The organism is Mesorhizobium sp. M7A.F.Ca.US.002.01.1.1, assembly GCF_004022955.1.
GTDB classification, from domain to species: domain Bacteria; phylum Pseudomonadota; class Alphaproteobacteria; order Rhizobiales; family Rhizobiaceae; genus Mesorhizobium; species Mesorhizobium ciceri.
In genome coordinates this window covers 1-44,401 of the sequence record NZ_RZQE01000010.1, presented here as the reverse complement: position 1 = coordinate 44,401, position 44,401 = coordinate 1, and the positions used below count along the sequence as shown (strand labels likewise).

The following is a 44,401-nucleotide window of genomic DNA, read 5'->3' as shown; positions in this document are numbered from 1 at the left end:
GACAGGCCGAAAATATTCGGGGCTGGCGGCGATCAATCCCGCCGGCAGGATGCCTTTTTCGACCAGCCGGTTCGGCCCGTATATATCGGCGATGGTTTCCTCGAACAGTTCGGCGCGCTGCACGAGGCCGGCGCTGATCGCCGCCCACTCGCTCTCTTCGATGAGAACCGGGACATGCGCCAGCGGCCATTCGCGTTCATTGGCGCCGGCCTTGTCATAGACGCGGTAATAAACGCCGGCATCGCGCAGATACTGGTCGGCGCGGGCAAAGCGCTGGCCGAGCTTTTCAGCACCGAGTTCCTCGAGCGCCTCGACAAAATGCTTCCAGGCCGGGCGAGGATTGCCCGATGCATCGACCATCTCGTCGACGACGCCGTCGATAGGCTGGTAGTGCTCCAGCAGGCTGTGGGTCTGCGGCTTGCCGCGTCCCCTCTTGTGATTCCCCTTTGCCATTGCTGATCAGAGTCTTGCCGGCCGCCGAAGGTCAAGGGTCATCGGGAAATCTTCCGCCGGTTGTTCTTCACGGATCACATAGGCGGATGGCGTATGGCCACGCGGTTCGAAGCGGGCGAGCCGCCGAGCTTCCGCCTCGTTGCCATTGACCGGAAAGGTGTCGTAATTGCGCCCGCCGGGATGGGCGACATGGTAGACGCAGCCGCCGACCGCACGGCCCGACCATCGGTCATAGATGTCGAAGACCAGCGGCGTGTTGACCGGCAGCGCCGGATGCAGGCCCGATGCCGGCTGCCAGGCCTTGAAGCGCACGCCTGCCACCGCCACTTCGCGATTGTCAGTGACCTTCATCGGCACGATGCGGCCGTTGCAGACGACTGCGTGGCGCTCCGGGTTCAGCCCTTCGGTCTTGACCTGCAGCCGTTCGACCGAGGAATCGACGAAGCGCACGGTGCCGCCGATCGCGCCTTGCTCGCCCATGACATGCCACGGTTCCAGCGCCTGGCGCAGTTCCAGCTTGATGCCGGCATGCTGAACCTCGCCGCAGAACGGAAAGCGGAATTCGAGCTGGGCGTCGAACCATTCGGGACGGAACTCAAAACCGTTGAGCTTGAGGTCGTCGAGCACGTCGAGGAAATCGGCCCAGACATGATGCGGCAGCATGAAACGATCGTGCAGAGAAGTGCCCCATCGCACGAAGCGGCCGTCGAGCGGGTTCTTCCACGCACGGGCGATGATGGCGCGCACCAAAAGTTGCTGCGCGAGGCTCATGCGCGCATTGGGCGGCATCTCGAAGCCGCGGAATTCGACCAGCCCCAGCCGGCCGGTCGGTCCGTCGGGCGAAAACAGCTTGTCGATGCAGATTTCCGAACGATGCGTATTCCCGGTGACGTCGGTCAACAAATTGCGGAACAGCCGGTCGACCAGCCATGGCAAGGGTGCGTTGCCCTGGTCTGGATGCGGCACCTGCGCCATAGCGATCTCAAGCTCGTAGAGCGAGTCGTGACGCGCCTCGTCGAAGCGTGGCGCCTGGCTGGTCGGCCCGATGAACAGGCCGGAGAACAGGTAGGACAGCGACGGATGGCGCTGCCATTGCAGCACCAGGCTCTTCAGCAGGTCCGGCCTTCGCAGGAACGGGCTGTCATTGGGTGTCGCACCGCCGACCACGACATGGTTGCCGCCGCCGGTGCCGGTGTGGCGGCCATCGATCATGAACTTGTCTGCGCCAAGCCGTGTCTGCCGCGCCTCCTCGTAGATCGCCGTCGTCGTCGCCACGCAATCCTGCCAGTTGGAAGCAGGATGGATGTTGACCTCGATGACGCCTGGGTCAGGCGCGACGCGGATGACGTTGAGGCGCGGATCGTGCGGCGGGCCATAGCCTTCGATGTGCACGGGAAGGCCTATCGCCTTCGCCGCGTTCTCGGCCGCCGCGACCAGTTCGAGATAGTCTTCCAGCGCCTCGACCGGCGGCATGAACACGCAAAGCCGGCCATCGCGCGGCTCGACCGAAAGTGCGGTGCGCACCGCGCCGCCAATCTCGGTGATCTCCTGCTCGACCCGCTCCTGCTGGCCGGTCGCAGCGGTGAACGATGCCGCCTGCTGGCGGCGCGCCATCTCGTCGGCGCCTTCCAGTTCGGCTGGAGCCGGTCCGGCCAGTATGGCTTCACGCGCGAGCAGCGGGCCGCGTGGCAGTGATGGATCGACCGGCACGATATAAGGGAATTGCTCCGGCGGCACATAGGGCAACGTGCCGAGCGGCAGCCGGTAGCCGACCGGTGAATCGCCTGGCACCAGGAACAGCCGGCCACGCCGCGTCTTCCATTTTTCCGAACGCCAGCGCGGATCCGATGCCTGGCTGTTCCAGCGCTGGACGGGGAGCACATAGCCGGACGGTTTGGTCAGCCCGCGTTCGAACACTTTCGCCATGCGGCTGCGTTCTTCCGGATCCTCCAGCCTGGAGTTGGACGGATCGACATTGTCGGGCAGCTTGCCTTCCTTGAGCAGCCATTCGGCCGGATCCTCATAGGCTTCGCTCACCATGGCCTTGTCGATGCCGAGTTCGCCGGCAATCGCGGTGAGCAGGCTTTCGGCCTGCTTCGGGCCGATATCGGCCTCGCTCTTTTCGCGTGCGATCAGCGACGGATCGCTCCACACCGGCTGGCCGTCGGCACGCCAGTAGAGCGAAAAGGTCCAGCGCGGCAGGCTTTCGCCCGGATACCATTTGCCCTGGCCGTAATGGAGAAAGCCGCCCGGCGCAAAGCGCTCGCGCAGTTTACGGATCAGTTCGTCGGCCTTTTCGCGCTTGGTGGGACCGACGGCGGCGGTGTTCCATTCGGCCGACTCGAAATCGTCGATCGACACGAAAGTCGGCTCGCCGCCCATCGTCAGCCGCACGTCGCCGGCGGCAAGTGCTTTATCGACCTTGTTGCCCAGAGCGTCGAGCGCCTGCCAGCTTTCGTCCGAAAATGGCTTTGTGATGCGCGGATGTTCGGCGATGCGGTCGACCCGCATCTCGAAGCCGAATTCGACATTGGCGAAGCTCGCCATGCCGGAAATCGGGGCCGCGTTGCGGAAATGCGGCGTGGCGGCCAGCGGCACATGGCTCTCGCCGGTGAGCAGGCCCGAGGTCGGATCGAAGCCGATCCAGCCGGCGCCGGGAAGATAGACCTCGCACCACGCATGCAGATCGGTGAAGTCGACGGCGGTTCCGGCTGGACCGTCCAGCGCCACCAGATCGGGCTTCAACTGGACCAGATAGCCGGAAACGAAGCGCGCCGCGATGCCGAGATTGCGCAGGATCTGCACCAGCAGCCAGCTCGAATCCCGGCACGATCCCTTTTTCGCGGCCAAGGTCTCTTCCGGCGAGAACACACCGGTTTCCATGCGCACGATATAGGCGATCTCGCGCTGCAGCCGCGCGTTGAGATCGACCAGGAAATTGACGGTGTTGGCAGCGCTGCGATCGATGGTCTTCAGCAGCGCCGACAGCAGCGGTCCCGCCGGCTCCGGAGTGCGATAGATGGCGAGATCGTCGCGTATCTCTTCCGGATACTCGAACGGAAACGCCTCGGCCGACGGCTCGACGAAGAAATCGAACGGATTGTAGACCGTCATGTCGGCGACGAGGTCAACCTCGATCTTCAACTCCGTCACCGGCTCCGGAAAGACGAAGCGGGCGAGGAAATTGCCGTAAGGATCCTGCTGCAGATTGACGAAGTGGTTCGCCGGCTCGACCTTGAGCGAATGGCTCAGCACCTTGGTACGGGAATGCGGCGCCGGCTGCAGCCGGATGATCTGGGGCCCGAGAACCACCGGCCGGTCGTATTTGTAATGGGTCAGGTGGTAGACGGCTGCCAGAATTGCCATGGGGCCCCGGAATTCAGCGTTTCAAACGATTTCGCTGAACCCTGACACATCTGGCGACCATTCTCCAAGCAGAGATGTTGCGGTGCACCTAATTTAAGCAACGGTTACCGGCTCAGAAAAATGCCTGCAACCCCGTCTGCGCCCTTCCCAGGATCAGCGCATGCACGTCATGCGTGCCTTCATAGGTGTTGACCGTCTCCAGGTTCTGCGCGTGGCGCATGACGTGGTAGCCGATCTGGATGCCGTTGCCGCCATGCATGTCGCGGGCCTGGCGGGCGATATCCAGCGCCTTGCCGCAATTGTTGCGCTTGACGATCGAGATCATTTCCGGCGCCATCTTGCCTTCATCCAGCAGCCGCCCGACGCGCAAGGACGCCTGCAATCCCAACGCAATTTCGGTCTGCATGTCGGCAAGCTTCTTCTGGTAGAGCTGCGTGCCGGCCAGCGGCTTGCCGAACTGCTTGCGGTCGAGACCGTATTGGCGGGCGCGGTGCCAGCAATCCTCGGCGGCGCCCATCGAGCCCCAGGAAATGCCAAAGCGAGCCCGGTTGAGGCATCCGAACGGTCCGCCAAGGCCCTTTGCGTTGGGCAGCAGCGCGTCCTCACCGACCTCGACGCCTTCCATCACCACTTCGCCGGTGATCGACGCCCGCAGCGACAGCTTGCCGCCGATCTTCGGCGCCGAAAGCCCTTTCATGCCCTTTTCCAGCACGAAGCCACGGATCTCGTCCTTGCCGTTCTCCCCCTTCAGCTTCGCCCAGACGACGAACACATCGGCGACGGGCGCGTTGGAAATCCACATCTTCGAACCGGACAGCTTGTAGCCGTTGGCGGTCTTCTCGGCGCGCGTCTTCATACCGCCGGGGTCGGAGCCTGCATCCGGCTCGGTCAGGCCGAAACAGCCGATCCACTCGCCGCTGGCGAGCTTGGGCAGGTACTTCTTGCGCTGTTCGTCCGAGCCATAGGCATAGATCGGATACATCACCAGCGACGACTGCACTGACATCATCGACCGATAGCCGGAATCGACGCGCTCTACTTCGCGTGCGACCAGCCCATAGGTGACGTAGTTCGCGCCAAGCCCGCCGAATTCTTCAGGGATGTTGATGCCGAGCAGGCCGGCCTCGCCCATTTCACGGAAGATCGCGGTGTCGAAGGTCTCGTTGAGGTAGGCGTCCTCGATCCGCGGCGCCAGTCTGTCGGCGGCGAAGGCGGCCGCCCCGTCGCGCACCATGCGCTCGTCTTCCGAAAGCTGGCCCTCGATCAGGAACGGGTCTTCCCAGACGAATGCGTTCTTGTCGGCGGCCATGACGTTCTCCCAAACCAATGCATGTCGCTCAAAACGATGACACGCGTGAAGCAAAATGTTGGCCCGTTCTATCGGCCTGTGCCTCGAAAAAATCAAACGAAATTGATTCACCGATCAATGAGCATTAGGAATGGATCATGAGTGTCCAGCGCCGCCTTTTGCCCAACATCAGCGCCCTTGCCGCCTTCGAGGCTGTGGCCCGGCTCGGCAGTTTCACCGCCGCCGCCCAGGAGCTCGATCTGACCCAGGGCGCGGTCAGCCGCCAGATCAAACTTCTGGAAGATCAGTTCGGCCGCCGGCTGTTCGAACGCGACAGCCGCAATGTCAGGCTGTCGACATCGGGCGAGATCTACGCCGAGGCGGTGCGTTCAGCACTTGGGCAATTGCGTGACGCAGCCCTTGGATTGATGAGCAATCGGCATAGTGGTATCCTGAACCTTGCCATTTTGCCGACCTTCGGCACGCGCTGGCTGATGCCGATGATCCCCGATTTCGTCGAAAACAATCCCGATATCACCATCAACTTCGTCACCCGCGTCGGCCGCTTCGATTTCGCCAGGGAGAGGCTGGATGCCGCCATCCACTACGGCCTGCCGGACTGGCCGGAGGCCGACTCGACACTGTTGGTGCGCGAAACCGTGGCGCCGGTCGTGTCGCCCGAATTCCTCGCCGGCCGCGCCATCGCCTCAACGGCCGATATCGGCCGCTTGCCGCTGCTGCACATGGCGACGCGTCCTGGCGCCTGGACAGAATGGTTCGAGCATCAGGGCCTGAGCGCGCCGACCGGGCCCGGCATGCAGTTCGAACAGTTCGGCACCGCCGCCCAAGCCTGCATGGCGGGGCTCGGCGTGGCGCTGCTGCCGTTGATCCTCATTGCAGGCGAATTGCAGCGCGGCCAGCTGGTGCCGGCGCCAGGCCAGCCCATGCAAAGCCGCAGTGCCTACTATCTCGTCGTCCCGCACGACAAGCGCGGCCATCCGCCGGTCGCCAGTTTTCGCGACTGGCTGCTGGGCCAGGTCGAGAAGGAACCGGCCGTTCTGGCGTGGTAGCTACTTTCGCTTCAGCGCATCCGCCAAAGCAGCACCGAACGCTCCCTGTTGCGCCGGCCGCTCCGGCTGGCGTTGCTGGGGTGCCGGCGAACGTGGCGCCGGCCTGCCGCCATTGTCGCGCGGTCCGCTGCGCGGAGCACCACCCTCGCCGCTATCCTTGCGCATGGAAAGCGCGATGCGCTTGCGCTTGATGTCGACATCGACGACGCGCACCTTCACCACGTCGCCGGCCTTGACCACCTCATGCGCATCCTTGATGAACCGATCGGCCAGCTGCGAGACATGCACCAGCCCGTCCTGATGCACTCCGATATCGACGAAGGCGCCGAAGGCGGCCACGTTGGTGACCGTGCCTTCCAGCAGCATGCCGGGCTTCAGATCCTTGATGTCGTCGATGCCGTCGGCGAAGGTCGCCGTCTTGAAGCCTGGGCGCGGGTCGCGGCCGGGCTTTTCCAGCTCCGCCAGGATATCGCGCACCGTCGGCAAGCCGAAACGCTCGTCGACGAAGACGCGTGGGTCGAGTGCCTTGAGCGCGGCACTGTCGCCCATCAACGACCGCACATCGCGCCCGCAGGCAGCGACGATCTTCTTCGCCACGCCATAGGCCTCCGGATGCACCGACGAGGCGTCGAGCGGCTCGCTGCCATTGGCAATGCGCAGGAAGCCGGCGGATTGTTCGAAGGCCCGAGGTCCGAGCCGCGGCACCTTGAGCAGGTCCTTCCGGCTGGCGAAGGGCCCGGTCGCATCGCGATGCGCAACGATCGCGTCGGCCAGCGATGCGCCCAGACCTGAAACGCGCGCCAAAAGCGGCGCCGAGGCAGTGTTGAGATCGACGCCGACGGCATTGACCGCGTCCTCGACCACCGCTTCCAGCGAGCGGCCGAGCCGGTACTGGTCGACATCGTGCTGGTACTGGCCGACGCCGATCGATTTGGGTTCGATCTTGACCAGTTCGGCCAGCGGATCCTGCAGCCGCCGGGCGATCGACACGGCGCCGCGCAACGACACGTCGAGGCCGGGGAATTCCGCCGCCGCCGTCGCCGATGCCGAATAGACAGAGGCGCCGGCCTCGCTGACGATCACTTTCAGTGGCTTGGGGCCACCGTCCGCCGGCATGTCGGACAGCATGTCGGCCACCAGCTTTTCGGTCTCGCGGCTGCCGGTGCCGTTGCCGATCGAAATCAGCTCGACCTTGTGCAGGCGGATGAGCTTGGCGAGTTCCGCCTGCGTGCCACGCACATCGTTTCTGGGCGGAAATGGATAGACCGTCGTCGTTGTCAGCACCTTGCCAGTGCCGTCGACCACCGCCACCTTGACGCCGGTGCGGATGCCGGGGTCGAGCCCCATCGTGGCGCGCGAGCCGGCGGGAGCGGCCAGCAGTAGATCCTTGAGGTTGCGGGCAAAGACGTGGATCGCTTCCTCCTCCGCCCGCTCGCGCAGATCGCGCATCAAATCGAGCGTCAGATGCAGCGACAGTTTTATACGCCAGGTCCAGCCCGCCACCTCCATCAGCCATCTGTCACCCGCAAGGCTGCCGCCGATGGCATAGGCATCGGCGATCATCCGCTCGACCGGCTTCACCGGTGAGCTGTCATCGGCATCGACCTCGATGTCGAGCGACAGCACTTCCTCGTTGCGGCCGCGCAGCATCGCCAGCGCGCGATGGCTCGGCACATTTGCCCAACGCTCGACATGGTCGAAATAATCGGAGAATTTCGCGCCGGCCTCCTGCTTGCCGTCGACCACCCTGGCCCGCATGAAGGCGCGCTCCTTCATGTAGCTGCGCAATTTGCCGACCAGATCGGCATTCTCGGCGAATTGTTCCGACAGGATGTCGCGCGCGCCCTCGAGCACCGCCTTGGTATCGGCCACCTCTTCGTTGACATAGGCCAGCGCCAGTTCGGCAGGCACCAATGAGCGGTTCGCCAAGATGGCTTCGGCCAGCGGCCCCAGCCCGCGCTCCCTGGCGATCTCGGCCTTGGTCCGGCGTTTGGGCTTGTAGGGCAGGTAGATGTCCTCAAGTTCCGCCTTGGTGGTGGCGGCGACGATCTTGCCTTCAAGCTCCTCGGTCAGCTTGCCCTGTTCGCGGATCGAGCCAAGGATGGTGTCGCGGCGCGCGTCGAGCTCGCGCAGATAGGCAAGGCGTTCGGCAAGATCGCGCAATTGCGTGTCGTCGAGCCCGCCGGTGACTTCCTTGCGGTAGCGCGCCACGAACGGCACTGTCGCGCCCTCATCGAGCAGTTCGATCGCCGCGGCCGCCTGTTCGGGCCGCGCGCTGATCTCGGCCGCGATGATGGCTGCAATGCGCTTGATGTCGGATGCCATGTCGTTCCTGCTCTCATCCAAAGAGCGGCGACCATAGGCGCAGACGTCCGGCCCGCCAACCGCCGCGCTTCGATCAGCCCGGCGGGTCCACAGGAAAGCGTATGCTAATGTGGTGGACAGCCGCGCTAGATTATCCGGCTGAGCGCCTCGAAGAACGCGACGATCTCGATATCGAGCGGATCGTCGACAGGCTGCGGCTGCGACGACATCTTGGCGATCACCACTTCGGTCCTGGGATCGACATACAGCCACTGGCCATGGATACCGATGCCGCAATAGGCGCCGTTCTCGTGTCCAGTCTGGTACCATTTGTTGCGGTAGCGGCCCTTGGGAAACAGTGGCAGCATCGCGCCGCGCTGCCAGGCGTCCGCACTGCCGCCAGTGCTGGTCGTGTCGCGCACCCAGGCTTCCGGTACGATGCGGCGGCCATTGGCCATGCCACCTTGCCGCATCATCTCGCCGACACGCGCCAGGTCGCGCGGCGTCACCGAAATGCCGCCGGCCGTGCGCGCCGTGCCCTCCATGTCGACGCCGATCGAGGCTTCGCTGACAGCGCCGAGCGGCAGCCACAGCTTCTCGCGCATCAGGTCGGTGAACCGCTGGCCCGACGCACGCTCGAGCAGCAGGCCGAGCAGGTCGGAATTCGGCGAGCGGTAGCGGAAGGTCTGGCCATGCGGCTCTGCAAGGCGTTGCAGGGTCAGGATGAATTCGCGCAGGCTCTCCGTACCGCCGCCCGGATTCCACAGCGTGGCACGGCGATAGCGGGCGAAAGCACTTTCCGGATCGAGATAGGCTTCCTCGAAATCGAGACTGACGCTCATATCGAGCACATGCCGCACGCTCGCATCGCCATAGGCCGAGCCGGCGGCTTCGGGGATGTAGGCCGTCACCGGCGCTTCCGGGTCGAACACCCCCTCGCCTTCCAGTATGCCGGCAATGATGGCGGTCAGCGACTTGCTGATCGAAAAGATGATGTGGCGGGCGCCGAAATCCATATGCGGCGCGAACCAGTCGCCGACGATCCTGCCGCCTTTCATCACCGTCAGTGCGTCGGTGCTCGAACGTGCGAGAAAATCAGCCACTGTCTCCGGTGTGCCGGCGATCGCGACCTTCTCGCCGAGCAGGCCGCCCATATCGCGCACGGGGGTTTCGACAACGCCCGACGTCGCCGTCACCCGGGCGGTCGGCACCAGTTCGCCGAGATTCTGGAACGACCACCGGTTGAACGGGTTCTCGCGCCAATTGGCGAGCACGACCTGGTTGCGCCGGAAGCCATAGCGGGTCTCGAACACGGTTTTGCCGGTCATGGCGTTTCCTTCCGGGTCGTTTCTTCTTTGTGGGGGCTCAGCGAAGTGCCGTGGCGATAGCGTGCACGGCTTTCAGCGTCGCTATGGAATAGGCACCATTGGCGAAATCCGGCCAGGTCGAAAGCTTCACCACGACCATTCCGGTGTTCCAGTCGATATGGATCATCTGACCGAACACGCCGCGGCACATCAGTGCGCGCGAGCGCGGGTCCTCGATCCAGAACTGGTTGCGATAGCTGCCCTCCGGCAGGCTGGGGCTGAAGTCCGGCCCATGCCTGCCGTTGCGCGTGTCCTCGACCCAGCCGGCCGGCACGACGCCGCCACCATTGTCGAGGATCAATTGGCCGAAGCGGCCATAATCGCGCAGCGTCGCGTTGAAACCGCCGTCGGCCACCGCATAGCCGGCGCTGTCGACCGTGAAGCAGGCGCTTTCATCGGCGCCGAGCTTTTGCCAGAGTTCTTCCGAAACCAGTTGCGGCAGCCGTTTGCCTGTCACCCGCTCCATGATGAAGGCGAGCACATCGGTCTCGATCGAGCGGTATTCGAATTGAGCCCCGTGCGGACGGACCGTTTCCTTCAAGCCCAGGATCAGTTCGAACATGTGCGAGGGCCAGCGAAAATCCGGATCGCTGCCAAGCGGCACCGGCTTCCAGCCGGTGGCGACATCGACCTGGCCGATGTCGGAATAGCGGTCGGTATATTCCTCGGAGAAACGGACGCCGCTGGTCATGTCCAGCACATGCTGCACATTGGCGCCGGCCCAGCCGGTAGCGCCGAGTTCCGGCAGGTAGTCGCTTACCGGTCTGGCCGGATCGATCAGGCCGCGCCCGACCAGTATGCCGAACACCGAACCGGTGACGGACTTCGCCATCGACTGCGACAGGTGCAGCGTGCGCTCGTCCATGCCGTTGAAATAGCGCTCATAGGCAACCTTGCCGTCCTTGAGCACCAGAAAACCGTCCGTATAGGTCTCGTCGAGCAGCCCGGCGAGTGTCGTCGGCTTGCCCTCGCTGTCCTCGACCGCCAGCCCGTCAAGATCGACCTCGGCGCGTTCGAGACGGCGGCGATGGCCGTTGCCGCGCCAGACTTCGGCGGTCGGCAGAATTTCACGGATGTGCTGGAACGCCCAGCGGTTCCATGGCGGCCGGTCCCAGTCGAGCTTCGGCGGCACCATGGCGGGCGGCGAGCCCTGCATGATCGGCGGCCGCGGATCGCTGTTGCGATAGGAGTCCATGAAAGGCCATTCCCGGAAAAGAAAAGACCCGGCGGCATGTGCCGCCGGGTCTCTCATGCAGCGGTTACTTCTGCAGTTCGGTCCAGATCTTGGTGTAGAGTTCCTGCGTTTCCGGCGGGCACATCTTCTGGAATTCGCCTTTCGGCTTGGCATCGGCCGGAATGACGACTTCCGGCGCATCCTTCATGTCCGCCGGCATGTATTTGTCCGAGCCGGTGATGGCGTTGGCATAGCGGTGGAAGGCCGAGAGGCCCGCCGCGTTTTCCGGATCCATGATGAAGTTCTGGAACAGCTTGGCATTGTCGACGTTCTTGGCTTCCTTCAGAACGACGACGTTGTCGCTCCACAGGCCAAAGCCTTCCTTCGGATAGTTGTAGTGGATGGCCGGATTGGCCAGCCGCTGGCGCAGTGCCGAGCCGTTCCAGTCGCTGGTCGCCTTGAAATCGCCGGCGCCCATCTTCTCGATGGTGTTGTATTCCATGGCGATCCAGTTCGGCTTGGCCGCCACCAGGAGGTCGCGCACCTTCTTCAGCACCGCCTTGTCGTCGGTGCACTGCTGGCCGCCGACATATTTGATCGCCGCGAAGATGACGTCGCCCATCTCCGGAACGACGTTGACCTTGCCCTTCAGCTCGTCCGGCGTGTTGAAGACGATGCCCCAGCTGTCGGCTGGACCCTTGTAGGCATCGGTGTTGACGACGACGCCGATCGTGCCCCAGGCCCACGGCACCGAATATTTGCGGCCCGGATCGAACTCGGGATTGGCCCATTCCGGCGCGACGTTCTTGAAGTTCTCCATCTTGCCCGGATCGGTCTCGAGCAGGAGACCTTCCTTGATCCAGATCGGCACATAGGTCTGCGACGGCACCGCGATGTCGAAGCCGGTGCCGCCCTGGCGAACCTTGGCCAGCGCGGTGTCGTTGGAATCGTAATCGGTGATGGTCACCTTGACGTTGTATTTGGCTTCGAACTTCTTGATCACGTCGGGGCTGGTGTAGTTGCCCCAATTGTAGATGTTGAGCACGCCGTCGGCGCGGGCCAGGCCCGTCGAGGCGAGCAACGCCAACCCCATGGCGGTTGCTGTTGTCTTCCAGTTCATGGTTTTAACTCCCATTTTTCGGTTCAGTCTCGTTTCCTGCTGACGAAGAAAAACAACGTGACGATGGCAACCGAGAGCAGCAGGAAGGCGGTCGATATCGCGTTGATCTCGGGTGTGATGCCGCGGCGGATCTGGCCGAGCATGTAGGTGGGCAGCGTGTCCTGGCCGCCCGATTTGACGAACTCGGTGATGACGACGTCGTCGAGCGAGATGACGAAGGCCAGCATCAGCCCGGCCAGGATGCCGGGCCACAGAAGCGGCAACGTGATGCGCCGGAACGTCTTCCAGGGCGTCGCGTAGAGGTCGGCTGCGGCACGCTCCAGCGTCAGGTCCATATTCTCAAGCCGCGCCCGGATCGGCAAATAGGCAAAGGGAATGCAGAACGCCGTGTGCGCGGCGACCAGATAGCCGATGCCGGAATAGCCGGTGAAGATCTTGATGCGCGAGAAGAAAATCAGCAGCGCCACCCCGGTGACGATCTCGGGCACCATCAGCGGCTGGTTGATCGCCGCATACTTGAAGGTGAGGCCGGGATAGGACGCGGTGCGGGTGGTGGCGAGCGCCGCCATGGTGGCAAAGATCGTGGAGAGCACCGCCGCAATGGAGCCGATCTGGAAGGAACGCAGCGTGGCATCGACGACCTGCGTGTTCTGCCATGCCGACTGGAACCATTTCAGCGAAAAGCCGCCCCATTCGGAGGTCGAGCTCGCCGCGTTGAAGGCATAGATGACCAGCACGATGATCGGCAGATACAGCACGATAAAGCAGGTCGCGGCGATCGCGCTGAATCCTGGCTGGTGCTTGATGGAAAAGTTCTTAGCCATGACGCACCCCCGACTTGCCGGCATTGCGCACATAGGCAAGCAGCGCCACCATGACGATGATCATGACGGCGATCGACAGCGCCGAGCCGAGTGGCCAGTTGCGGCCCTGCCCGAACTGCAATTCGATCAGGTTGGACAGCATCATGTTCTTGCCGCCGCCAAGCACGCTCGGCGTCACATAGGCGCCAAGCGCTGGAATGAAGACCAGGATGGAGCCGGCGATGACGCCCGGCTTGACCATCGGAAAGATAATCCGCCGCAGCACCTGGAAGCGCGTGGCGTAAAGGTCATAGCCCGCCTCGACCAGCCGGAAATCGAGCTTTTCCATACTGGCGTAGATCGGCAGCACCATCAGCGGCAGGTAGACATAGGCCATGCCGATCAGGATCGCCGTGTCGGTGTAGAGGATCTGGATCGGCGCCGAGATGATGCCGAGCTTGAGCAGCATTGTGTTGATGATGCCTTCGTTGCGGATGATCTGCAGCACCGCGAAGGTGCGGATCAAAAGGTTGGTCCAGAACGGAATGGTGATCAGGAACAGCCAGAGATCGCGGGTCTTTTCGCTGCGCGTCGCCATGAAATAGGCGGTCGGGAAACCAAGCACCAAGGTGGCGATCGTCGTCACCACCGAGAGCTTGATCGAGCGCAGGAAGATGGTGACGTGGGCGGCGGCGATCGAAAGCGTGTCGTCGAAGATATCGCGTTCCAGAAACACCGCTATCCAGGCTTCCGGCGAGAACTGCCACTTCACGTCGCCATAGGAGCCTGGCGTCAGGAACGAGTAGACGAGCACGATCAGCAAGGGGCCGGTCGCGGCGAGGAAAATGACCAGCAGCGCTGGCGCTGACAAAAGCCAGCGGTCGCGGACATCGCGCCGCTCCGCTGCCTTGGCGACTTCTTCCGCGGTCGCCATCGTCAGTCCTTCAGGACCTGGGCGGCATCGCTGCCGATGAGGATGCCGACCGCGTCGCCCTTCTCGAAACCGCAGCCCGCGCTGCGCGTGTTCTGCTGGCGTACGGTGAAGAGTTCGCCGCTGTCGAGATGAACATGGATGTGGGTGTCGGTACCGAAATAGACGATATTATCGACCCTCCCCGACAGTTCGCCCTTGGCCTTGGTCAGCTTGGCGTGTTCAGGCCGAACCACGACCGTGGCATTGGGCTTGGGCTGGAAACCCTGGGCCACGGTCGCCTCGATGGTCGCACCGGACTTGAGCGTGGCGCGCGCCTTGCCGTTGGCCATCTCGCTGATGGCGGCCGTCAGGAAGTTGGTTTCACCGATAAAGTCGGCGACGAAGCGTTCGGCCGGCTTGTCGTAGATATCCCAGGGCGAACCGACCTGGAGGATCTTGCCCGATGACATGACCGCGATGCGGTCGGACATGGTCAGCGCTTCTTCCTGGTCGTGGGTGACGAAGATGAAGGTGATGCCGGTCTCGTGCTGCAACCGCTTCAACTCGATCTGCATCTCCTTGCGCAGCTTATAGTCGAGCGCCGACAGTGGCTCGTCGAGCAAAAGCACCTTCGGCTGCGGTGCCAAGGCGCGGGCCAAGGCCACGCGCTGCTGCTGGCCGCCGGAGATCTGGCTGGTGCGACGACCGGCGAGTGCCTCCATCTTGACCAGCTTCAGCATCTCGGCGACGCGCGCCTTGATCTCGGCCCTCGGCTTACCCAGCATTTCCAGGCCAAAGCCGATATTGTCGGCGACCGTCATGTGCGGGAACAGCGCATAGGATTGGAAAACGGTGTTGACCGGCCGTTTGAAGGGTGGCAGCGGCGCGATGTCCTGGCCGTAGAGCAGGATTTCACCGGCGGTTGGAAAATCGAAGCCGGCGATCAGCCTGAGCAACGTCGTCTTGCCGCAGCCGGATGGCCCCAGCAACGTGAAGAATTCGTTCTCGCGGATAGATACCGAGACCGTGTCGAGGGCAGCCACCTGCCCCTCACCTGATCCGAAAATTTTGCTGACGTTTACTACTTCAATCGCATTCCGATCCGGTTTGTCCGGCACGATTACGCCTCACTGTTGACCCCGCTCTTGCTGGCGGAGCTCTTCCCCTGTTCGATGTGACCACATGGCCGGTGGGTTGGCAAGCCCGGCATTGGGTCACAGTTCAGTCAGTCATTGAGGCCTGCAAGCCCCATGCCATAGTCAGGCCTGATAGGTGATCTTGCCGCCGCAAATCGTCGTCACCGGCCGCACCTTGTGCAGATCGGCCGGGGCGGTGTTCTCGATATCCATCGACAAAACCACCAGATCGGCCATGTAGCCCGATCTCAGCGTGCCCTTGCGGTGCTCGGCGAATTCGGCGTAGGCGCCCTCGATCGTGTAACCGGCGATCGCTTCATGCAGCGAGAAACTCTGATCCGGGTCGCTTTCTGCCCATGGTTTGCGCAACACTGCCGCCTGAATGCCCAGGATCGGATCGATCGGCGACACCGGCCAATCGGATGCGAAGACGACATGCGCGCCGGCATCCTTCAAGGTCCGCCAGGCATAGCTCAGCGGCCAGCGTGCCGGCCCGATGCGCGACACCGTCGGCTCCAGCGGAAAATCCATGGCGCCGGGCGGATGCGGCGGTTGCATGGAAGCAATGACGCCGAGTTCTGCGAAACGCGGCACATCCGATGTGGTGGTGACCTCGATGTGCTCGACCCGGTGACGGCTGTCGCGCTTGCCGTTCGCCTTCTGCGCCGCCTCATAACCGTCCAGCACCGCGCGCACCGCGCCGTCGCCGATCGAGTGCACGGCGATCTGCAGCCCGCGCCTGTCGGCCGCGACGGCCAGATCGATGAATTGTTGCGGCGTGAACAGCGGCTCGCCCACCCAGTCGGGCCGGTCGGCATATGGCTCGACCATGACAGCTGTCCAGGAATCGAGCACCCCGTCGTAGAACACCTTGACCATGCCCGACGACAGCCATTCGCTGTTATAGCTTTCGGCCATACCAGATGCCTTGTCGAGCATGTCGAGCGTCATGAAATTCTTGTAGTGGAACGGGATCTTGACGCGGCAGGGCAAGCCTTCCTCGGCTTCGATCTCGGCCAGCAGCTCAAGCTGATAGAGGTTGCCGTCCATGTTCTGGATCGAGGTGATGCCGTGGCGGGCGCACCAGGCGAGCCCGCGCCGCATAATGTCGCGGTCGGCGTCCCGCTCGGCCGCCGTCGGCATCGGGTCCGGCTCGCCGCCGGTCGACAGCCCCAGCCGCACCCGGCTTTCGCCGGCAAGGTCGAGCACCGGGCCAAAGGCCTCGCCTTCGCGCAATTCGCCGGCGGCCAGTCCATCGTCACCCATGACAATCTCATTGCCAGGGCCGAGCATGCGCCCCTGCAGGATGCCGGCCATTTCCAACGCCTTGGTGTTGGCCCACATGGTGTGATGGTCGGGCGCCGCCATGCAGAACGGACGATCGGGCAAAATGGCGTCGAGGTGATGGCGCGTCACGCGCTCGCTGCCGAGCACGGTATAGTCGACGCCTTGGCCGACCAGCATCTTCGCGTCGGGCCGGGTAGGCGCATAGTCGCGGATCGCCTTCTGCAGCGCCTCGAAGCCATGGATACCGGTGAGTTGAAGGTGGGCAAGTTCAGCCCCGCCCGAAAACAGATGCATGTGGGCTTCGATGAAACCCGGCAGGACGGAGCCGCCCTTGGCGTCGATTACCTTGGTGGCCGGTCCCTTGAACTCTTCGATGGAGGCGCGGCTGCCGATGGCGATGATTGCGCCGTCCTTGACGGCGACGGCCTCGGCGGTGGGATTGTCGTCGTCGATGGTCAGTACACGACCACTGATGACGATCAGATCCGCATTGTGACCTGCACCTGTGACAGACATCGCGACTCCGCGCTTTTGACGACTGACTGAGACCGACAACCTCTTGGCCAACGACCTGCCACTCCACCGGAGCGGCGCCATGGGACGAAAAAGAATGCCAGCGCGCTGTCTTGGAAATTCCCCTTGTCATCCCAAGAGGCAGCGTGGATAAAGAATGCGACTGATTATTCGCGTTTGTCAACATACCGAATCTGGAATGTATCGTGGACAGCAAGCTCCCACCATGTTGAGACCGGGCGGGGAACGAGGACATCGGACGGTGAAGCGCAGTCTCGACCGCAAAACCAGGATAGCGCTCGAACCGCGCAAACAGCCGCGGCAACAACGCTCCAGCAAGGTGGTCGACCGGATTCTCGACGCAGCGCTGGTCTTGACGCGGGAGCAAGGAACCAAGACGCCGACGACGCTCGCCATTGCGCAGCGCGCAGGCTTGTCGGTTGGTTCGATCTACCAATACTTTCCCAACAAGGAAGCCATTCTTCTGGACCTCGCCCGGCGCTGGCTGTCATCCTTTCCCGAGGTGATCGCCAAGCGTATCAAGGTCGCCCCGCCCACCAACCGTGAAGAGTTTCGGCAGGAAGTGCGCAAGCTCTTCATCGACACGTCCAGACTCTACCTCGAAAACGCCAGCCTGATGCCGGTGATCGAGGCCATTTCAGGCAACGCCGACCTCAGGCCGATCCAGAACGAATATGACGAGCAGATCATCGCGCTCTACGCCGCATGGCTGCAGCATGTGAACCCGGCGCTTGAAGACAAGATCGCCAGCCGGCTCGGCGTGCTGATGATGGACGTCGGGCACGCCTGCCGGCTTGTCGGGCTGAAAAGAGACCGCAAGACATACGACCTCATCGAGGACGATGTGGAAAGAATGTGGCTCGCTCTGGTGAGCCCTTATCTCAATCTTGAATCTTGACTGATTTCGCACTTCGAGAGGAATTTATGAAGACTGTTTTCTCCCCCCTTCACGCCGGCCATGCCGGTCAAATGGAACTGGTCACATCAGCCATCGTGCCGGGTTTCGAAAAGCCATCGAGGGCCGAATTCATCAAGGCGCGGGTCGAAAGCGAGAAACTGGGTCCCATCATCGCGCCGCACGAACATGACCTCGCCGCCGCCAAGCGCATCCACAAATCAGACTATATCGACTTTCTCCCGACGGTCTGGCCGCAATGGCTGGAAGCAGGCCTCACAGGCACGGCGATGCCCTTCACCTGGCCGACGCGCGGCCTGCGCGGCGACGTGCCGCCAAAGCGCGTCGACGCGCTGCTCGGCTATTATTCCTTCGATGCCGGCGCCACTTTCGTCGAAGGCACGTGGGCCGCGATCAAGTCTTCCTACGACGTAGCGCTGACCGCCGCCGGCCTGCTCAAGGATGGCGAGGCTTCCGCCTTCGCGCTCTGCCGTCCGCCCGGCCACCATGCCGGGGCTGGCTTCATGGGCGGCTACTGCTACATCAACAACGCCGCCGTCGCCGCGCAATGGTTCCGCGACCACGGCGCCAAACGCATCTCGATCCTCGATGTCGACTACCATCACGGCAACGGTACGCAGGAGATCTTCTACGACCGTGCCGACGTCCAGGTGCTCAATCTGCATGGCGATCCGATGGTCGAGTACCCGTTCTTCCTCGGCCATGCCGACGAACGCGGCGCGGGTGCCGGCGAAGGCTTCAACATCAATTATCCGATGCCCTTCGGCACCGACTGGGATGCATGGAACGCCTCGCTCGAGGATGCCTGCGGCAGGCTCGCCGCTTATGCACCGGATGTCGTCATCGTCTCGCTGGGTGTCGATACGTTCGAGAAGGACCCGATCAGCCAGTTCAAGCTGAAGACGTCTGATTATCCCAAGATCGGCCGCCGCATCGCCAGGCTCGGCCTGCCGACGCTGTTCATCATGGAAGGCGGCTATGCCGTCGAGGAGATCGGCATCAACGCGGTCGGCGTGCTGACCGGGTTCGAGGATCGGTAAATGCCTGTCGTCCAGGAGCATCTGGCGGTTTTGGGACAACGACAGGCATAAGCAAAGGACCACCGGGACCGGGCGGCAACATCGCCCGGCTCCCACTATCGGGCCAGGGCCCCAGCCTTCGGCACAGCAACCGGCGCGCCCGTCTGTCCAATGCTCCCGAGCCTGGCGAAATCGACCAGCCGCCGAGGTGGCCGGCGAAGACTTTCGCGTCCCGGTCTTCTGTCCAGGGCGCGAAAACCGACTTGTGAGTCGCACATGAGTCCACCGGATTCGATTTTGTCAAATCGCGTTTGATGTCAGATTCAACTGCGGGTAGATTAGACCCGAATCAGCCGGTCCTGGGGGGCGCGGCGACCACCCAAAGTCTTTTGTTCCGGAGCTTTTCCGGCACCAGACGCGGACGGCTTCGCGTTCCCTGAATGGATTCGGGATTTGGTTCGGTGCAGCCCTGCGCCACGCGTGTGTCTTCGTCAAAGTAATGCGTATTCGGGTTCGGCGGCTGGCTTCCAGTATCCGGACAGCAGAAACGATTCCGGCCAAAAGCAACAAGAATGAGCAGTCCCGCCGCACGTCTTCAATCCGACACATTGGGCTCGCGCCTGACGTCGCGCGGCGATCTCACCAGCTTTTTCATGCAACTGACCGCCGAGATCGGCGCCGACAGCTACATGTTGGTCGCCATCGTCCACGACCAGGACCGCAACGATGCGCGCATCGTCTCCTCCAACTGGATTTTCGATGCCATCGAGCTGATCGGCAAGCGATTGATCGCCGGGCTTGCGCAAGGCGCGCTCACCGTCGCGCCAGGCATCCGCCCACAGCCGCTGGTGGCATCTCAAGCACCAGAAGCAGACGGATTGGTCACCGGCGAGGAAGCCCGCCTTCTCGACGTGCTCGGCCATGCCGAGATCTATTCGCTGCGCCTCAATGTCGGCCGCCAGCGCCTGTTTGCCCTGTTCTCTGCGGCGACCGCCGGCAGCATCGACCAGCCGGCGCTGATGCGCGCGCAGCTGAAATGCTGCTACGCGCTCTCGCACATCCCGCAACTGATTGCCGCCGCCGCCATGCAGGACCCGTTGTCGGATCGCGAGCGCGAATGCCTGTTCTGGGTTTCCGAAGGCAAGACCACCGACGAGGTCGCCGTCATCCTTGGCGTCTCCTCCAACACCGTCAACAGCTACATCACCCACGCCATCCAAAAATTCGCGGCCAGCAACCGCGCGATGGCCATCGCCACGGCGATCAGGAGCGGCATCATTTGAAACACGCCGATATCAAGGAAACGGCCGAAGCCCTTTTCAACGAGCAGCGCAACCCGTTCGGGGCCTTCACCCTTGGCTCCGAAACCCATCACGCGGTCACCATTCCCGATGCCGTGCGCCGCTGCCGCTGGATCGCCGTTGACATGAATGCCTCGGCTTTCGGCCTCTTCTTCGTAAGCCCCTCGCCCGAGCGGGCGCGGCTCGTGCCATGCTTCGATTCCGATTATCCCGGCATTGCGGTGGCGACCAAGTTCATCTCAGGCGCCAACGGCGAGGAGATCGTGCGCCACACCCGCATCTCGACCGAACCGCGCTGGTGGACGGATGACGGCGTCCCTGCCACGGCGGAGCTGTTTGGCGATTTCGCCTGGACCGAGCGGATGGCGGCGCTGGTGCCCGGAACCAGCGGCATCGCTTTTCCCGTGCACGCCGACCGCGGCCAATGCGGTCTTGTCGTGTTCCTGGGCTCGGAGATGACCTTGCAGCAGGATGCGCTCTACGAAATACACGCCCGCTGCTTTTCGCTGTTCGCCGCCGTCGCCCGCATCCGTCCGGGCGATGCCGGCCGCATGCGTGCAATCTCCAAGCGCGAACTCGAATGCCTGAAGCTGACCGCCAACGGCAACACCAGCGAGGAGATCGCGCGACTCCTGAAACTGTCGGTGCACACCGCCAACCAGTATCTGACCCAATCGACCCAGAAGCTCAACGCCGTCAATCGCAACCAGGCCGTTGCCAAGGCGCTGCGGCTGGGCTTGATCGAATAGAGGAATTCGAAAGCGATCAGCGATAGGCCAGCGGCTCGACCTTGCGGATACGCGCCTCTTCGATCACCGCTTCGAGCAGCGCCGTGTTGCGCTCCGGGTCTTCGCCCGGCTTCTCGAACGATACGTAGTTGACCGCCACCGACGCGCCGAGCTCGCTCAGCGTCAGCTGGAAATAGACGGTGACGCCGGGCGGCCTCAGTTCCAGATCGAGCACGATGCGCGGGCTCCCGCTCCAGTCGACATGCGCCTCACCACCATGGCCGAGCCGCAGAGTGCCCGGCATGAAGAACAACTCAACCGCTGAATCGACCAGGTCCGACAGGCATGCGAAATGCTCCAGCCGGATAAAGGCGATGTAGTCGGCGACATCGATCAGCCTCAGTTCGCCCACCACCTGCTCGATGGCGCTGGCGACGATGATCTCGCGGGATTTTGCGTGCGGTTGCCGGTTCATGAAATCTGTCTGCGCTCAGCCTTTTTCGAGTAGACGATCCGCACCAGTTCGGCGACGGCCTGGTAGAATTGTGACGGGATCACATTATCGACCGAAACTTGCTTGTACATGGAGCGGGCGAGCGCCACGTCCTCGAAGACCGGGATGTTGTGTTCCCGCGCGATCTCGCGGATCTTGAGCGCCACCAGATCCTGGCCCTTGGCCAGCACCATGGGCGCCGAGTCCTCGTCGCGCACATATTTCAGCGCGATCGAGAAGTGCGTCGGGTTGGCGATGATCAGCGTCGCGCGCGGCACCGCCGTCATCATCCGTTTGCGCGCCCGGTCGCGCGCCAGGGAGCGCAGCCGCGACTTGACGATCGGGTCGCCCTCGGACTGTTTGAACTCGTCCTTGACCTCCTGCTTGCTCATGCGCAGATCCTGCTTCCAGTGGAAGCGCGACCAGACGATGTCGACTGCCGCGATCAGCCCCATGACGAAGACGATGGCCACCAGGATGTCGACGGCGATGCCGCGGATGACGAGACCGAAGGCGACCGGATTGGTGATCATCCCGGCGAGCAGCTTGCGGTGGTCTTCCGACAGGGTGAAACTCAGCACGACGATGGCAAACCCGACCTTGCCGAGTGACTTCAGGAACTCGACCCAACCCTGGATGCCGAACAGCCTGTTCCAACCCTTGGCGATCGAAATGCGCGAGAGTTGCGGCCGGACCCGCTCGCCTACGAATTGCGGCATGTTCTGGAACACCGAGGCGCCGACGCCGGCGACGGTCAGCAGCACCATCAAGCTCAGGACGGCGCGGCCGACCTCGAGCAGGACGATCTTGTAAAGCGCGATGACGTCGGTCTCGGTGTCCATTGGCCAGGCTTCCGGCTTCTCCAGGAACATCGACAGGAACATGCCGAGATCGATGATCGCATCCTTGGCGTAGAAGACGGTGAACACCAGTATGGCAACGAACGAGGCAAAGAGCGCTGTCTCCCGCGAATGGGGCAGCTTGCCCTGTTCGATGGTGTCGCGGATCTTCTTTTCCGTCGCCTCTTCGGTTTTCGAATCCTTGTCGACCGCGTCAGCCATGGCGCGGTCCTAGGCGGCGTCTTGGGTCGAGGGGAGTTCGAAGGCGCCTTCGCGCGACAGCCGGATCGTCGTCGTAACGATCGTCTTGCGGGCCGCCATGATATCGGCGAGGGGGATCCCGTCCGAGCCCTGCCCGAGCTCGGCTTCGATCATGCGCCGCGAGCGGGCGCCGATGGCCGACAGCACCGATTCTGCAAGGGCGGCCGACGTGCCACGCAAGGCCAGCGTGACCAGCTCCGTCGATAGCCCGTCGAACAGCAGCACCCGCGCTTTCTGGGTGAGCAGCGGCAGATCGTCGAAAGCAAACAGCCGGGCTCGCACGCCGTCGAGATCAGGCGTGCCGGCGGCTTCCAGATCCTGCATCACCTCCTCGAGCAGCGGCTTGTCGAGTTCGTTGAGGACGCTGGCGACACGCGCCTGTCCGGCCGAGGTATCCTTGGTCGAGGTTTCGGCCAGCACACTGGTGCGCAGCCGGTTTTCGACGATCCTGGCGGCAGCGTCGGGAACATTGGCCATCGTCACCATGCGCTTGATGATTTCTCCACGCATCGGCTTGGTCAGTGTCAGCAGCACGCTCGCCGCCACCTGCGGCGCCAGCTTCGACAACACCATGGCCGCTGTCTGCGGATGCTCACCGGCCAGGAAGGCGCCAAGCCGCGCCGGTTCGAGCTTTTCGAGCTCGGGCCAGATCGGCGGCGGGCCTTCCGGTGCGACCTCGAATTTCCTGTCGCCCATGATCGCGCTCATCTCTTCGGGCGAGAGCGATTCGTTGAGGATGGTGTCCATCCTGTCGGCGGAATCGAGCAATCCCGCCCCTTCGGTGAATTCGGCCTCGAACTCAGCGACAATGCGCTCAAGATCGCTTTGTGGAATCGTCCGCAGCAGCCGGGCGCCCTCGATCAGGGCCTTCAGTTCTTCCTGCTTGAAGAATTTCAGCAGGCGGCTGGCCGACGGCTTGCCCATCGCCACAAGTATGGCGGCCGCCTTCTGCGCGCGGGTCAAGGTCACCGGCGTCGTCATGCCACTCGCCTCCGCTGCCACCGGCAAGCCCCGCAAACCATGTCTAGGCGCCCTTCGTGCCGGCGATGATTTCGGTCAGCCTGATGCCGAAGCGCGAAGGATCGCTTTCCAGCACGGTGATCTCGCCGCGCGCGATCTTTCGGCCGTTGACCACGACGTCGACAGGTTCGCCGATGCGGCGATTGAGCGCCACGGTCGACCCTTTTTGCAGCGCCATCAGATCGGAGACCGGCATCTCGGTGCTGCCGAGGATGATCTGGACATCGACGGGGATGTTCATGATCACGCTCGAATTGGCCGACGAGGCCGCCCTGAACGCCGCATCGGGGCGTTGCTCCTCTTCATGCAGGACCCCGCGCAATTCTTCGATGGCACGGTCGAGTTGCTCGTCCGGCTGGTCGAGGTCGGCTTCCGCCTTGGTTTTGGCCATGATCGTCTCCAAATGCTCAGGCGCGTCCGGCGGCAGCCGGCATCAGCCCGTCGATAAAGTCCTGCCCGGCATCGTAAGGTTGCCTGATCCGGACGGTGTAATTCTGTCCCAGTTTGCCGAACTCGCATACGAACAGCGTCTTGCCCCGTGCGCTGAGACGCGCCTGGGACTGGGCCGTTTCCTCGAATTCGATGACATCGCCGATTTCGAAACCGGCGAGGTCGCCGAGCGTCAGCCGCGCCAGCGGCATCGTGGCCTCGAGCGCCACGGTGGAGCGCATCACCTCTTCCGAGAAGCGGGCGCGCCAGCTGGGGCCGTGATCGTCGTCGCTGACAGGCACGGCTCCGTCGCGGCTGGCCAGCACGACGCGCTGCGGCATCGTCACCGTCACGGTGCCACTGTCGGCCGGCGTCGAGATGCCAAGCACGATGCGGATTGCCGCGCCATCGCGCAGCACGTACCGCTTCGCCTCGGTGCCCGACATTGCCCGCGGCGCGGGCAGGCGCAGGTCGAGCGAACGCTTTCCCGATCCGTTGAGGGCCTGTGCGACCTGCTGGAACACCATGGTCGAAACATCGATTTCGATTTGCGACAGATCGCGTTCGATCGGCGATGCCGGCAGATCCGGGTCGCCGCCGAACAGCGTGCAGACCATGATGGCGATCGCCGGAGCATCGATCACCAGGGTCATCGCATCGGAGGACGCCGACGAGCCGATCACGGTCATCGCAAACGTGTCGCCGGCACGCGAACGCGCCTCGGGAACGCGGCTGACCTCGATCGCTTTGAGATCGACGACGACCGGAACGCCAAACTCGCTGGTCAGGGTTTTCTGCAGCAGCGGCACGGCGCGTTCGGCCATGGCGCGGCCTGCGTCGATGACCTGCGCGGCCTCGCCGCTGTCGCCGACCAGACGCTCGATGATCAGCGAGCGCGCTTCCGCTGGACTGCCCAGGCTGGTCATGACAGTGCCGGGACCGATCTGTCGCGCATCGTTCAGGCGGCCTTCTTTTCGACGGTGCCGGTATTCATCGTGCTCTGCTCGACCGCGTCGATCGTCGGCCGTTCATAGGACGAGATGGTCTTGCGGCCGAACTCGATCGCCACCTGCGGCAGCGCGCCGTTCATGTAGGCCAACAGCGTCTGCTTGACGATGATATAGAGGCGGTTCTTCTTCTCGCGCACTGTCTTGATCTTGGTGGCGACCGGTCCGACCACCGAATAGGACAGGAAGATGCCGAGGAACGTTCCGACAAGTGCGGCACCAATCAAACCGCCGAGAATTTCCGGCGACTGGTCGAGCGCGCCCATCGCCTTGACCACGCCGAGCACGGCGGCGACGATGCCGAGCGCCGGCAGGCCATCGCCCACCGCCACCATCGCGTGATAGGCCTTCATCTTGTCGGACCTGATGGTCTGGATTTCTTCGTCCATCAGCGCCTCGATCTCGTGCGAGCGGGCATTGCCGATGATGATGATGCGGCAGTAGTCGCAGATGAAATGCGTCAGGTCGTGGTTATGCAGCACGGTTGGGAACGCCTGGAAAATCGCCGACTCTTCCGGATTGTCGATATGCGCCTCGACCTCGCTGCGGGATTTCGAGCGCAGCTCGCGCATCAGCGAGTGCAGCACGCCGAGCGTTTCGAGATAGTCCTGTTCCTTCGGCACCGCCTGCTTGAAAGCTTCGAGAATGCCCTTGCCGGTATCCTTGACCGTCTTCATCGGATTGGCGACGAGGAAGGTGCCAAAAGCCGCACCACAGATGATCACTGCCTCCCAGGGCTGGATCAGCACGTGAAGATGGCCGCCCATGGCCATGAAGCCGCCAAGGACGCAGCCGAGCGTTACCACCAGTCCAATCAGAATGCCCACGACAGGTCCTTCCGCATTTCACATCAGGAGCTAGGGATAGCCCCCGTGCCTTGTGTGAGGCTTGAATCGAAGGCGTCGGAGACGATTCAGTTTCGCGCAAGGAAGTAGGGGTATTGTCCGGACATAGCTTCGGCCGGAGGCACCTCTTTGCTTAATACCTTTACCAGCTACCAGCTCATCACCAGGGACATTTCAAAGTCGATCGACAGGATCGAGCAGCAGCCCGTGGTTGATCGCGACACCAAGTATTATCTGGACAACATCACCAAGGTGAAATCGATCGACGATTTCGTCAAGAATGACCGTTTGTTCAAATATGCCATGAAGGCCTACGGGCTCGAGGACATGGCTTACGCCAAGGCCTTCATGGTCAAGGCACTCAAAGAAGGCGTCTCCGATCCCAACAGCTTCGCCAACAAGCTGACCGACAAGCGTTACGCCGAATTCGTCAGGGCCTTCAATTTCGCCGCCAACGGCACCAGTACGACTGTCTACAACAAGGCGCAGCAACTGGTGACCAGCAACTATGCGCTGCAAGTCCAGATCGGCGCCTCGCAGAAGGGGCTCCCTTACTACCAGAGCGAAACCGCCTACTACGTCACCAACATCGCCAAGGTTAAATCGGTCGACGACCTGATGGGCGACAGCCGCCTGCTGACATATGCGATGGCCGCTTTCGGACTCGACGCCGCAACCGAACCTGCCGCAACCGTCAAGGCGATGCTCGAAGGTGGCGTCAGCGATCCCGACAGTCCTGCCAACAAACTGCCCGACAAGAGCTACGCCAAATTCGTCGCAGCCTTCGACTTCGCCCAGTATGGCGATCAGACGACCATGCGCGACGATGTCCAGCAGGCGGTGCCGAAAGGATACATGGCCGGAGCCGGACTGACATTGGTCGAGCCAAGCGCGCAATATATCAAGGGCGAGGCCGACTATTACGCGGCAAACATTTCCAAGGTGACGTCGATCGACAACCTCATGGCGGACAAGCGCCTGCTCACCTTCGCCATGGCTTCCTACGGACTTGATGCGTCAACCGAAACGCCGCAGCAGATCCGCACAATGCTCGAGGGCGGCGTCAGCGACCCCGAAAGCCCAGCAAACAAGCTGACGGATAAACGGTACGCCAACTTCGTCACGGCCTTCAACTTTGCCCAATATGGCGATCAGACAACGTCGCGCGACGAAGTGCAGAAAGACACGCCGAAAATCTATACGACGGAGTCGGCGCTTGGCCTGATCGCGCCGAATGCGGACTACATCAAGTCGGAGACCGCGTACTATCTTGCCAACGTCACGAACGTGAAATCCGTCGACGACCTGATGGCCAACAGCCGATTGTACAACTACGTGCTCTCGGCCTACGGACTGGACCCGGCGACGGAAAGCAAGGACCTCATCCGCAACGTTCTTGCCGGTGGCATTCGCGACGCCGACAGCGTCGCCAACAAGATGACCAACAAGGCCTATGCCGGGCTGGCCGCCGCCTTCAACTTCGAACAATACGGCGAAGCGGCCACCACCATCAATCCGGCGCAGCAGCCGACCGTCGACAAATACATGCGCCAGACCCTCGAAGAGGATGCCGGCCAGACCAACCAGGGCGTGCGGCTGGCGCTTTATTTCGATCGCAAGGCCCCAACCATCACCAGTTGGTATGACGTGCTGGCCGACACTGCGCTTGCCAGTGTCGTGCGCACCGTGCTCGGCCTGCCCGATTCCTTCGCCACCGCCGATGTCGACAAGCAGGCGCAGCTGTTCGAGCAGAAACTCGACATCTCGGATTTCTCCGACCCCGAGAAACTCGGCAAGTTCCTGACGCGCTTCACCAGCATGTACGAGATCAACAACCCGACTTCATCGGCCGTCACCTCGGTCAGCGTGCTGTTTGCCCAGCCACTCACCGTCGGCATCTCCACCGACCTGATGATGGCCATGCAGAAACTGAGGTTCTGAGACCATCATGCGGGACAGCCTGTACGTCGCTCTTTCATCGCAGATCGCGCTCGAGCGGCGCCTCGACACCATCGCCGACAACGTCGCCAACGCCTCCACGATCGGCTTTCGCGCCACCGGCGTGAAGTTCGAGGACGTCGTCTCTGGCACCGGGCAGAAATCGGTGTCATTCGCCTCCCCGGGCAAGACCTACCTTTCCGGCGCCCACGGTGCCTTGAGCGAGACCGGAAATCCCTTCGATTTCGCCATCCAGGGCGATGCCTGGTTCGCTATAGAGACGCCGGTCGGCACCGTCATGACCCGCGACGGCCGTTTTTCGATGAACGAGAACGGCGAGCTGATGTCGATCGAAGGCCACCCGGTGCTCGATGCCGGCGGCTCGCCGATCCAGCTTGACCCCCGCAACGGTCCGCCCAAGGCCGGGGCCGATGGTTCGTTGCGCCAGAACGATCAGCTTGTCGGATCGATCGGCCTCTACAATTTCGATCCAGGCGCGAACTTCGTCCGCTATGGCAATTCCGGCATTGTTCCGGCACGCACCCCGGAGCCTGTCACCGATCGCTCCGATATCGGCGTTGCCCAAGGTTTTCTCGAAGAGTCCAATGTCAATCCGGTGCTGGAGATCACCAGGTTGATCATGGTCCAGCGCGCCTTCGAGAACACGGCCGCCCTGATGCGCCAGACCGACTCGTCCACCGACGAGGCGATCAAGACGCTCGGCTCGAAATAGTCCATGTCGCTCGACCAGCCATCCCTGCGGGCACTCGAAAGACAACTCCAGCCGGCACCGGAAGACCGGCTTGCCGCCCTGGAACGGGTCTGGCGGCGTTTCGCCGACGCCGAGGCACTGCTCAAGCGCGGCGGCCGCGTCATCGAAGTCACGCCCACGCACTACAAGGTGCACGGCCTTTCCAGCTTCGCCAGGCTGGGTGACATCGTCGAGCAGCCCGGCCATGCCGGTGCGCGCCGCGGCGAGATCGTCAAGATCGGCCGCGACGAGGCCGTCGTGGCACCCTTCGAACGCAGCGCCGATTCCGGCATCGGTGATGCCGTGTTCCGCCGCGGTCCGCTTGTGGTGGCACCGCATGCCTCATGGCGCGGCCGCACCATCGACGCACTCACCAGGGCGATCGATGGCGGCCCGCCGCTCGCCCGGGGAGACGACACATCGCGCGGCGCCCAGACGACGCCGGGCGCCATGGCGCGGCAACGCGTCGGCACTGCCTTCATGACCGGCGTCAAGGTCATCGATATCTTCACGCCGCTCTGCTTCGGCCAGCGCCTCGGCATCTTTGCCGGCTCCGGCGTCGGCAAGTCGACGCTGCTCGCCATGCTCGCCGGAGCCGACGCATTCGATACCGTCGTGGTGGCGCTCATCGGCGAACGCGGCCGAAGTCCGTGAATTCCTCGAGGACACGATCGGCGACAGCATGGCCAAGACCATCGCCGTCGTCGCCACCAGCGACGAAAGCGCCATGATGCGCCGGCGTGCGCCGGACACCGCCATGCGCGTCGCCGAGCATTTTCGCGACCAGGGGCATCGCGTTTTGCTGGTGCTGGATTCGATCACCCGCTTCGCTCACGCCTTGCGTGAGGTGGCGACGGGAACCGGCGAGCCGCCGGTCGCCCGCGGTTATCCGGCCTCGGTGTTCACCGAATTGCCCAAGCTGCTCGAACGCGCCGGGCCGGGTACGGAAGGCAAGGGATCGATCACCGCCATCATTTCCGTACTGGTCGACGGCGACGATCACAACGACCCGGTCGCCGATTCCGTGCGCGGCATCCTCGACGGCCATGTCGTGCTCGACCGCACGATCGCCGAACAGGGTCGCTATCCCCCCGTCAACCCGCTGTCGTCCATATCGCGGTTGGCCGGAAAGGCCTGGAGCGTCGAACAGCGCGCGCTGGTGACAAGGCTGAAGTCGATGATCTCGCGCTTCGAGGACACACGCGATATCCGCTTGCTCGGGGCCTATCAGGGCGGCGTCGATGCCGAACTCGACATCGCCGTGCGCCAGGTGCCGCTGATCTATGAAGCGCTGACGCAAGGGCCGAAGGATCGCCCCTCAGCCGACCCGTTCTCCGATCTCGCCCGCCACCTCAAGAGCAAGCTGAACGCCGATGCCGGAGACTGAACGCGAATACACCGAGCGCATCCTGCGCGACATGATCGCCGAGGCCAATGCCGCGCAGCAGGCAGAGGCTGACACGGCGAGAACTGCCAAAGCAAAGGCCGCCCGTGCCATCGCGGCCAAAGCCGAGGCCGTTCTGGCCAGAGCCGTCAAGCCAATCCTGCCACGGGCTGGCAAAGCCGATCCTGATCTGGCCAGGCCCGTCGAACCCGCTCTGTCCCGGGCTCCCCAGGCGGTGGCTGCCGAGATGACGCAGGCCAGCCGGGAATCGCTGATCGACGGCCTGTTCCCGCGCACCGAATGGCCGCAGCCGCCAAAGGCGCCGTTTCCCCGACTGGAGAAGAAGTCCGACCGACGCAGCGATTTCGTCATTGCCGCGCTCGGCATCGCGCTCGGCCTGATCTGCGCCCTGTTCCCCTGGTATATCTTCTTCAACCAGGACCAGTTTGGCGTCCAGGCGATGAAGTTCGGCGGCACAGGCTCTAATTCCGGGCGAGCGGGCGGCGGCGTGGTCGCCGAACGCAGCGCGCCGCTGACGGCAAAGGACGTTCCCGCGGCCAATCTCGATCTTCTTGCCACGGGGACGGTGCGGGATGATGCCGATCCCGCAGCCGCATCCGACGAGCAACCGTTTCCGGCCGACGCGGCGAAATTCCGCATGGTTCATGTCGCCAACGGCCGCGCCATGATCCAGGACGACGCTGGCCTCTGGATGGTCCAGCGCGGCTCGATACTGCCGGATTCCAGCAAGGTATCCTCCATCGAGCAGCGCAACGGCAAATGGGTCATGGTCACCAGTGCCGACCAGGTGATCGAACTGTCCCGATAAACGATCTCCGGCTTCCGGCCATCCGCAAGGCCCGCGCAAGACTGGCGGCCTAGTCTCTGGGTACCTGCTCGGAGATTCCCATGGAGCCCGTTTCCCTTTTCGACCTCGCCGCCAAGCAAGCGCAATGGCTGGCCGTGCGCCAGTCGGCCGTGGCCGGCAACATCGCCAATGCCAACACGCCAGGCTATACGGCAAACGACGTCGAGCCATTCGAAAAGGTGCTCGACCGCGCCACCGTATCGCTGCAGGCCACCCAGGCCGGCCATCTCGGCAATGCAGCGACCAATGCCGGCTTCACCATCAAGCCGCAGGAAGATGACGGCGTTGTCATGCCGTCCAAGAACTCGGTCGTGCTGGAAGACCAACTGCTGAAGGCCGGCGAGGTGCGCCGGTCCTTCGAGCTCAACACGGCGATCGTCAAGGCGTTCCATTCGATGATGATGATGGCGGTGAAGAGCTGACCATGGACGCACTGACCGCAGCCCTCAAAGTCGCAGCATCCGGCCTCGGCGCCCAGTCGGAACGCCTGCGCGTGGTTTCCGAGAACCTCGCCAACGCTCAGTCGACGGGCACCGCGCCCGGCTCCGACCCTTATCGCCGCAAGACCATCAGCTTCGTCTCCGAGCTCGACCGGGCCTCCGGCAGTTCAACGGTTGCAGTGAACTCGATCGATCGAGATCCCAGTGACTTTCCAGTCGAGTTCCAGCCCGGCAACGAGGCCGCCGACGAGAAGGGCTACGTCAAGATGCCCAACGTCAACGTGCTGATCGAAATGGCCGACATGACCGAGGCCAATCGCTCCTACGAGGCCAACCTTCAGGTGGTCAAGCAGGCCCGCGACTTGATTTCCATGACCATCGACCTGATGAGGAACCAGTAATGATCAGCGGTATCGGAGCCCTTCAGTTCAAGCCGTCGATCGGCGGCGATGACGCCGCCACAAGCCTGCTCCAGGGCGGCGCGACACCGTCGGCCGGTGGCAATGTCGGCACCTCCTTTGCCGAGGCGCTGAGCCAGGCAGCCTCCAAGACCGTCGACACGATGCAGAATGCCGAGCAGGTATCGATGCAGGCGCTCAAGGGCGATGCCGACACCCGCCAGGTGGTCGACGCCGTGATGAGCGCGCAGCAGGCGCTTCAGACCGCCGTCGCCATACGCGACAAGGTGGTCTCCGCCTATCTCGAAGTCAGTCGAATGGGCATCTGAGGAATTCCGACATGAAAGCACTCGCCATCGCCGCCACCGGCATGAATGCCCAGCAGACAAATCTGGAAGTCATCGCCAACAACATCGCCAACATCAACACCACCGGCTACAAGCGCGCCCGTGCCGAATTCTCCGACCTGCTCTATCAGGTCGACCGCACGCAAGGCGTGCCCAACCGCTCCAACGCCTCGCTGGTGCCGGAGGGCGTCTCGATCGGCCTCGGCGTCAAGACGACGGCGGTGCGCAACGTGCACACCCAGGGCGAACTGACCAGCACCGGCAACAGTTTCGACCTGGCGCTGACCGGCAGGGGCTGGTTCCAGATCGAGGGTGCCGACGGCGGCACGCTGTACAGCCGCGCCGGCGCTCTCAACACCAACGCCACCGGCCAGCTGGTGACGGTCGACGGCGCTGCGGTCATTCCGGCAATCAATGTTCCCGTTGATGCCGTCGAGGTCATCGTCAACAAGACCGGCCAGGTCTTCGCCCGCATCGACGGGCAGACCGACCTGCAGAACCTCGGTCAGCTTCAGATCGCCAATTTCGCCAACGAGGCCGGCCTGGCGCCGCTCGGCGACAATCTGTTCCAGGAAACCACGGCTTCGGGGCCGGCGAACGTCGGCGTGCCTGGCGATCCCGGTTTTGCCACCATCCAGCAGGGCTATCTCGAAGCCTCCAACGTCGACCCGGTCAAGGAAATCACCGAGCTGATCTCGGCGCAGCGCGCCTATGAGATGAACTCCAAGGTCATCCAGGCCGCCGACGACATGGCCTCCGTGGTCTCCAAGAACATCAGGTAACGCATGATGTCGACGCCCGGCCTCCTGTCTGCATTCCGCCGCACCGCGCTCGTCCTTGCGCTGGTGACCGGCACGATGCCGGCTTTTGCCCAGGAATCGGCCAACCAGTCGGCCACCCGGATCGCCAGCAATCAAGCTGGCGGCGAGGTGGTGCTTATTCCGAGCCGGGTTATCTATCCCGGCGAGACCATCAACCTGGCTGCCCTGAAACAGGTCACCCTTACCGTCGGCAAGCACAAGCCGGAGGCGGTCGCCACACGGGCCGAGGAACTGGATGGCAAGGTCGCCAAGCGCACCCTGCTGCCCGGCCGCTACATTCCCTCCGCCGCCATCCGCGAGGCCTGGCTGGTCGAACAGGGTGCCTCCGTGCAGATCTTCTTCATCGCCGGCGGCCTGACGATCTCGGCGACCGCCGTAACGCTGCAACCAGGAGCCGCGGGCGACCTCGTCAAGGTTCGCAACATCGACAGCGGCAAAATCCTGTCCGGCACGGTGATGGCGGATGGAACCATCCAGGTCAGCGCTTCATGATGCGCGGGCTTACCTTGATCCTGGCAGCCGTGCTTGGCCTGCAGCCGGCGCTGGCCGACGGCCTGACGCCGAAGGCCAAGCGCGAGCTCGCCGCCAAGAATGGCGGCGTCTACAACGATCCCGAATATGATCCGGCCACCACAAGCCGCATGTTCCGGGTTTCGACCGGGCCGAGTTCGCTGCCGCCGGGCCAGGTCGCCTCGCGTATCAAGGACATCGCCCAGCTGCAGAGTTCGCGCGACAATCAGCTCGTCGGCTACGGCCTGGTCATCGGCCTTGCCGGATCGGGCGACAGCCTGCGCAACTCGCCATTCACCGAACAGTCGATCCGCGCGATGCTCGAAAACCTCGGCATCGCCACCGAAGGCGGCAGCGCGCGCGCCAAGAATGTCGCCGCCGTCATCGTCACCGCCAACATGCCGCCCTACGTGCAGTCGGGCGCCCGCATCGACATCGACGTCTCCTCGATGGGCGACGCGACCTCGCTTTCCGGCGGCACGCTGATCATGACGCCGCTGAAGGCGGCGGACGGCGAAATCTATGCCGTCGGCCAGGGCTCGGTCATCGTGTCCGGCTTTACCGCGCAAGGACAGGCCGAGCAGCTGACGCAAGGCGTGCCGACCGCCGGCCGCGTGCCCAACGGCGCCATCGTCGAGCGTGCTGTCCAAGCCGAATTCGACGATCAGGCGATCCTGACGCTGCAGCTGCGCAATCCCGATTTCTCGACCGCTATCCGCATCGCGGATGCCATCAACGACTACACCGGCCAGCGCTTCGGCATGCGGGTGGCGGCCGAGCGCGATTCGCGCACCGTCCAGATCAGAAGGCCGAAGGGTGTCTCGGCGGCGCGCTTCTATGCCGAAATCGAGAATTTGGTGGTCGAATCCGACACGCCGGCCCGTGTCGTGATCGACGAGCGCACCGGCACCATCGTCATCGGCAATGACGTCAAGATCTCACGGGTCGCCATCAGCCACGGCACGCTCACCGTGCGCATCACCGAAGCGCCGCGCGTCGTGCAGCCCGAACCCTTCTCCAAGGGCGAGACCGCGATCGAACCGTTCACCGCCATCGACGCCAGCCGGCCCGACGCCCGCGTTGCCGTGCTTGACGGACCCGATCTCCAGACCCTCGTTTCCGGCCTCAACCGCCTCGGCGTCAAGCCGGACGGCATCATCGCCATTCTGCAGGGCATCAAGTCGGCCGGGGCCCTGCAGGCCGACCTGGTTCTGCAATAGGCGATGCCGATGAAGCGCTCCTTCCCACGCCACGACAGACACCGCAAAGCCGCGATCCTGCTTGCGACCGCTTTTCTCGCGGCTCTGCCCTTTGCCGGCGGCACCGCGCGCGGCGAGGAGACGTTCCGCCAGGTCCTGCCGGGAGCACAGGTGGCGGCGGCGCCGCAGCAACTGACACGGGAAAAGGCGCCGGACCAAAGCGAGATCGAGCGCTTCTGCTCAAACATCGCCGACGCCGCCCGCGACCGCCGCTATGTCCTGCAGGCGCAGGAACTGAAGCAGCTCCAGGCTGGCATTGACGAGCGCATGAAAGCTCTTGATGCAAAGAAAGCTGAATACGAGACCTGGCTGAAGCGGCGCGAGGTTTTCCTGGCCCGGGCCGAGGACGGCGTCGTCCAGATCTACGCCGGTATGAAACCCGACGCCGCCGCCGAGCGGCTGGCCATCGTCAACGCCGACCTGGCTGCGGCTATATTGATGAAGCTCGATTCACGCAAGGCGAGCGTCATCCTCAACGAAATGGACCAGAAGGCGGCGGCAACGCTCACCGGCATTATGGCCAGCGCAGCCCGAAGGGTAGATCCGTCATGATCCGGAAGATGCTTGTCCTGTGCGCGGTTACCATGCTGTCCGGTTGCGGAACCAACCTCAAGGAGGTCGGCAGAGAGCCGGCCCTGTCCCCGGTCGGCTCCGGCATCGATGGCGGCAGCACCGGCTCGCTCTATCGATATCCGCAAACGCCGCCAGTGCCGGTCAAGAAATTCTCGTTGTGGGACGACCGCCAGAGCCGGCTGTTCACCGACCCGCGGGCGTTGTCCCAGGGCGACATCCTGACGGTCAAGATCAAGATCAACGATCGCGCCAACTTCAAGAACCAGAACGACAGGAGCCGCACCGCCAATCGCAAGCTCGGTTATGACCTCAGCGCGCAGTGGGACAAGTGGAGCACCGCCGGCAAGGGCGCCGGGGCTCTCAGCTCCACCACCGACACGACGGCTGACGGCGAGATCAAGCGCTCGGAAACGCTTGAACTCAATGTCGCGGCGATCGTCACCGATGTGCTGCCCAACGGCAATCTGATGATCACCGGATCGCAGGAAGTGCGCGTCAATGCCGAGCTCAGGGTGCTGACGCTCGCCGGCATCGTGCGGCCGGCCGATATCGGCGCCGAAAACACCATCCCCTACGAACGCATCGCCGAGGCCCGCATCTCCTACGGCGGACGCGGTCGCATCACCGAGGTCCAGCAACCTGCCTACGGCCAGCAGATCCTCGACCAGGTTCTTCCGTTCTAGGATCGGGGCAGGGCGCCGTGGCAAATATTGAACAGGTTCAGCCGCGCAAGGGTCCCTCCCCTGTCATTCAGGCCGGCATGCTGCTGCTTGTGACGGCGGCCGCCATTGGCGTGGGCTGGATGTCCGGCGGTTATCTCAAGGGCGTCGGCGCACCGGCCTCGGTACCGGTCGCGCCTGAGAACGAAGGTAAGATCATGCAGCCCGCCGCAGCCGAGCAACCAGGCCTGGGCCCGATGCTTGTCGTGCTGGCGCCGATCACCACCAACATCGCCTCGCCTGCCGGCACCTGGATCAGGATGGAGGTGTCCGTCGTCTATGACGCGCCGCAGCCACAGGCAATGTCGGATGACATCCACCAAGATCTCCTGGCCCTGGTGCGCACGTTGAAGATGCATCAGATCGAGGGAGCCAGCGGCTACCAGCACCTGAAGGCCGACCTCGAAGAACGCGCCGCGATCCGCAGCCAGGGTCACGCCAAACAGGTACTCATCAGGACATTGCTGCTCGAATGAGAAAGTTCCTTCTCGCCACCGCCATGATCGCCGCCGCCACCTCCATCGCGGCGGCTCAGCAGCTCGATCTCGGCGGCATCGGCAAGGCTGACGGCACCACCGTCGGCTACATCATCCAGATGTTCGGCCTGCTGACTGTTCTGTCGGTCGCGCCGGGCCTGCTGATCATGGTGACCAGCTTCACCCGCTTCGTCATCGCCTTCTCGATCCTGCGCGCCGGCATCGGCCTGCAGTCGACACCGGCAAACCTCATCCTGATTTCGCTGTCGCTGTTCATGACCTTCTATGTCATGGCGCCGACCTTCGATCAGGCCTGGAACACCGGCGTCAAGCCGCTGATGGACAACCAGATCACCCAGACCGAAGCCTTCGACAAGATTTCCGATCCGTTCCGCACCTTCATGCTGCACAATGTGCGTGACAAGGATTTCGACCTCTTCGCCGATCTCGCCCGCGAGCGCGGCCAGACCGTTTCGCGCGACACCGTCGACCTGCGCATCCTGGTGCCCGCCTTCATGATCTCGGAGATCCGGCGCGGCTTCGAAATCGGCTTCCTGATCGTGCTGCCGTTCCTGGTCATCGACCTGATCGTCGCCACCATCACGATGGCGATGGGCATGATGATGCTGCCGCCCACGGTGGTGTCGCTGCCGTTCAAGATCCTGTTCTTCGTCCTGATCGACGGCTGGAACCTGCTTGTCGGCAGCCTGGTGCGCTCCTTCAACTGACACTGCCGCGCCGGCTCGAAATTCCAGCAATATATTTTCGATTAACCGTCCGGTTTAGCCCTTTGGTAGGGACTTGCCCGCATATTCGCTCGCAGATGGCGGGTGATCGATTTCAGAGATCATTGGCATGATGCCGCACCGTCATACCGGGAGGCCCGGTATGTCAAAAAAACACCTGTAAAAACCAAGGTACGAGTACCATGTCCAGCATCATGACGAACTCCGCCGCGTTGACGGCTCTGCAGAGCCTTAACGCCACCAGCAAATCCCTCCAGGACACCCAGGCCCGCATCTCGACCGGTTATCGCGTCTCGCAGGCCTCGGACAACGCCGCTTACTGGTCGATCGCCACCACGATGCGCTCCGACAACCAGGCAATGTCCACCGTTTCGGACGCTCTCGGCCTCGGCGCCTCGAAGGTCGACACCGCCTATACCGGCATGAACAGCGCGATCTCCACCATCAACCAGATCAAGGCAAAGCTGCTGGCTTCCTACGGCCAGACGGACGCCTCGAAGGAAAAGACCCAGACCGAAATCACCGCTCTTCAGGCGCAGATGAAGTCCTACGCCGACGGCGCCACCTTCTCCGGCACCAACATGCTGTCCGTAGACAGCGGCTCAACAGCCACGACGGCTGCCGATGTGAAGATCCTTTCGGCCTTCAACCGTGACGCGGCCGGCGCATCTTCGATCTCGACCATCGACGTCAAGGTGGAAAGCATCAAGCTCTATGAAGCTGGTACCACCTCGGGCCTCGCGAAGGGCATCCTTGACACGTACCGCCTCGGCAGCGACGGCAGTGTGGCCGCAGCGGTCTCCGGCACGCAGACAGCTCTAGGGGCGGCTGCACTGGCCACCGACACCTATTCGGCCGCCTCGCTTTCCATCTTCTCGGGTGGCACGGCTGCCAGCGATTCGCAGATCAAGCAGATGCTGACCGTCATCGACTCCGCGCTCGCCGATATGACCAACTCGGCCACCACGCTCGGCGCCGCCAAGAGCAGTATCGACCTGCAGAAGACCTTCACCTCGGACCTGATGGACTCCATCGACCGCGGCGTCGGCCAGCTCGTCGATGCCGACATGAACAAGGAATCGACCCGTCTGCAGGCCCTGCAGGTCCAGCAGCAGCTCGGCGTGCAGGCGCTGTCGATCGCCAACGGTTCCTCGCAGTCGATCCTGTCGCTCTTCCGCGGCTGATCGCCTCCGCTCAACCACAGTTCGCACTAGAAATTCGGGCCGCGCCAAAAGCGCGGCCCTATTTGCGTTTGCTCCAGCCCCGCACAATCCTCGATCCTTAACTCTCAAAAGCCAGCTTTTAACAGGCTGTTAACCATGCCGCGCTAGTTATGGTTAACCAATAGCTTACGACAGTTGGCGAATCGGTCCGACCGGCACGATGCCAATCGTTGAACAGGCCCATCCGGCATGTCTGAGCATGTCGGCTTTTGAGAAGGAGCGACTTTCTTGGCGAGCATCATGACCAACGCCTCGGCGTTAACCGCACTTCAAAGCCTCAGCGCCACCAACAAGTCGCTCGAACAGACACAGGCCCGCATATCGACCGGCTATCGGGTCTCGCAGGCTTCGGACAACGCCGCCTATTGGTCGATCGCCACCACCATGCGCTCGGACAATTCGGCCCTGTCGACGGTGCAGGATGCACTCGGCCTCGGCGCCTCGAAAGTCGATGCCGCCTACACCGGCATCACCAACGTGCTGACGACGATCGGCCAGATCAAGACCAAGGTGTTGTCCATGGTCGGCCAGACGGATGCCGCCAAGGCGAAGACCCAGACCGAGATCAAGGCGCTTCAAACGCAGATGAAGTCCTTTGCCGATGCGGCCACCTTCTCCGGCTCGAATTTCCTCGCGGTGACCTCCAAGCAGGTCACGTCCGCCAATGATGGCGTCCAGCCCGACTCGCAGATCGTGTCCTCATTCAATCGCTCTTCATCCGGCGCTGTCTCGATCGGAACGATCAACATCAATGTCGAGGGCACCAAGCTTTTCGACTACGGCCTTGCCGCCGAAGTCAAGAACCAGGGCGTCCTCGATCGCCAGACCTCCATCTATTCCACGGGCGCCGCCCAGACCCTGTATGACAACGCCTATGCTGGCGTGATCGCGGGCGGAGGAACGGATATCGCCGCGAACACTGCCGGCCAGACGGCGGCGGGAGCGGTCACCAAGGTCGACAATATTTCCGCCTACAACCTCGACATCACGGCCCCAGGGGTGACCGACGGCATCATCACCCAGATGGTCACCATGATGGACAAGGTCATGGCCCAGTTGACTGATTCCGCCACCATCATCGGTTCGGCCAAGAGCTCGATCGACCTGCAGAAGACCTTCACACAGAGCCTGATGGACTCCATCGACCGCGGCGTCGGCCAGCTCGTCGACGCCGACATGAACAAGGAATCGACCCGCCTCCAGGCCCTGCAGGTGCAGCAGCAGCTCGGCATCCAGGCACTGTCGATTGCCAACAGCTCCTCGCAGTCGATCCTGTCGCTGTTCAAGAACTAATCGCGGGCGCCACCGGCGCCTCCTTTTCGCACTCCGATTGACGGGCCGCGCCGCAAGCGCGGCCCGATTTCATTTTCGCACAAGCTTCGAAGACTAGAGTTCCGGCGGACAATCATGCTGGGAGTCGTTGAACCGTGCCGGAACAGATCCAGAGCATCATCTCGAATCTCCGCGGGTTTGGCGTGAAGCGCCTCGCCATGCTGGCGGGCATCGCCGTTCTGGTGATGGGCGTCATCGGCATCGCCTCGGTCTATCTCAACCGCCCCGCCTACGACACGCTCTATGTCGGACTCGACCGCGCCGACGTGAACCAGATCGGCCTGGTGCTCGGCGAAGCCGGCATCGGCTTCGATGTCGGCGCCGACGGAACCTCGGTTCTGGTGCCGGCCGGCACCACCGCCCAGGCGCGCATGCTGCTTGCCGAAAAGGGCCTGCCGACCAGCGCCAATGCCGGCTACGAATTGTTCGACAATGTCGGCTCGCTCGGCCTCACCTCGTTCATGCAGCAGATCACCCGCGTGCGCGCGCTGGAAGGTGAGATCGCCCGCACCATCCAGTCGATATCGGGCATCAAGGCGGCGCGGGTCCACATCGTCATGTCCGAACGCGCCAATTTCCGCCGTGACGAGCAGCAGCCTTCCGCCTCCGTGGTCATCCGCTACGCCGGCATCGACGCCGAAAAGAGCGCCATGTCGATCCGCCATCTCGTCGCCGCCGCCGTCCCCGGCCTGTCGGCCGACAAGGTGACGGTGCTCGATTCCAGCGGCAATCTGCTGGCTGCGGGCGACGACCCTTCCAACACCAGCGCCGCCCGCACGCTCGGCGTCGAGCAGACCGTCGAGGCGCAGATCGGAGACAACATCCGCCGTGCGCTGACGGCCTATCTCGGCCCCGACAATTTCCGCGCCAGCGTCAAGGCCGAGGTCAACACCGACACCCGCCAGACGGAAGAGACCATCTTCGATCCGAATTCCCGCGTCGAGCGCTCGGTGCAGTCGGTGCGCGCCAACGAGAACAACAACCAGAAGCAGGCTTCCACTCCGGCCAGCGTCGAGCAGAACCTGCCCGAGACCCAGGCAACCGCCACCGATGGCCCGCAATCCTCCTCGCAGAACGACCGCAGGGAAGAGATCACCAACTACGAGATCAATTCCAAGAAGATCGCCACCGTCTCCAACGGCTACACCGTCACCAAGATGTCGATTGCCGTGGTCGTCAACCAGCAGCGGCTGACGACCATCCTCGGCAAGGACGCCACACCGGAGCAGATCGCCAAGCGCGTCGCCGAGATCCAGAAGATGGTTACATCCGCCACCGGCCTGGATGAAAAGCGCGGCGACATCATCGACGTCTCGGCGGTCGAGTTCATCGATGGCCTGGATGGCGAGGCGATCCCGCAGGCGGGAATGCTCGATTCGATCGGCCAGCATGCCGGCACGATGATCAATGCAGGTGCCTTCATCGTCGTGGTGTTCCTGGTGGCCTTCTTCGGCCTGAGGCCGATGGCCGCGGCGCTGACGGCAAAGGCTGCTCCAGCCCTGGCAGGTCCCAGCTTCGACGACGTCCAGCGCTCGCTGCCGACGCCGGAGGCAATGGCGGCCACCGACAATGCCGCGGTTGGCGCCTTGCCAGGCACACGCCCAGGCCCCACTCCGCTCGACGATCTTCGCCAGAAGATCCGGCCGGCGCCGCAGGACCGGCTTGCCAGGATGGTCGACCTCAACGAGGAGCGCACCGCGCAGATCCTGCGCAAATGGGCTTCCCAGGAAGTGGCGGTGTAAACCATGCCTTCCGTAGCCCTCTTCGACCTTCTGCCTGATTTCGGCACGCGCGCGCAGCGTGCCGGCCAGCCCCGGGCAGCAGTCGATCCCGAACACAAGCCCGAGACGCCGGCGCCGCAAGCCGATATCGGCACGCTGATCGCCGAGGCGGTTGCCCAGGCGGAGGCAGCGCTGGAGGGCCGCCTGGCGGCTGCGCATGACGCCGCGCTCGAAGCCGAACGCCAGGCCAGTGCTGAGGAAACAAGGATATTTCTCGAAAGCCTTGGCGACGATGTCGGCAAGGCGGTCTCGTTGCACATTGATGCGATGGAGGCGCGCGTGACCGGACTTGTCGCCGGCACGGTCGCCCGCATCATCGGCGGCATCGTCAGCGACGATCTGCAGAAACGTTCGATCGATGCGTTGGCAGACGCCGTCCGCGAAGCGGTTGGCGACGCCGAGGCTGTGCGCATCGTCGTGCGCGGCCCGCTCTCGATGTTCGAAACACTGAAGGCATCGCTCGGACCCCGCGCCGCCAATCTCGATTTTGTCGAGGCCCCAGGCTTCGACCTGACCGTGGCTATCGACGAGGCGGTGTTCGAAACGCGCATGGCCGAATGGTCGACGACCCTCTCGGAGGTCCTGGCATGAGCGTCGCCAACGCCGATCAGGGCCGCCACGAGATCATCATCGTGCGGCGCAGTCATGACGACCATGACGAGGCCCACCATGGCGGCGTCTGGAAGATCGCCTTCGCCGACTTCATGACGGCCATGATGTGCTTCTTCCTGGTCATGTGGCTGATCAACGCCGCCAACGAGCAGACCAAGGCAGCCGTGGCCAGCTACTTCAACCCGGTCAAGCTGGTCGACCGCAATTCGAGCCGCAAGGGCCTGGAGGATCTCGGCGACGGCCCGCGCGCCATGGGACTGACGGCCGACGATCCGCAAGAGGCGACCAGCAAAGCCGGACAGAACGGCAATGCCGGCGCGGGCGCGTCGGAGCGCAAGCAGGACAAGCAGGAGCCACAGCAGGCGGAACACTCCGACGACCATCTCTTCGCCGACCCCTACGCGGTGCTTTCGGAAATCGCCACAGATACCGGCGTCATGCAGAATGTCAGCCAGAAAGGCGATGGCGGCGTGCAGGCTGCCGGCCCGGCTACCGGCGCCTCCGGTGGCGCCTCCTACCGCGATCCTTTCGAGCCGGATTTCTGGTCGCAGCAGGTCGCCGCGCCCGGCGCCGAGGCCAGCGCCCAGCGCACCAAGATCGAGGGCGATCCGGCCAAGCCCGGCGACAAGACCGCCGAAACGCAGGTGCTCAAAGTCAAAGCCGTGCCGCCTGTCGCGGCACCGCTCGAGCCACTGGCAAAGGACGCGACCAGTAAACAGGCCGCGAACCCTGCCACGGCATTGGCCGGCGAGACCAAACCGGACGGCACCAAGGCCGCGGTAGCGAAGGCTAAGCCTGAGGCGCAAAAGGCCGTCCAGCCCGACATCGGGGAGAAGCCGCCAACCGCTGCTGCCGTGAAGGCAGCGGCCGACGTCAAGCGGCAGTTGGCCGATGCTTTCAAGCCTGGCGACAAGCTGCACGACGGCGTCTCGGTCGAAGCCACCGACAAGGGCGTCGTCATCTCGATCACCGATCAGCTCGACTTCGGCATGTTCGAGGTCGGCTCGGCGTTGCCGAGACGCGAACTGGTGCTGGCAATGGAGAAGATCGGCCGCATCGTCAACAGCCAGAAGGGCACCATCAGCATCAACGGCCACACCGATGCCCGGCCGTTCCGCAGCGACAGCTACGACAATTGGCGGCTGTCGACGGCGCGCGCGCATTCCGCGTACTACATGCTCGTGCGCGGCGGCGTCGACGAACGCCGCATCACCGAGGTCGCCGGTTTCGCGGACCGCCAGCCGAAAATAGCAGCCGATCCATTGGCGGCCGCGAACCGCCGCATCGAGATCCTGATGGCGACCGGCGGATGAAGCGAGCGGCCGTCACCCGCCGGTTGATTGGCCTGTTGCTGCTGGCCGGCGGACACCCGTCCACTGGTTTCGCCCAGGAGGCCCTGCAGCCGTATCAGCTGGTGCGCTCGCTGCAGCTCATCCAGGACCGCATAGCCGCCGGCGATCATGCCGCCCTGCCGATGCAGGCCAAGCTGCTCGAGATGACGGATGCGCGCCTGCGCGCGGCGAATGCCGAGGACTACAAGGATCCCAAGAATTTTCGGGCCCTGCTTGTCTACGGCATGAGCGGCGGCAACCCGGTGACCGTCGAAGCGGCCACGTCGCGCGCTACGGCGGACCCGCAAAGCCTTGCCATCGCAAAAGGCGTGATTGAGTACCTCAACGGCAGGCCCGGCAAGGCTATCGAAGCCTTGAGGCCGATCGATCCCATGGCGCTGCCTCCGGATCTCGGCGCCTTCCTCGCTTTGGTCAAAGGCTCGCTGCTTGCCGGCGATCAACCGGCGACCGCACTCGGTCTGCTCGACGAGGCAAGATTGCTCAGCCCCGGCACGCTGGTCGAGGAAGCGGCACTTCGCCGTTCGGTCGGCCTTGCAGTCGCGCAAGGCGACGCGGCACGTTTCGCCCTTGCTTCCACCCAGTATGTCGAGCGCTACCTCTATTCGCCCTATGCCAGCCAGTTCGCGGACTCCTTTGTCTCCGGCGTCATCGCGCTGCACATGTCGATCAGCCAGGACAAGCTGGGCGACATCACCTCGATGATGGATCCCGAGCGCGAGAAGGTGATCTATCTGCGCATCGCCCGCCGTGCCGCGATAGACGGCCTGAACGACCTTTCGGCCTTCGCTTCGGCGCGGGCCGAGCAGGGCCGTGACGGCAACACCAATCAGGACGATCCACGCGCCCTGCTCTATGCCAGCCTTTCCACCGTCACCTCGGGCACAATCGAGGACATTCGTGCCAAGCTCGGCAAGATCGATCGCAGCCGGCTGTCGGAGGGCGACCGCGCCTTGCTCGACGCCGCTCAGGCCATTGCCGGCGAGGTCGTCGCGCCGCCCACCGCCCTTCCGGCGGAAAAGCCTGCCCCTGTCGCGGCCGAGCACCCCCCGGCTCCCGAGATCGCCACGCCGCAAAACGCCGATGACAGTGGCTTGCCACCGGTCGAAGGCGCCATCTCGGAGCAACCCGCCGCCACCGCGGCCTCCGGCGGATCGGCCGCCAATGCGCCGGACACGGCGGCAGTTGCAGCCACATCCGC

The 44,401-nt window shown here is 63.5% G+C and carries 41 protein-coding genes and 1 pseudogene; 25 read left to right on the top strand and 17 right to left on the bottom strand.

What is annotated here, in order from left to right:
* The 3 genes from EN932_RS02910 to EN932_RS02900 all read right to left on the bottom strand — a co-directional run.
* On the bottom strand, window positions 1–453 hold a 453-nt coding region (locus EN932_RS02910; protein ID WP_206618910.1), incomplete at its 3' end, for a circularly permuted type 2 ATP-grasp protein.
* Between the two features lie 6 nt (window positions 454–459).
* Window positions 460–3,819, bottom strand: coding sequence for a transglutaminase family protein (locus tag EN932_RS02905; protein WP_127368320.1), 3,360 nt, complete (start codon window positions 3,817–3,819; stop codon window positions 460–462).
* A gap of 112 nt (window positions 3,820–3,931) precedes the next feature.
* Window positions 3,932–5,128, bottom strand: a complete 1,197-nt coding sequence (locus EN932_RS02900; RefSeq protein ID WP_013529824.1) for an acyl-CoA dehydrogenase — start codon at window positions 5,126–5,128, stop codon at window positions 3,932–3,934.
* A gap of 137 nt (window positions 5,129–5,265) precedes the next feature.
* On the opposite strand from EN932_RS02900, the gene EN932_RS02895 reads away from it, so the two are divergent.
* Entirely contained in the window at window positions 5,266–6,177 is a 912-nt protein-coding gene (locus EN932_RS02895) for a LysR family transcriptional regulator (protein ID WP_127368319.1), read from the top strand.
* Here EN932_RS02895 and EN932_RS02890 read toward each other — a convergent pair whose 3' ends face one another.
* The 8 genes from EN932_RS02890 to EN932_RS02855 form a co-directional block, all read right to left on the bottom strand.
* Entirely contained in the window at window positions 6,178–8,502 is a 2,325-nt protein-coding gene (locus tag EN932_RS02890) for a Tex family protein (RefSeq protein WP_127368318.1), read from the bottom strand.
* Between the two features lie 125 nt (window positions 8,503–8,627).
* Window positions 8,628–9,809, bottom strand: a complete 1,182-nt coding sequence (locus tag EN932_RS02885) for a serine hydrolase (protein ID WP_127368317.1) — start codon at window positions 9,807–9,809, stop codon at window positions 8,628–8,630.
* Between the two features lie 37 nt (window positions 9,810–9,846).
* Window positions 9,847–11,043 carry a serine hydrolase gene (locus tag EN932_RS02880; RefSeq protein WP_127368316.1) on the bottom strand — a complete coding sequence of 399 codons (1,197 nt, stop codon included), beginning with the start codon at window positions 11,041–11,043 and terminating at the stop codon, window positions 9,847–9,849.
* 64 nt (window positions 11,044–11,107) lie between these two features.
* Entirely contained in the window at window positions 11,108–12,142 is a 1,035-nt protein-coding gene (locus EN932_RS02875; RefSeq protein WP_027161445.1) for an extracellular solute-binding protein, read from the bottom strand.
* A 23-nt stretch (window positions 12,143–12,165) separates the two neighbouring features.
* On the bottom strand, window positions 12,166–12,966 hold the full coding sequence (locus EN932_RS02870; RefSeq protein ID WP_013529816.1) for an ABC transporter permease: 801 nt from the start codon (window positions 12,964–12,966) through the stop codon (window positions 12,166–12,168).
* The gene (locus tag EN932_RS02865) at window positions 12,959–13,879 is read right to left on the bottom strand and encodes an ABC transporter permease (protein WP_013529815.1); all 921 of its coding nucleotides are present in this window, start codon (window positions 13,877–13,879) and stop codon (window positions 12,959–12,961) included. Before EN932_RS02865 ends, EN932_RS02870 begins: the two co-directional genes overlap by 8 nt.
* Before the next feature lie 2 nt (window positions 13,880–13,881).
* Window positions 13,882–14,976: an ABC transporter ATP-binding protein gene (locus tag EN932_RS02860; RefSeq protein ID WP_027161444.1), complete on the bottom strand. Its 1,095-nt coding sequence runs from the start codon at window positions 14,974–14,976 to the stop codon at window positions 13,882–13,884.
* A gap of 141 nt (window positions 14,977–15,117) precedes the next feature.
* Window positions 15,118–16,797 carry an amidohydrolase gene (locus EN932_RS02855; protein WP_127369444.1) on the bottom strand — a complete coding sequence of 560 codons (1,680 nt, stop codon included), beginning with the start codon at window positions 16,795–16,797 and terminating at the stop codon, window positions 15,118–15,120.
* Between the two features lie 154 nt (window positions 16,798–16,951).
* Here EN932_RS02855 and EN932_RS02850 point away from each other — a divergent pair, with 154 nt between their 5' ends.
* From EN932_RS02850 to EN932_RS02835, 4 genes are all read left to right on the top strand, one after another.
* Window positions 16,952–17,713 (top strand): TetR/AcrR family transcriptional regulator, encoded by a 762-nt coding sequence (locus EN932_RS02850; protein WP_244506862.1) that lies wholly within the window; start codon window positions 16,952–16,954, stop codon window positions 17,711–17,713.
* Between the two features lie 26 nt (window positions 17,714–17,739).
* On the top strand, window positions 17,740–18,771 hold the full coding sequence (locus tag EN932_RS02845) for a histone deacetylase family protein (RefSeq protein ID WP_127367437.1): 1,032 nt from the start codon (window positions 17,740–17,742) through the stop codon (window positions 18,769–18,771).
* Between the two features lie 551 nt (window positions 18,772–19,322).
* A complete protein-coding gene (locus EN932_RS02840; protein WP_024502680.1) occupies window positions 19,323–20,033 on the top strand; it encodes a helix-turn-helix transcriptional regulator in 711 nt (236 codons plus the stop codon).
* Window positions 20,030–20,800: a helix-turn-helix transcriptional regulator gene (locus tag EN932_RS02835; protein WP_027161441.1), complete on the top strand. Its 771-nt coding sequence runs from the start codon at window positions 20,030–20,032 to the stop codon at window positions 20,798–20,800. The genes EN932_RS02840 and EN932_RS02835 overlap by 4 nt, the downstream gene beginning before the upstream one ends.
* A gap of 16 nt (window positions 20,801–20,816) precedes the next feature.
* Here EN932_RS02835 and EN932_RS02830 read toward each other — a convergent pair whose 3' ends face one another.
* Genes EN932_RS02830 through motA form a run of 6 tightly spaced genes read right to left on the bottom strand, consistent with a single transcriptional unit; the run spans window position 20,817 to window position 25,655 of the window.
* The gene (locus tag EN932_RS02830) at window positions 20,817–21,254 is read right to left on the bottom strand and encodes a hypothetical protein (protein WP_024502682.1); all 438 of its coding nucleotides are present in this window, start codon (window positions 21,252–21,254) and stop codon (window positions 20,817–20,819) included.
* Window positions 21,251–22,333, bottom strand: coding sequence for a flagellar biosynthesis protein FlhB (flhB, locus tag EN932_RS02825; RefSeq protein WP_027161440.1), 1,083 nt, complete (start codon window positions 22,331–22,333; stop codon window positions 21,251–21,253). Before flhB ends, EN932_RS02830 begins: the two co-directional genes overlap by 4 nt.
* Before the next feature lie 9 nt (window positions 22,334–22,342).
* Entirely contained in the window at window positions 22,343–23,353 is a 1,011-nt protein-coding gene (locus tag EN932_RS02820) for a flagellar motor switch protein FliG (RefSeq protein WP_013529806.1), read from the bottom strand.
* A 43-nt stretch (window positions 23,354–23,396) separates the two neighbouring features.
* Complete coding sequence (gene fliN, locus EN932_RS02815; protein WP_023809994.1) at window positions 23,397–23,783, bottom strand: flagellar motor switch protein FliN; 387 nt, start codon at window positions 23,781–23,783, stop codon at window positions 23,397–23,399.
* Window positions 23,784–23,799: 16 nt separating this feature from the next.
* A complete protein-coding gene (locus EN932_RS02810; protein WP_013529804.1) occupies window positions 23,800–24,747 on the bottom strand; it encodes a FliM/FliN family flagellar motor switch protein in 948 nt (315 codons plus the stop codon).
* 32 nt (window positions 24,748–24,779) lie between these two features.
* Window positions 24,780–25,655 (bottom strand): flagellar motor stator protein MotA, encoded by an 876-nt coding sequence (gene motA / locus EN932_RS02805; RefSeq protein WP_013529803.1) that lies wholly within the window; start codon window positions 25,653–25,655, stop codon window positions 24,780–24,782.
* 147 nt (window positions 25,656–25,802) lie between these two features.
* Here motA and EN932_RS02800 point away from each other — a divergent pair, with 147 nt between their 5' ends.
* The 20 genes and pseudogenes from EN932_RS02800 to EN932_RS02705 all read left to right on the top strand — a co-directional run.
* Window positions 25,803–27,614, top strand: a complete 1,812-nt coding sequence (locus EN932_RS02800) for a DUF1217 domain-containing protein (protein ID WP_013529802.1) — start codon at window positions 25,803–25,805, stop codon at window positions 27,612–27,614.
* 7 nt (window positions 27,615–27,621) lie between these two features.
* Complete coding sequence (gene flgF / locus EN932_RS02795; protein WP_013529801.1) at window positions 27,622–28,344, top strand: flagellar basal-body rod protein FlgF; 723 nt, start codon at window positions 27,622–27,624, stop codon at window positions 28,342–28,344.
* A 3-nt stretch (window positions 28,345–28,347) separates the two neighbouring features.
* Window positions 28,348–29,749 (top strand): annotated as a pseudogene (gene fliI / locus EN932_RS02790) (flagellar protein export ATPase FliI).
* A complete protein-coding gene (locus tag EN932_RS02785) occupies window positions 29,736–30,575 on the top strand; it encodes a hypothetical protein (RefSeq protein WP_063173011.1) in 840 nt (279 codons plus the stop codon). Before fliI ends, EN932_RS02785 begins: the two are co-directional and overlap by 14 nt.
* An 80-nt stretch (window positions 30,576–30,655) precedes the next feature.
* Window positions 30,656–31,036 (top strand): flagellar basal body rod protein FlgB, encoded by a 381-nt coding sequence (flgB, locus tag EN932_RS02780; protein WP_127369911.1) that lies wholly within the window; start codon window positions 30,656–30,658, stop codon window positions 31,034–31,036.
* Between the two features lie 2 nt (window positions 31,037–31,038).
* Entirely contained in the window at window positions 31,039–31,455 is a 417-nt protein-coding gene (gene flgC / locus EN932_RS02775) for a flagellar basal body rod protein FlgC (protein ID WP_013529797.1), read from the top strand.
* Entirely contained in the window at window positions 31,455–31,781 is a 327-nt protein-coding gene (locus EN932_RS02770) for a flagellar hook-basal body complex protein FliE (RefSeq protein WP_013529796.1), read from the top strand. The genes flgC and EN932_RS02770 overlap by 1 nt, the downstream gene beginning before the upstream one ends.
* Before the next feature lie 11 nt (window positions 31,782–31,792).
* Window positions 31,793–32,581: a flagellar basal-body rod protein FlgG gene (gene flgG / locus EN932_RS02765; protein ID WP_013529795.1), complete on the top strand. Its 789-nt coding sequence runs from the start codon at window positions 31,793–31,795 to the stop codon at window positions 32,579–32,581.
* A 3-nt stretch (window positions 32,582–32,584) separates the two neighbouring features.
* On the top strand, window positions 32,585–33,112 hold the full coding sequence (flgA, locus tag EN932_RS02760) for a flagellar basal body P-ring formation chaperone FlgA (protein WP_127385032.1): 528 nt from the start codon (window positions 32,585–32,587) through the stop codon (window positions 33,110–33,112).
* Window positions 33,109–34,350: a flagellar basal body P-ring protein FlgI gene (locus tag EN932_RS02755; protein WP_013529793.1), complete on the top strand. Its 1,242-nt coding sequence runs from the start codon at window positions 33,109–33,111 to the stop codon at window positions 34,348–34,350. The genes flgA and EN932_RS02755 overlap by 4 nt, the downstream gene beginning before the upstream one ends.
* A 3-nt stretch (window positions 34,351–34,353) precedes the next feature.
* Window positions 34,354–34,941: a MotE family protein gene (locus tag EN932_RS02750; protein ID WP_164753689.1), complete on the top strand. Its 588-nt coding sequence runs from the start codon at window positions 34,354–34,356 to the stop codon at window positions 34,939–34,941.
* Entirely contained in the window at window positions 34,938–35,645 is a 708-nt protein-coding gene (gene flgH / locus EN932_RS02745) for a flagellar basal body L-ring protein FlgH (RefSeq protein WP_127369921.1), read from the top strand. Before EN932_RS02750 ends, flgH begins: the two co-directional genes overlap by 4 nt.
* Before the next feature lie 17 nt (window positions 35,646–35,662).
* The gene (locus EN932_RS02740) at window positions 35,663–36,157 is read left to right on the top strand and encodes a flagellar basal body-associated FliL family protein (protein WP_013529790.1); all 495 of its coding nucleotides are present in this window, start codon (window positions 35,663–35,665) and stop codon (window positions 36,155–36,157) included.
* On the top strand, window positions 36,154–36,885 hold the full coding sequence (fliP, locus tag EN932_RS02735) for a flagellar type III secretion system pore protein FliP (RefSeq protein ID WP_013529789.1): 732 nt from the start codon (window positions 36,154–36,156) through the stop codon (window positions 36,883–36,885). The genes EN932_RS02740 and fliP overlap by 4 nt, the downstream gene beginning before the upstream one ends.
* 200 nt (window positions 36,886–37,085) lie before the next feature.
* On the top strand, window positions 37,086–38,087 hold the full coding sequence (locus EN932_RS02730; RefSeq protein WP_013529788.1) for a flagellin: 1,002 nt from the start codon (window positions 37,086–37,088) through the stop codon (window positions 38,085–38,087).
* Between the two features lie 267 nt (window positions 38,088–38,354).
* Window positions 38,355–39,419, top strand: a complete 1,065-nt coding sequence (locus EN932_RS02725) for a flagellin (protein WP_024502691.1) — start codon at window positions 38,355–38,357, stop codon at window positions 39,417–39,419.
* A gap of 134 nt (window positions 39,420–39,553) precedes the next feature.
* Window positions 39,554–41,200 carry a flagellar basal-body MS-ring/collar protein FliF gene (fliF, locus tag EN932_RS02720; RefSeq protein ID WP_013529786.1) on the top strand — a complete coding sequence of 549 codons (1,647 nt, stop codon included), beginning with the start codon at window positions 39,554–39,556 and terminating at the stop codon, window positions 41,198–41,200.
* Window positions 41,201–41,203: 3 nt separating this feature from the next.
* Window positions 41,204–41,830: a hypothetical protein gene (locus EN932_RS02715; RefSeq protein WP_127385033.1), complete on the top strand. Its 627-nt coding sequence runs from the start codon at window positions 41,204–41,206 to the stop codon at window positions 41,828–41,830.
* Window positions 41,827–43,164 carry a MotB family protein gene (locus tag EN932_RS02710; protein ID WP_127385034.1) on the top strand — a complete coding sequence of 446 codons (1,338 nt, stop codon included), beginning with the start codon at window positions 41,827–41,829 and terminating at the stop codon, window positions 43,162–43,164. The genes EN932_RS02715 and EN932_RS02710 overlap by 4 nt, the downstream gene beginning before the upstream one ends.
* Window positions 43,161–44,401 (top strand): chemotaxis protein MotC (locus EN932_RS02705; protein ID WP_128368712.1); only part of this gene is annotated, 1,241 nt, incomplete at its 3' end. The genes EN932_RS02710 and EN932_RS02705, both read left to right, overlap by 4 nt.

Coding starts and splice junctions, on each gene's coding strand:
- EN932_RS02715 (WP_127385033.1), top strand. CDS start 41,204: ATGCCTTCCGTAGCCCTCTTCGACCTTCTGCCTGATTTCGGCACGCGC.
- EN932_RS02900 (WP_013529824.1), bottom strand. CDS start 5,128: ATGGCCGCCGACAAGAACGCATTCGTCTGGGAAGACCCGTTCCTGATC.
- flgC (WP_013529797.1), top strand. CDS start 31,039: ATGGACGCACTGACCGCAGCCCTCAAAGTCGCAGCATCCGGCCTCGGC.
- flgA (WP_127385032.1), top strand. CDS start 32,585: ATGATGTCGACGCCCGGCCTCCTGTCTGCATTCCGCCGCACCGCGCTC.
- EN932_RS02710 (WP_127385034.1), top strand. CDS start 41,827: ATGAGCGTCGCCAACGCCGATCAGGGCCGCCACGAGATCATCATCGTG.
- flgF (WP_013529801.1), top strand. CDS start 27,622: ATGCGGGACAGCCTGTACGTCGCTCTTTCATCGCAGATCGCGCTCGAG.
- EN932_RS02885 (WP_127368317.1), bottom strand. CDS start 9,809: ATGACCGGCAAAACCGTGTTCGAGACCCGCTATGGCTTCCGGCGCAAC.
- EN932_RS02830 (WP_024502682.1), bottom strand. CDS start 21,254: ATGAACCGGCAACCGCACGCAAAATCCCGCGAGATCATCGTCGCCAGC.
- fliN (WP_023809994.1), bottom strand. CDS start 23,783: ATGGCCAAAACCAAGGCGGAAGCCGACCTCGACCAGCCGGACGAGCAA.
- EN932_RS02785 (WP_063173011.1), top strand. CDS start 29,736: ATGCCGGAGACTGAACGCGAATACACCGAGCGCATCCTGCGCGACATG.
- EN932_RS02905 (WP_127368320.1), bottom strand. CDS start 3,819: ATGGCAATTCTGGCAGCCGTCTACCACCTGACCCATTACAAATACGAC.
- EN932_RS02865 (WP_013529815.1), bottom strand. CDS start 13,879: ATGGCGACCGCGGAAGAAGTCGCCAAGGCAGCGGAGCGGCGCGATGTC.
- EN932_RS02730 (WP_013529788.1), top strand. CDS start 37,086: ATGTCCAGCATCATGACGAACTCCGCCGCGTTGACGGCTCTGCAGAGC.
- EN932_RS02840 (WP_024502680.1), top strand. CDS start 19,323: ATGAGCAGTCCCGCCGCACGTCTTCAATCCGACACATTGGGCTCGCGC.
- EN932_RS02770 (WP_013529796.1), top strand. CDS start 31,455: ATGATCAGCGGTATCGGAGCCCTTCAGTTCAAGCCGTCGATCGGCGGC.
- fliP (WP_013529789.1), top strand. CDS start 36,154: ATGAGAAAGTTCCTTCTCGCCACCGCCATGATCGCCGCCGCCACCTCC.
- EN932_RS02890 (WP_127368318.1), bottom strand. CDS start 8,502: ATGGCATCCGACATCAAGCGCATTGCAGCCATCATCGCGGCCGAGATC.
- EN932_RS02850 (WP_244506862.1), top strand. CDS start 16,952: ATGCGACTGATTATTCGCGTTTGTCAACATACCGAATCTGGAATGTAT.
- EN932_RS02750 (WP_164753689.1), top strand. CDS start 34,354: ATGCCGATGAAGCGCTCCTTCCCACGCCACGACAGACACCGCAAAGCC.
- EN932_RS02855 (WP_127369444.1), bottom strand. CDS start 16,797: ATGTCTGTCACAGGTGCAGGTCACAATGCGGATCTGATCGTCATCAGT.
- EN932_RS02755 (WP_013529793.1), top strand. CDS start 33,109: ATGATGCGCGGGCTTACCTTGATCCTGGCAGCCGTGCTTGGCCTGCAG.
- flgG (WP_013529795.1), top strand. CDS start 31,793: ATGAAAGCACTCGCCATCGCCGCCACCGGCATGAATGCCCAGCAGACA.
- EN932_RS02820 (WP_013529806.1), bottom strand. CDS start 23,353: ATGACGACGCCGGTGACCTTGACCCGCGCGCAGAAGGCGGCCGCCATA.
- EN932_RS02845 (WP_127367437.1), top strand. CDS start 17,740: ATGAAGACTGTTTTCTCCCCCCTTCACGCCGGCCATGCCGGTCAAATG.
- flgH (WP_127369921.1), top strand. CDS start 34,938: ATGATCCGGAAGATGCTTGTCCTGTGCGCGGTTACCATGCTGTCCGGT.
- EN932_RS02880 (WP_127368316.1), bottom strand. CDS start 11,043: ATGGACTCCTATCGCAACAGCGATCCGCGGCCGCCGATCATGCAGGGC.
- EN932_RS02870 (WP_013529816.1), bottom strand. CDS start 12,966: ATGGCTAAGAACTTTTCCATCAAGCACCAGCCAGGATTCAGCGCGATC.
- EN932_RS02875 (WP_027161445.1), bottom strand. CDS start 12,142: ATGAACTGGAAGACAACAGCAACCGCCATGGGGTTGGCGTTGCTCGCC.
- EN932_RS02810 (WP_013529804.1), bottom strand. CDS start 24,747: ATGACCAGCCTGGGCAGTCCAGCGGAAGCGCGCTCGCTGATCATCGAG.
- EN932_RS02895 (WP_127368319.1), top strand. CDS start 5,266: ATGAGTGTCCAGCGCCGCCTTTTGCCCAACATCAGCGCCCTTGCCGCC.
- flgB (WP_127369911.1), top strand. CDS start 30,656: ATGGAGCCCGTTTCCCTTTTCGACCTCGCCGCCAAGCAAGCGCAATGG.
- flhB (WP_027161440.1), bottom strand. CDS start 22,333: ATGGCTGACGCGGTCGACAAGGATTCGAAAACCGAAGAGGCGACGGAA.